The 57,671-nt window shown below is 70.3% G+C and carries 51 protein-coding genes (1 of these 51 running past the window's edge); 16 read left to right on the forward strand and 35 right to left on the reverse strand.

Annotation, left to right across the window (positions count from 1 at the left end; all coding sequences use genetic code 11):
* From KBX71_RS22495 to tmk, 6 genes are all read right to left on the reverse strand, one after another.
* Positions 1–836: regulatory iron-sulfur-containing complex subunit RicT (locus tag KBX71_RS22495; protein ID WP_210819921.1), on the reverse strand; the 836-nt coding region annotated here is incomplete at its 3' end.
* A 363-nt stretch (positions 837–1,199) separates the two neighbouring features.
* Entirely contained in the window at positions 1,200–1,880 is a 681-nt protein-coding gene (locus KBX71_RS22500; protein WP_210819922.1) for a hypothetical protein, read from the reverse strand.
* Entirely contained in the window at positions 1,880–2,185 is a 306-nt protein-coding gene (locus KBX71_RS22505) for a hypothetical protein (RefSeq protein ID WP_210819923.1), read from the reverse strand. The genes KBX71_RS22500 and KBX71_RS22505 overlap by 1 nt, the downstream gene beginning before the upstream one ends.
* Before the next feature lies 1 nt (position 2,186).
* Positions 2,187–2,516 (reverse strand): YbaB/EbfC family nucleoid-associated protein, encoded by a 330-nt coding sequence (locus KBX71_RS22510; protein ID WP_007454690.1) that lies wholly within the window; start codon positions 2,514–2,516, stop codon positions 2,187–2,189.
* 122 nt (positions 2,517–2,638) lie between these two features.
* Positions 2,639–3,892, reverse strand: coding sequence for a DNA polymerase III subunit delta' (locus tag KBX71_RS22515; RefSeq protein ID WP_210819924.1), 1,254 nt, complete (start codon positions 3,890–3,892; stop codon positions 2,639–2,641).
* Entirely contained in the window at positions 3,892–5,988 is a 2,097-nt protein-coding gene (tmk, locus tag KBX71_RS22520) for a dTMP kinase (protein ID WP_210819994.1), read from the reverse strand. The genes KBX71_RS22515 and tmk overlap by 1 nt, the downstream gene beginning before the upstream one ends.
* Before the next feature lie 310 nt (positions 5,989–6,298).
* Between tmk and KBX71_RS22525 the strand changes: the two genes are divergently transcribed.
* A complete protein-coding gene (locus KBX71_RS22525) occupies positions 6,299–7,504 on the forward strand; it encodes an amino acid deaminase/aldolase (protein WP_210819925.1) in 1,206 nt (401 codons plus the stop codon).
* Positions 7,505–7,542: 38 nt separating this feature from the next.
* Here the strand turns inward: KBX71_RS22525 and KBX71_RS22530 are convergent, their stop codons facing one another.
* Positions 7,543–8,148 (reverse strand): TetR family transcriptional regulator, encoded by a 606-nt coding sequence (locus KBX71_RS22530; RefSeq protein ID WP_124818825.1) that lies wholly within the window; start codon positions 8,146–8,148, stop codon positions 7,543–7,545.
* A gap of 226 nt (positions 8,149–8,374) precedes the next feature.
* Between KBX71_RS22530 and KBX71_RS22535 the strand changes: the two genes are divergently transcribed.
* On the forward strand, positions 8,375–9,691 hold the full coding sequence (locus KBX71_RS22535; RefSeq protein ID WP_210819926.1) for a D-arabinono-1,4-lactone oxidase: 1,317 nt from the start codon (positions 8,375–8,377) through the stop codon (positions 9,689–9,691).
* A gap of 64 nt (positions 9,692–9,755) precedes the next feature.
* Here the strand turns inward: KBX71_RS22535 and KBX71_RS22540 are convergent, their stop codons facing one another.
* From KBX71_RS22540 to KBX71_RS22570, 7 genes are all read right to left on the reverse strand, one after another.
* The gene (locus KBX71_RS22540; protein ID WP_210819927.1) at positions 9,756–10,721 is read right to left on the reverse strand and encodes an endonuclease domain-containing protein; all 966 of its coding nucleotides are present in this window, start codon (positions 10,719–10,721) and stop codon (positions 9,756–9,758) included.
* Between the two features lie 119 nt (positions 10,722–10,840).
* Positions 10,841–13,672: a type I DNA topoisomerase gene (gene topA, locus KBX71_RS22545; RefSeq protein WP_210819928.1), complete on the reverse strand. Its 2,832-nt coding sequence runs from the start codon at positions 13,670–13,672 to the stop codon at positions 10,841–10,843.
* 451 nt (positions 13,673–14,123) lie between these two features.
* Positions 14,124–14,840 carry a hypothetical protein gene (locus tag KBX71_RS22550; protein WP_210819929.1) on the reverse strand — a complete coding sequence of 239 codons (717 nt, stop codon included), beginning with the start codon at positions 14,838–14,840 and terminating at the stop codon, positions 14,124–14,126.
* Positions 14,831–15,370, reverse strand: coding sequence for a hypothetical protein (locus KBX71_RS22555; RefSeq protein ID WP_210819930.1), 540 nt, complete (start codon positions 15,368–15,370; stop codon positions 14,831–14,833). The genes KBX71_RS22550 and KBX71_RS22555 overlap by 10 nt, the downstream gene beginning before the upstream one ends.
* A 51-nt stretch (positions 15,371–15,421) precedes the next feature.
* Positions 15,422–17,782: a sodium-translocating pyrophosphatase gene (locus tag KBX71_RS22560; protein WP_210819931.1), complete on the reverse strand. Its 2,361-nt coding sequence runs from the start codon at positions 17,780–17,782 to the stop codon at positions 15,422–15,424.
* 315 nt (positions 17,783–18,097) lie between these two features.
* Positions 18,098–18,535 (reverse strand): ATP-binding protein, encoded by a 438-nt coding sequence (locus KBX71_RS22565; protein WP_124819720.1) that lies wholly within the window; start codon positions 18,533–18,535, stop codon positions 18,098–18,100.
* Complete coding sequence (locus KBX71_RS22570; protein WP_091395433.1) at positions 18,532–18,888, reverse strand: STAS domain-containing protein; 357 nt, start codon at positions 18,886–18,888, stop codon at positions 18,532–18,534. The genes KBX71_RS22565 and KBX71_RS22570 overlap by 4 nt, the downstream gene beginning before the upstream one ends.
* 188 nt (positions 18,889–19,076) lie before the next feature.
* Here KBX71_RS22570 and KBX71_RS22575 point away from each other — a divergent pair, with 188 nt between their 5' ends.
* The 3 genes from KBX71_RS22575 to KBX71_RS22585 all read left to right on the forward strand — a co-directional run bounded on the left by KBX71_RS22575 (position 19,077) and on the right by KBX71_RS22585 (position 22,502).
* A complete protein-coding gene (locus KBX71_RS22575; protein WP_247683955.1) occupies positions 19,077–21,449 on the forward strand; it encodes a DEAD/DEAH box helicase in 2,373 nt (790 codons plus the stop codon).
* A gap of 99 nt (positions 21,450–21,548) precedes the next feature.
* Positions 21,549–21,758 carry a hypothetical protein gene (locus KBX71_RS22580; protein WP_210819933.1) on the forward strand — a complete coding sequence of 70 codons (210 nt, stop codon included), beginning with the start codon at positions 21,549–21,551 and terminating at the stop codon, positions 21,756–21,758.
* Positions 21,759–21,923: 165 nt separating this feature from the next.
* Positions 21,924–22,502 carry a hypothetical protein gene (locus KBX71_RS22585; protein ID WP_210819934.1) on the forward strand — a complete coding sequence of 193 codons (579 nt, stop codon included), beginning with the start codon at positions 21,924–21,926 and terminating at the stop codon, positions 22,500–22,502.
* Between the two features lie 500 nt (positions 22,503–23,002).
* Here the strand turns inward: KBX71_RS22585 and KBX71_RS22590 are convergent, their stop codons facing one another.
* The 12 genes from KBX71_RS22590 to KBX71_RS22645 form a co-directional block, all read right to left on the reverse strand.
* A complete protein-coding gene (locus tag KBX71_RS22590; protein ID WP_210819935.1) occupies positions 23,003–23,419 on the reverse strand; it encodes an Rv3654c family TadE-like protein in 417 nt (138 codons plus the stop codon).
* A complete protein-coding gene (locus KBX71_RS22595) occupies positions 23,419–23,814 on the reverse strand; it encodes a TadE family type IV pilus minor pilin (protein WP_210819995.1) in 396 nt (131 codons plus the stop codon). The genes KBX71_RS22590 and KBX71_RS22595 overlap by 1 nt, the downstream gene beginning before the upstream one ends.
* 47 nt (positions 23,815–23,861) lie before the next feature.
* Positions 23,862–24,029, reverse strand: a complete 168-nt coding sequence (locus tag KBX71_RS22600; RefSeq protein WP_081883916.1) for a DUF4244 domain-containing protein — start codon at positions 24,027–24,029, stop codon at positions 23,862–23,864.
* 22 nt (positions 24,030–24,051) lie between these two features.
* A complete protein-coding gene (locus KBX71_RS22605; RefSeq protein ID WP_247683945.1) occupies positions 24,052–24,729 on the reverse strand; it encodes a type II secretion system F family protein in 678 nt (225 codons plus the stop codon).
* Positions 24,726–26,024 carry a type II secretion system F family protein gene (locus KBX71_RS33900; protein ID WP_247683946.1) on the reverse strand — a complete coding sequence of 433 codons (1,299 nt, stop codon included), beginning with the start codon at positions 26,022–26,024 and terminating at the stop codon, positions 24,726–24,728. The genes KBX71_RS22605 and KBX71_RS33900 overlap by 4 nt, the downstream gene beginning before the upstream one ends.
* On the reverse strand, positions 26,021–27,232 hold the full coding sequence (locus tag KBX71_RS22615) for a TadA family conjugal transfer-associated ATPase (protein WP_210819936.1): 1,212 nt from the start codon (positions 27,230–27,232) through the stop codon (positions 26,021–26,023). Before KBX71_RS22615 ends, KBX71_RS33900 begins: the two co-directional genes overlap by 4 nt.
* Positions 27,229–28,332, reverse strand: a complete 1,104-nt coding sequence (gene ssd / locus KBX71_RS22620) for a septum site-determining protein Ssd (protein WP_210819937.1) — start codon at positions 28,330–28,332, stop codon at positions 27,229–27,231. Before ssd ends, KBX71_RS22615 begins: the two co-directional genes overlap by 4 nt.
* 220 nt (positions 28,333–28,552) lie before the next feature.
* The gene (locus KBX71_RS22625) at positions 28,553–29,563 is read right to left on the reverse strand and encodes a CU044_5270 family protein (RefSeq protein ID WP_210819938.1); all 1,011 of its coding nucleotides are present in this window, start codon (positions 29,561–29,563) and stop codon (positions 28,553–28,555) included.
* Positions 29,563–30,117, reverse strand: coding sequence for a sigma-70 family RNA polymerase sigma factor (locus KBX71_RS22630; RefSeq protein WP_307847246.1), 555 nt, complete (start codon positions 30,115–30,117; stop codon positions 29,563–29,565). The genes KBX71_RS22625 and KBX71_RS22630 overlap by 1 nt, the downstream gene beginning before the upstream one ends.
* 111 nt (positions 30,118–30,228) lie before the next feature.
* Positions 30,229–31,419 (reverse strand): serine hydrolase, encoded by a 1,191-nt coding sequence (locus tag KBX71_RS22635; protein WP_210819940.1) that lies wholly within the window; start codon positions 31,417–31,419, stop codon positions 30,229–30,231.
* 273 nt (positions 31,420–31,692) lie between these two features.
* A complete protein-coding gene (locus tag KBX71_RS22640; RefSeq protein WP_210819941.1) occupies positions 31,693–32,355 on the reverse strand; it encodes a YdcF family protein in 663 nt (220 codons plus the stop codon).
* Between the two features lie 10 nt (positions 32,356–32,365).
* Complete coding sequence (locus KBX71_RS22645; RefSeq protein ID WP_210819942.1) at positions 32,366–33,130, reverse strand: GntR family transcriptional regulator; 765 nt, start codon at positions 33,128–33,130, stop codon at positions 32,366–32,368.
* A 449-nt stretch (positions 33,131–33,579) separates the two neighbouring features.
* Between KBX71_RS22645 and KBX71_RS22650 the strand changes: the two genes are divergently transcribed.
* Both KBX71_RS22650 and KBX71_RS22655 read left to right on the forward strand, forming a co-directional pair.
* Positions 33,580–33,915 (forward strand): hypothetical protein, encoded by a 336-nt coding sequence (locus KBX71_RS22650; RefSeq protein ID WP_307847248.1) that lies wholly within the window; start codon positions 33,580–33,582, stop codon positions 33,913–33,915.
* Positions 33,908–34,168: a hypothetical protein gene (locus KBX71_RS22655; RefSeq protein ID WP_210819943.1), complete on the forward strand. Its 261-nt coding sequence runs from the start codon at positions 33,908–33,910 to the stop codon at positions 34,166–34,168. Before KBX71_RS22650 ends, KBX71_RS22655 begins: the two co-directional genes overlap by 8 nt.
* Before the next feature lie 597 nt (positions 34,169–34,765).
* Here the strand turns inward: KBX71_RS22655 and KBX71_RS22660 are convergent.
* The 4 genes from KBX71_RS22660 to KBX71_RS22675 all read right to left on the reverse strand — a co-directional run bounded on the left by KBX71_RS22660 (position 34,766) and on the right by KBX71_RS22675 (position 38,561).
* Complete coding sequence (locus KBX71_RS22660) at positions 34,766–35,020, reverse strand: hypothetical protein (RefSeq protein WP_210819944.1); 255 nt, start codon at positions 35,018–35,020, stop codon at positions 34,766–34,768.
* Positions 35,021–35,869: 849 nt separating this feature from the next.
* Positions 35,870–37,087 (reverse strand): hypothetical protein, encoded by a 1,218-nt coding sequence (locus KBX71_RS22665; RefSeq protein WP_210819945.1) that lies wholly within the window; start codon positions 37,085–37,087, stop codon positions 35,870–35,872.
* A 261-nt stretch (positions 37,088–37,348) separates the two neighbouring features.
* The gene (locus KBX71_RS22670; protein WP_210819946.1) at positions 37,349–37,990 is read right to left on the reverse strand and encodes a hypothetical protein; all 642 of its coding nucleotides are present in this window, start codon (positions 37,988–37,990) and stop codon (positions 37,349–37,351) included.
* Between the two features lie 43 nt (positions 37,991–38,033).
* Positions 38,034–38,561 carry a hypothetical protein gene (locus tag KBX71_RS22675; RefSeq protein WP_210819947.1) on the reverse strand — a complete coding sequence of 176 codons (528 nt, stop codon included), beginning with the start codon at positions 38,559–38,561 and terminating at the stop codon, positions 38,034–38,036.
* 653 nt (positions 38,562–39,214) lie between these two features.
* Between KBX71_RS22675 and KBX71_RS22680 the strand changes: the two genes are divergently transcribed.
* From KBX71_RS22680 to KBX71_RS22690, 3 genes are all read left to right on the forward strand, one after another.
* Positions 39,215–39,955 (forward strand): TIGR02391 family protein, encoded by a 741-nt coding sequence (locus tag KBX71_RS22680; protein WP_210819948.1) that lies wholly within the window; start codon positions 39,215–39,217, stop codon positions 39,953–39,955.
* The gene (locus KBX71_RS22685; RefSeq protein ID WP_210819949.1) at positions 39,955–40,239 is read left to right on the forward strand and encodes a tyrosine-type recombinase/integrase; all 285 of its coding nucleotides are present in this window, start codon (positions 39,955–39,957) and stop codon (positions 40,237–40,239) included. Before KBX71_RS22680 ends, KBX71_RS22685 begins: the two co-directional genes overlap by 1 nt.
* 382 nt (positions 40,240–40,621) lie before the next feature.
* Positions 40,622–41,425, forward strand: coding sequence for an HAD family phosphatase (locus tag KBX71_RS22690; RefSeq protein ID WP_210819950.1), 804 nt, complete (start codon positions 40,622–40,624; stop codon positions 41,423–41,425).
* Positions 41,426–41,443: 18 nt separating this feature from the next.
* On the opposite strand, the gene KBX71_RS22695 is transcribed toward KBX71_RS22690, so the two are convergent.
* On the reverse strand, positions 41,444–42,190 hold the full coding sequence (locus KBX71_RS22695; protein ID WP_124822519.1) for an oxidoreductase: 747 nt from the start codon (positions 42,188–42,190) through the stop codon (positions 41,444–41,446).
* A 221-nt stretch (positions 42,191–42,411) separates the two neighbouring features.
* On the opposite strand from KBX71_RS22695, the gene acs reads away from it, so the two are divergent.
* The 4 genes from acs (at position 42,412) to KBX71_RS22715 (ending at position 51,306) form a co-directional block, all read left to right on the forward strand.
* On the forward strand, positions 42,412–44,376 hold the full coding sequence (gene acs / locus KBX71_RS22700; protein ID WP_210819951.1) for an acetate--CoA ligase: 1,965 nt from the start codon (positions 42,412–42,414) through the stop codon (positions 44,374–44,376).
* Between the two features lie 267 nt (positions 44,377–44,643).
* A complete protein-coding gene (locus KBX71_RS22705) occupies positions 44,644–47,439 on the forward strand; it encodes an immune inhibitor A domain-containing protein (RefSeq protein WP_247683947.1) in 2,796 nt (931 codons plus the stop codon).
* Between the two features lie 333 nt (positions 47,440–47,772).
* The gene (locus KBX71_RS22710) at positions 47,773–50,208 is read left to right on the forward strand and encodes an immune inhibitor A domain-containing protein (RefSeq protein ID WP_210819998.1); all 2,436 of its coding nucleotides are present in this window, start codon (positions 47,773–47,775) and stop codon (positions 50,206–50,208) included.
* A gap of 165 nt (positions 50,209–50,373) precedes the next feature.
* Positions 50,374–51,306, forward strand: coding sequence for an alpha/beta fold hydrolase (locus KBX71_RS22715; protein ID WP_210819953.1), 933 nt, complete (start codon positions 50,374–50,376; stop codon positions 51,304–51,306).
* Positions 51,307–51,310: 4 nt separating this feature from the next.
* Here KBX71_RS22715 and KBX71_RS22720 read toward each other — a convergent pair whose 3' ends face one another.
* Complete coding sequence (locus KBX71_RS22720; RefSeq protein ID WP_124822515.1) at positions 51,311–51,676, reverse strand: hypothetical protein; 366 nt, start codon at positions 51,674–51,676, stop codon at positions 51,311–51,313.
* Positions 51,673–54,606 carry an SseB family protein gene (locus tag KBX71_RS22725; RefSeq protein ID WP_210819954.1) on the reverse strand — a complete coding sequence of 978 codons (2,934 nt, stop codon included), beginning with the start codon at positions 54,604–54,606 and terminating at the stop codon, positions 51,673–51,675. Before KBX71_RS22725 ends, KBX71_RS22720 begins: the two co-directional genes overlap by 4 nt.
* 152 nt (positions 54,607–54,758) lie before the next feature.
* Between KBX71_RS22725 and mycP the strand changes: the two genes are divergently transcribed.
* Complete coding sequence (mycP, locus tag KBX71_RS22730; protein WP_210819955.1) at positions 54,759–55,982, forward strand: type VII secretion-associated serine protease mycosin; 1,224 nt, start codon at positions 54,759–54,761, stop codon at positions 55,980–55,982.
* A 106-nt stretch (positions 55,983–56,088) separates the two neighbouring features.
* Here mycP and KBX71_RS22735 read toward each other — a convergent pair whose 3' ends face one another.
* Positions 56,089–56,382, reverse strand: a complete 294-nt coding sequence (locus tag KBX71_RS22735) for a WXG100 family type VII secretion target (RefSeq protein WP_124815472.1) — start codon at positions 56,380–56,382, stop codon at positions 56,089–56,091.
* Between the two features lie 21 nt (positions 56,383–56,403).
* Complete coding sequence (locus KBX71_RS22740) at positions 56,404–56,724, reverse strand: WXG100 family type VII secretion target (protein ID WP_124815470.1); 321 nt, start codon at positions 56,722–56,724, stop codon at positions 56,404–56,406.
* Positions 56,725–57,013: 289 nt separating this feature from the next.
* Between KBX71_RS22740 and eccE the strand changes: the two genes are divergently transcribed.
* A protein-coding gene (gene eccE / locus KBX71_RS22745) for a type VII secretion protein EccE (RefSeq protein WP_374102626.1) crosses the window boundary here: on the forward strand, positions 57,014–57,671 show its 5' end (the start). 1,298 nt of this gene lie beyond the right edge of the window; 658 of the gene's 1,956 nt are visible here — the first part of the coding sequence; the start codon lies at positions 57,014–57,016; its stop codon lies beyond the right edge, outside the window.

The raw sequence follows: 57,671 nt of genomic DNA on the forward strand, positions 1-57,671 counted from the left end.
GGGGTGTAGTGCTGGTCGTGGGCTTGACGGGGGGCGCAGACGGAGGCTCGGGAGCAGGAGCAGCGGGAGCCGTCCGCGTCCAGGCGTACCGTCACCGCGTCTCTCGGGACGCTGTGGCCGACGACCCGGCCGTCGCCCTCAGGGGTGGAGACCCGACTGCCGACTGCCGGGGCGGTCTCCTGAAAGCGCTGGTACAGCGGGTGCTCGTACTTGAGGCAGCACATCAGCCGGCCGCACGCGCCGGAGATGCGCAGCGGGTTGAGCGGCAGGTCCTGGTCCTTCGCCATCCGGATGGTCACCGGCTCGAAGTCGGTGAGGAACGTGGCGCAACACAGGTCGCGACCGCAGGAGCCGATGCCGCCCTGCACCCGCGCCGAGTCGCGTGCGGAGAGCTGGCGCAGCTCCACCCGACAGTGCAGGGTTGCGCCCAGGTCGCGGACCAGGGAACGGAAGTCCACCCGGTGCGGGGCGGTGAAGTACACGGTGCTGCGCTCACCGCCGCTCTCGGCGGAGCCGAGCACGTGGTCGACAGCCACCACCTTCATCGGCAGGCCGTGCGAGCGGATCAGCCGTTTCGCGGCGACCTTCGCCTCGGCCTTACGCCGACGCAACGCCTCGTCCCGGTGTAGGTCGTCGTCGCCGGCCAGCCCCACCAGTCGGGGGAAACCGTCGGTCTCCTCGGTCACCCACTGCGCGGCCCACACGCACTCCGCCACCTCGGGCCCATCATCGGTGGGCACCAGCACCCGGTCGCCCACCTGCGGACGCAGCTCACCCGGGTCGAGGTAGTAGAGCCGCCCGTACCGGTTGAAGCTGACCGCGCAGAGCATGCCCATCCCCCCACCCTACGACGGGTCGCCGCGCAGGGCGCATCGGCCGGCCACGCCTCGCCGCATTCATGACCGTCGACTCGACCTATTGCCGGGCGTCCCGTCGTGCCGTTACTCCTCGCCCGGACGGTTGAATCCGGGGCCGGGCAGGAGACAAGACGTGCCTCGGCGGCGTTGAGTGGAGGCAGACCTGCGGGGGGTGCAGGGGGAAGACCACGGCGTCGCCGTGGGCACCGGCTCAGGTCGGGCGCCCGCGAGCGACGCCGTGGCCTGCCCGGGGCAACGCCGTGGCCTGCCGGGGCAACGCGGCCACCGCCGGAAGAGCGAGGGTCCGAGCAACGCGGCCACGGCCGGAAGACCGAGGGACGGCTACCAGCCGACCCGGGTGGGCTGGTCGTAGCGGGGCCGCCCGTCCGTTGGCGGACGCCACGCGGTTTCGGCCAGGCTCGGCCCCCACTGTCGCAGCAGCGTCTCCGCGCCGTCGTACGCGACGCAGAGCACTGCCAGCACCCGTGCGGCGATCTCGGCCGCGTCGGCCACACCGGGCCCGATCGGTCCGGGGCGTGTCGACCCAGCGGTGGCGGTGGCGGCGACCACGGCGACCGCCTCGGCCGAGCGGAGCACGTCGGCCAACGTGCGGGCCAACGCCAGTCGGCTGCCCTCCACCCAGTCGGCGAGGGCGTCGGCGTAACCGGCGGTGGAGTCGAGTCGCCCGACCAGGCTGTCCGGCCCCTCGTCGAGATGGCGCAGCAGCGCGGCCCGCTGTTGCCCGTACGCCGTGGCGGCCGGGCCGGACCAGAGCACCGGGTCGGTGAGCGCGGCGGAGACCTCGTCGTACCCCCGGATGAGCCGGCGCACCGCGTGGCCGGCGCTGGCGAGGGGCACCGGGTGCAGGTCGAGGAAGCTGCGGACCGCGTCGCCCGGCAGCACCTGCATGCGGCGCAGCAGCGGCCAGACCCGGTGGCCCTCGGGGACGCCGGCCGCGATCAGCGTGTCCACCCGGCGGAGCAGGTCGAGGCCGGGCTCGGCGAGTCGGTCCAGCGCGTCCATCACGGTTCTCCGGTGAGCCGGCGGCGGGCGGCCCGGTCGACCTCGGCGTAGCGGTCGGCGGCCTCCCGCACCGCCGCCGCGGCTGCGGCCAGGCGACCGGCGGCGGCGCGGGCCTCCCGGGCCCGGTCGTCGGTGGCGGTGGTCCACTGCCGGTGCAGCGCCCGACCGATCTCACCGGGGCGGCCCGGCGCGTCGGCGCCGAACGCGGCCTGGGCCGGATCGCTGGCGGTGACGGTGTGCGAGATGAGGGTGAGCGTGGCGCTCGCCTCGTCCAGTCGGGCGGAGAGGGCGCGCAGTGTGTCCATCTCAGGCCCCCGCGAGCGGTCGGTAGGCGGCGAACGTCTCGTTGTGCAGCTTCTCCCGGGCCCACTCGGCGGCGTCGGCCGCAGCGGTGACCGCGGCCTGCACGGACCCGGCCACGTCGCGCGGGCTGCGGGTGTGCAGCGGCCCGAGGAACCGCACGTCGGTGATCCGTCCACCGGCGGTGACCACCACCTCGACCAGACCGTCCGGCGAGCGGACGGTCACCTCGACGGTCGACACCGCCTGGTCGAACTCGGCCTGGAGGGACTCGATCCGGCGGTAGCGTCGCACCGCCTCCTCGATCCAGGCTTCGTCGATCTCCCCCCGCGGCATCGGCCGACTCCTCCCGGGTGATCCATCACTCAGTGTGCTGCCACCGTCACCACGGCACACGGACGGTACCGCACCACAATCGGGCCTGTCGATGCCTGTGGACAACGCCGGGAAGCGCGGGATCAGCCCTTCCAGAGGGCGAGCATCATGGCCTCGACCGCGATCCGCGGCTTGACGTTCGCCTCGATCGCCGCGCGGCAGGCGAGCACGGCCTCCAACCGGCGCAGCGACCCCTCGGCGTCCCATTTCTGCGCGCCGGCGCCGGCCAGCGCGGCCGTGTCGGTGTGCACCGGGGCGACGGGTGCGCGCAGCGCCATGGTGAGCGCGTCCCGGTAGAAGCCCGCCAGGTCGACAAGCGCCCGGTCCAGTGCGTCCCGCTGGGCTCGGGTGGCCCGGGACTTCTGCCGCTTCTCCAACTCCTTGAGTTGCCCGGCGGCACCCCGCATGGCGCCGGCCGTCCCCCGGCCGGTGCCGCCCGCGCCGAGCGCGGTCTCCAGTGCCGCCCGCTCGGTCGTGTCGGATTCGGTGACCGACGCCTCGGCCTCCGCCTCGGCCGCCTCGATCAGCGCGGACGCCGCGTCGAACGCCGCGCCGACACCTGTCAACCGGCGTGGCACCGCGAGCACCGCCTCGCGCCGTTTGCGGGCCTCCGGGTCGCGGGCCAGCCGGCGGGCCCGACCCACGTGACCCTGCGCGGCGGCCGCCGCCCACTGGGCCACGTCGGGCGCGATGCCGTCACGACGAACCAGCACCTCGGCCACCGCGATGGCCGGCGGCTGTCGCAGGGGTACGACCCGACAGCGCGACCGGATGGTCACCGAGATGTCGTCCGGGTGGGTGGACGGCGCGCAGAGCAGGAAGACCGTCCGCGGCGGGGGCTCCTCGATAGCCTTGAGCAGCGCATTGCCGGCCGCCTCGGTGAGCCGGTCGGCGTCCTCGATGATCACCACCTGCCAACGCCCGCCGGATGGGGTGCTGGCCGCGCGGAGCACCAGTGCGCGCATCTCGCCGACGCCGATGGAGAGCCCTTCCGGCACCACCATCCGCACGTCGGCGTGGGTGCCGCCCATCGTGGTGTGGCAGCCGGGGCACTCACCGCAGCCGGTGCCGTGCACGCACTGGAGTGCGGCGGCGAATGCCCGTGCGGCGACCGAGCGGCCGGACCCGGGCGGCCCGGTGAAGATCCACGCGTGTGTCATCCCGGTGGACGGGTCGACCCCGCCGGGCGTGCTCGCGGGCTCGTCACCGCTGACCGGGCCGGCGGCGACCAACGCGGCCGCGCCAGCACGCAGCACGGCGGCCGCTGCGGCGGCGGCGCGACGCAGCTCGACCACCGCCTCGTCCTGACCGACCAGGTCGGCGAAGACGTCCGACATTAGGTCTTGTGCTCCATCGTCACCAGCTCCGCATCGGATAACTCAGGTTGCACCGAGGTGTCCGGGCCCTGCGCCGGCCGCGGGTGCACGATGCCGCCAGGCTTGCCGAGCATCTCCTCGACCCGCCGGACCACCCGCGCGGTGATCTCCTCGGTCGACCGGGACGCGTCGAGCACCAGGTAGCGCTTCGGGTCGGCGGCGGCGAGGTCGAGGAACGCGTACCGGACGCGCTCGTGGAAGGCGATCGACTCGGCCTCCAGCCGGTCGGTGCCGGTGTTGCGCGAGGCCACCCGGGACAGACCGGTGCGCGGCTCGACGTCCAGCAGCACCACCAGGTCGGGCTTGAGCCCACCGGTGGCCCAGGAGGAGAGCCAGGAGACCTCGTCGACGGGCAGTGTCCGGCCGGCGCCCTGGTACGCCAGGGACGAGTCGACGTACCGGTCACTGATCACCACGCCACCCCGGACCAGCGCGGGCCGGACGACGGTGGCCACGTGGTGCGCCCGGTCGGCGGCGTAGAGCAGCGCCTCGGCCCGGGGGGAGGGCGCGTCGTCGCCGGAGGTGTCCAGCACCAGCGACCGGATTCGCCGGCCGACGCCGGTGGCCCCCGGCTCGCGGGTGACCACCACCTCTCGACCGTGGCCGCGCAGCCGCTCGGAGAGCGCGGTGAGCTGGGTGGACTTCCCCGCGCCCTCGCCGCCCTCGAAGACCACGAAGAGCCCGGCGGAGACGAACGGCTCGGCGGGCATCAGCGGACGACCCCGGATGGAGCCCCACAGGTCGGCGAGGACCGGGACGCCCTTCTTGTCATCCATCTGGCCGAACGCGCTGATCCCGGCGAAGATGCCGGCGGCACCGGCGGCGAGCAGCAGCAGTCGGGTGGAGGAGACGGAGATGCCGAGGTCGGCGATCGTCAGTTTGCGGGAGCCGCCGACGCCGACCAGCACGCTGCTCAGCCCGATGGCCAGGATCAGCACCAGCCGGGTGCCGATCTGCACCACAGCGAAGACCCGGCCGCGCACCTCGTCGGCCACCTCGCCGCCCAGCAGCGTGGTGCCGGCCAGGAAGGCCATGCCGGCACCGGCGCCGACAAGCACCGCGCCGACGATCGCCATGGACAGGTGGATGGCGAAGGCGAGGGTCATCACGGCGGCGCTGGCCAGCACGATGCTCATGCCGAACCAGCGGCGCCGGGACATCTCCTTCACGATCATCGGGCCGAGCCCGAGACCGAGGGCCAGACCGATGAAGATGGCACCGAAGAGCAGGTAGAAGGCGGCGTCACCAGCGCCGAGCGAGGCGGCGAAGAACTTCGCCGTGCCGATGACGATGCCACCGCCAGCGAAGGCGCCGAAGATGCCAAGCACCAGGCCACGGACGAGCGGCGTCTGGCCGATGTACTTCCAGCCCTCGGCGAACTGGCGCCGCATGCTCTGATCGGTGCGCTCCCGCTCGCCGGTCTGCGCCTGGCTGATCTCCTTGATCCCGAATGCCACCACGAGGGCGGTGGCCAGCCGGGAGAAGGAGTTGACCCAGAGGGCGAGTTGGGCGGGCTCCGCCCAACCGAGGTCGCCGCCGGCGACGGCCCGGACACTGCGATCGAGCACCGCTGCGACGACCGCCGCGAGGATCGGGGTGAGGCCGTACGTGGTGATCAACGTGAGCTGGTTGGCCGCCTCCAGCCGGGCGCGCGGGATCAGGTTGGGGACCGCGGCCTCCTTGGCCGGGATCCAGATCAGCGTGACCGACTCGATCAGGAAGGTGGCGACGGTCGCCCAGAGGACCACCATTCCACCGCTGGCGCCGGCGAGCGCCACCATCGGGATCGAGGCGAAGAGCACGAACCGGAGCAGGTCGCAGATGACCATCGTCCAACGTCTGTCGAACCGGTCGGCGAGCACGCCGGCGATCGGCCCGAGCACCAGGGCGGGCAACAGCCGGATGGCGATGACGCCACCGAAGGCCGCACCCTTCGCGGTGCTGCCCTGAACCTGGGAGGCGGCGAAGACCGAGGTGGCCAGCAGGCCGAACCAGTCGCCGAAGGAGGCCGCGCCGAGCACGATCCAGAGCCGCCGGAACGGCCGGATGCGCAGCACGGACCGGATCGCGGCATAACCGGACGGATCAACCTGACCGCCGTTGGGCTGCTTGGCGGCGTTGTCCGACTGGTCGCCCGAGCGCGACACGCCGGGCGACTCGCCGCTGTTCTGGCTTTCGATGGCCGTACCTCCACGTGCCGGCCCATCGCTGGGCACCTCCGGTGCAACACTCTAGACCCGGTGGGGGGTCACCCCCCCCGGGCGACATTCTCCTGCTCGCTGAGCCTAGGCCGCCGGAGGTACCGACCGCAGCCCGGACGTACGCGAGGGTATTTCGCATTCTCCGTCAGACAGTTAGCGTGCACACGTGGCCATCGAAAGCGACAAACTTCGCGAGCGCCTGGATCGGGCGACTGCCCACCTCGACCCCCCGTACGCGGTGGTCGACCTCACGGCCTTCGACGCCAACTCGGTCGCCCTGGCCGACCGCGCCGCCGGAAAGCCGGTCCGCCTCGCCAGCAAGTCGGTCCGCAGCCGTGAGTTGATCAGCCGAGCTCTGGCCCGGCCCGGCTGGCAGGGCGTGATGGCGTTCACTGTGCCCGAGGCGATCTGGCTGGTCCGCGCCGGCGTCAGCGACGACGTGCTGGTCGCGTACCCGAGCGCGGACCGGGCCGCCCTCGCCGAGCTGGGCGCCGACCCGACGCTCGCCGCCGCGATCACCCTGATGATCGACGGCACCGGCCAACTCGACCTCATCGACGCCGTCACGGCCCCGGGGCAGCGCGCCGAGCTACGGCTCTGCCTGGATCTGGACGCCTCCTGGCGACCACTGCGCGGGGTGCACGTCGGCGTCCGCCGCTCGCCGGTGCACAGCGCGCGGGCGGCCGGCACGCTCGCCGCCGCCGTCGCCGGTCGGCCCGGCTTCCGGTTGGTCGGGCTCATGGCGTACGAGGCGCAGATCGCCGGCCTGGGCGACGCGCCACCGGGCAAGACGCTGCTGGCCGGTGCGATCAGGCTGGCCCAGCGCCTGTCGTACCGCGAGTTGCTGGCCCGCCGTGGTGCGGCGGTCGTCGCGGTACGCGAACACGCCGACCTGGAGTTCGTCAACGGCGGCGGCACCGGCAGCGTGGCCGCGACCAGCGCCGATCCCGCGGTCACCGAGGTCACCGCGGGATCGGGCCTGTACGGGCCGACGCTGTTCGACGCGTACCGCGCCTGGCGGCCCACCCCGGCGGCGTTCTTCGCCTGCTCGGTGGTCCGCCGACCGACACCGGAGCTGGCGACGGTGCTCGGCGGCGGCTGGATCGCCTCCGGCCCGGCCGCCGACAGTCGACTGCCCCGGCCGTGGCTACCGGCGGGGCTGAAGCTGGTCGGCACCGAGGGCGCCGGCGAGGTGCAGACTCCGCTGTCCGGAGCGGCGGCCGCCGAGCTGCGCGTCGGCGACCGGGTGTGGTTCCGGCATGCCAAGGCAGGCGAGCTGTGTGAACGGGTCAACGAGCTGCACCTGGTCGAGGGGGCCGCGGTGGTGGCGACCGTCCCCACCTACCGGGGTGAGGGGCGGGCCTTCCTCTGAGGCCCGGCCTCCGGCCGAGGCCCGCGCCCCGCGCCGACTCAGACGGGCTGGGCCGCCTCGGCCTGCTTGCCGACTGTGGACCGGCCGTTGTCCGGGCCGTCGACCTGCCGGTGCAGGTACTCCCGGATCAGCGCCTTCGCCTCCAGCAGCACCCGCTCGTCGCCGTCGGACTTCCGGCGGAACGCGAGCTTGATCAGCGCATCCGCCGCCTCGACCGCGATCTCCAGCACGAAGCGCAGCTTGGGCACGTCGGTGAGCCCGAAACGCTCGGTGAGCACCCGGGCCAACTGGTCGGCGATCACGCCGTTGTTGTCCCGCTGCTCGTCGAGCAGGTGCAGGTCGACCACGTCGCCGAAGTGCAGGGTACGGAAGCCGGGGACGGTGCGGTGCATCGTGATGTACTCGTCGATGCCCGCGTCGACGCCGTCCCACCAGTGGGTCATCTCGTCCGAGGCGAACCGCTCGTCGAGGCGCTGGAGGTAGGACTCCATGGTCCGCAGGGTCAACGCCTGCACGATCGCCCGCTTGTCCGGAAAGAACTGGTAGACCGACCCGATCGCCACCTCGGCCCGCTCGGCGAGCAGGGTGGTGGTCAATCCCTCGTACCCCACCTCGTCGACGAGTTCGGCGCAGGCATCCAACATGCGCTGTACCCGCGCGACACTTCGACCTTGCACCGGTACGCGGCGCAGCGGCCCGGTCGTGGCGGCTGGTGTGGACACTCTGCGCCACCCCCCTTCGACGGATGAACATATCTCCACGTCACGAGTCCGTGACTACCGGTACAACGAGCGGATCGCAATTGCGGTATTTACCAGCTAGAACGTTCCTGATATGAAGTCAGTTCATATTCATGAATGAGGAGTGCGCATGGTTCGCACCGCACCGCTCGGGGCTGGCTGGTCCAACTGGGCCGGGAACCAGCGTGGCAGCGCCAGCGCGATCCTGCGCCCCGGCTCGCCGACCGACGTCGTAGAAGCCGTCCGATCTGCCGCCGCCGACGGCGGTCGGATCCGGGTAACAGGAAGCGGCCACTCGTTCACCGCCGTCGCGCTCGCCGACGACCGTCGGATGGACCTGTCCGATCTGGACACCACAGTCAGTGTGGACGTCGCACAACGACTGGTCACCGTACCGGCGGGAATGACCCTGCACGCTCTCAACGGCCTGCTCGCCCGGCACGGCCTCGCGCTGCCCAACCTCGGCGACATCGACGAGCAGACCGTCGCCGGGGCGATCTCCACAGGCACCCACGGCACCGGCGCCGGCTACGGGTGCCTCTCCACCTTCGTCGAGGCGATCACACTGGTCACCGGCACCGGCGAGGTGCTGCGCTGCTCCGCCGACGACCATCCCGACATCCTCGCCGCCGCCCGGGTTTCGCTCGGCGCGCTCGGCGTCCTGGTCGAGGTGACCCTGCGCTGCGTGGACGCCTTCGTCCTGCGCGCCCACGAACGCCCGGCCGAACTGGCCGACGTGCTCGCCGAGCTGCCCGCGCTGATCGGCCGGCACGACCACGTCGAGTTCTACTGGTTCCCGTACACGTCCCGGGTGCAGGTCAAGGCCAACGACCGGGTACCCGCCAACGACCGGCCACTGTCCCGCTGGCGCGGCTGGGTGGACGACGACTTCCTGTCCAACAGGGTCTTCGCCGGGGCCTGCCGACTCGGCCGGGCCGTACCCGCGCTGGCCCCCCAGATCAGCGCGGTCTCCGCCCGCGCCCTCACCGAACGCCAGTACACCGGCCGCTCCGACCGGGTCTTCTGCACCCCGCGCCGGGTCCGCTTCGTGGAGATGGAGTACGGCCTGCCCCGCGAGGCGTTGCCGGAGGCGCTCGCCGCGCTCCAGCGCATCGTGGACGGCCTGCCGTTCAAGGTGCTCTTCCCGGTGGAGGTGCGATTCACCGCCCCCGACGACATCTGGCTGTCGCACGGCTACGGCCGGGACAACGCGTACATCGCCGTGCACCAGTACGTCGGCATGCCCTACGAGCCGTACTTCCGGGCCTTCGAGCAGGTGGCCGCCGGGCTGGGCGGTCGCCCACACTGGGGCAAGCTGCACTACCGCGACGCCGCCTCGCTGGCCACGGCGTACCCCCGCTTTTCGGACTTCCAAAAGGTCCGCGAAAGCCTGGACCCGAACCGGGTCTTCACCAACCCCCACCTGAACCACGTCCTCGGGACCTGACGGACGTGACCTAGGGATCTTGGAAGGAAACTGCCCTTCCAGGGGCACATTCCTTCCAAGATCTTCACCCCTGCCAACCGGCGGCGCCGAGGGCAGCGCGGAGTTGGGTAAGGACCTCGTCCGGGTGAGTACGGATTGCCCAGGCGGGAAACCGGAGTACGCGGTCGCCTTCGATCCACAGATCGTTCTGGCGTCGCATGTCCGCCCACCAGGCCCGGGGATCGACGTGTTGACCGCCATCGATCTCGACATGCACCCTCCACTGCTCGAAGTAGGCGTCGAGGTAGCGACGTCGCCCGATCGAGTCATAGCGGATCTTCTGCCGTGCCGGCTCGGGTAGACCCGCGCGACGGATCAGCCCCAGGAAGTCCAGTTCCGCCACCGAGTGGGCACCGCCTGCGGCGTCCGCAGCCGCCGCCAGAACCAGCTGGCGACGGCGGACCCGGGGCAGCCGCTCGACGACCCGGTTCAGGTCGTCGCCGGCCACGATCCGTTGTTGGAATGCGGCGGCGACGATCGACCGCGCCTGCTGGTCATCGCCTGACCACTGCGCGGCGTCCACGATTGAACGAGCCGCCTTGGTCCGCCTGGGTTGCCCTACTGCCAGCACGTCCTGGTCCCGCAGTGTCACGGTCCGATGCGCCAGCACACCGGCTGGCAGTGAGCCGCGCCGGCAGGAGGCAGGGAGCAAGATGTGGATCGGGCGACCAGGGAACCCCCGTAGTCCTCCGGCCTGCGCTGCGGTCAGGCCACCGAGGATTGCCTCCGGCCCCGCGGCGAGGACGGCTGCCCACCGGAGCTGGCCTGCGCTGACCGGGCCGTTGTGCGCGACGAACACGGCTCGATGAATCTGCCGCCACGTCCCGGTCGCCACCCGATGCCGGATGGCCTTGGTCGACAGATGATGTCGCGCCTGGTCAAGGCTCACCACATCTTCCTGATGGAAGAGCAGCCACGTCAGCTCGTCCGCGTCATCGCTCGGCAGCCGGCGACCCCACTCAGCCGCAGACGACGCATTATGGAGACCCATGACCATCAAGTCTCCCGATCGCCGGCCCCGACCGGCAGTCCCTGTGGACAACGACGAGATCTTGGAAGGAAACTGCCCTTCCAGGGGCACATTCCTTCCAAGATCTCGCAGATCCAGGGCTACTCCGTGCTGGTGGCGGCCTTGCGCGGGGCGGCCTTCTTCGCCGGAGCCTTCTTCGCCGCCGTCGCCTTGGCCGTGGTGGTCTTCTTCGCGGCAGTGGACTTGCTGGCAGCGGCCGTCTTCTTGGTGGCCGTGGCCTTCTTGGCAGGGGCCTTCTTCGCCGCCGCCTTCTTGCGCGGCGCCGGACCCTTCGCCCGCTTCTCGGCCAGCATCTCGGATGCTTCCTCGATGGTCAGCGCCTCGGGGGTCTGCCCGCGCCGCAGCGACGCGTTGAACTCCCCGTCGGTGACGTACGGGCCGAACCGGCCGTCCTTGATCACCATCGGCTTCTCGGTCGCCGGGTCGACGCCCATCTCGCGCAGTGGCGGTGCCGCCGCCCGCCGTCCACGCGCCTTCGGGGCGGCCAGCAGAGCCAGCGCCTCGTCCAGCGTGACTGTGAACATCTTGTCCTCGGAGTCCAGCGAACGGAACTCCTCACCCTGCTTGACGTACGGGCCGTAGCGGCCGTTGTTCGCGAAGACCTCGACGCCGTCCGGCGCGACACCGATCAGCCGGGGAAGGCTGAGCAGCTTGAGCGCCTCCTCCAGGGTCAGCGAGTCCGGGGTCTGCGTCCGCAGCAGCGACGACTTGCGCTCACCACTGGACACGTACGGGCCGAACCGGCCGGACTTGAGCACGATCGGCTCGCCGGTGGCGGGGTCGTCGCCGAGCTTGCGTTCGCCGCTGCCGCCGAGGAACAGCTCGTGCACCTTCTCCGGGGTCAGCTCGTCCGGGGCCAGGCCCTCGGGGATCGGCGCCCGGTCACCCTGGGTGCCGCCCTCCTCGCCCTCGGCAGCCGGTGCCGGCTGCTCGCCGCCGGGCAGCTCCCGTTGCAGGTACGGCCCGTACCGGCCGACCCGCACGACGACCTCGCGGCCGTCGTCGTCGGTGAAGAGCGGGATCGAGTTGACGCTGCGGGCGTCGATGTCGCTGAGGTTCTCGGTGACCAGCTTCTTGAGCCCACCGGAACGGGCGATGTCCTGGTCACCGGCACCGTTGGAGCTGCCGAAGTAGAACGCCGTGAGGAAGTCGACAGCGGCGTGGTCGCCGCCGGCGATCTCGTCCAGCTCGTTCTCCATGGTGGCGGTGAAGTCGTAGTCGATGAGGCGGGGGTAGTGCTGCTCCATCAGCCCGATCACCGCGAAGGCCAGGAAGGTCGGGATCATCGCCTGGCCGCGCTTGGTGACGTACCCCCGGTCCTGGATCGTCTGCATGATCGACGCGTAGGTGGACGGGCGGCCGATGCCCAGCTCTTCCAGGGCCTTGACCAGCGACGCTTCGGTGTAGCGCGACGGCGGCTGGGTGTGGTGGCCCTGCGCGGCCAGCTCGTCGGCGGTCAACGGCTGGTCCTTGACCAGGGTGGGCAGCCGGCGCTCGGCGTCCTCGGCCTCGGCGTTCTCGTCGTCGCTGGACTCGACGTACGCACGCAGGAAGCCCGGGTCGGTGATGGTCTTGCCGGTCGCGCCGAAGTCGGCCTCCTCCTGCGAGGTGGAGACCGCCCGGATACGCACCGAAACGCTGGAGCCGACCGCGTCGGTCATCTGCGAGGCGATGGTGCGCCGCCAGATCAGCTCGTAGAGCTTGAACTCCTCGGCGGACAGCTCCTTGGCCACCTCGCCCGGGGTACGGAAGTTGTCCCCCGCCGGGCGGATCGCCTCGTGCGCCTCCTGCGCGTTCTTCACCTTGCCGGTGTAGCGGCGCGGCTCCGGCGGAACGCTGCGCTCGCCGTACAGCTCGACGATCTGACGGCGGGCCGCCGAGATGGCGGTCTCCGACAGGTTGACCGAGTCGGTACGCATATAAGTGATGTAGCCGTTCTCGTAGAGCCGCTGCGCGGTGCGCATCGTCTGCTGCGAGGACAGGCGCAGCTTGCGGGCCGCCTCCTGCTGGAGCGTCGAGGTGATGAACGGCGCGTACGGGCGACGGCGGTAGGGCTTCTCCTCGACCCGGGTGACGGTGAACGGCCGCCCCTCCAGCCGGGCCGCGAGACCCCGGGCACCGCTCTCGTCGAGGTGCACGACGCCGGCGCCGGCCCGGACGCGACCGGTGGTCGGCTCGAAGTCCTTACCGGTGGCGATCCGGTCGCCGTTCAGGGCGATCAGGGTGGCGTTGAACGCACGCGGACCCTCGCCGGCGTTCGCCACGGCGAGGGTGGCCAGGATGTCCCAGTATTCGGCGGTGCGGAAGGCCATCCGCTGCCGCTCCCGCTCGACCACGATGCGGGTCGCCACGGACTGCACCCGGCCTGCCGAGAGCCGCGGCATGACCTTCTTCCACAGCACCGGGGAGACCTCGTAGCCGTAGAGACGGTCGAGGATCCGGCGAGCCTCCTGGGCGTCGACCAGGTCGCGGTCGATCTCCCGGGGGTTGGCCACCGCCGCCTGGATCGCCGGCTTGGTGATCTCGTGGAAGACCATCCGCTTGACCGGCACCTTGGGCTTGAGCGTCTCGACCAGGTGCCAGGCGATCGCCTCGCCCTCGCGGTCCTCATCCGTCGCCAGGAAGATCTCGTCGACTTCCTTGGCCAGCTTCACCAGCTTGCTGATCTGCTGCCTACGGTCGGCGGAGACGACGTAGAGCGCCTGGAAGCCGTTGTCGACGTCCACCCCGAGGCGAGCCCAGGGCTCCTTCTTGTATTTGGCTGGCACGTCGGCGGCGTTGCGCGGCAGGTCGCGGACGTGACCGAAGCTGGCCTCCACGACGTACCCCGGGCCAAGGTAGCCCGAGATCGTCTTGGCCTTCGCCGGTGACTCGACGATGACCAGACGGGTGGTTCCAGCGTTGCTCGGCACGTCTCTCCCCGACCTCATTCCTGCTCGTGGCCTGCCGGCGCCCGGACAGCGACCGCTTTCGACCCCGCCGTCGCACCGGCGGTCCGGATGTCCAACGTAACGCGCCGCCCGCGTTTCGGGTTTCGCGGGCCGCAAACCGCCTCGACACGGCGGTCGACGCCGCCCCGCCACGCTCGGCACTGCCGGACGGCGCCACCGTACACCGTGGGTAGGGCTCGAAGCGGGTCACTGTGACGATGGCGGACCCACGGACCGCTCATTTTCCGCCTGGATCGACCCGCCGGCTGTCCGGCACCGGACACCCGGCCGTTCCACCCCGGGCCGCCGCCCAACCGCGTCGATCATGGACTTATGGTGGGCGTTTTAACCCCGGACGAGCAATACGTCCCCCAGCACAACTCCATGATCGACGCGACGAGAGGCGCGGCGAGGGGTGGGGTGAGAGGTGGGGTCAGGTTGGCCAGGCTTGGGGTGGGGTTGCCGGCGGCGGTCCGCCGACCAGTTCGGCGAGTCGGGCCAACCGGCGGCGGCCGGTGATCCGGTACGCCGGGCCGCCCTCACCCGGGCCGAGCAGCGTCCCGGCCAGCCCGGCCGCGGCGAGCGCGACGCCGATCGGCTCCCAACAACCCTGGTCGTCGGCGCCCAGCCGCAACAGGAAGCAGTCGGGAGGCTCCGGCGACCCGGCGGCGGCGAGCCACAGCCGCAACCGCCGGCCGGTCAGGTGGAAGGCGGCCGGCGGGCGTTTCGCCGTACCGTGCAGCCAGGCGGCCGCGAGCGGCTTCAAGACCCGGGTGTACGACGTACGAACGACGTGTCGCTCGCCCTCGGTCGGCTGCCAGCTCGCCGCGAGCCCGCGCGACGCCAGTTCGGCGACGAGCACGTGCACCCGCCAGGCGGCGTCCACCTGCACAGACAGGCGGGCGGTGCCGCCCATCCGGACCACCTCACCCGGCCCGGCGAGCAGCCCGGCCAGGTCGGCGACTGTCGATTCGGCAGCATCCGCACCGAAGAAGACAAGTTGCCGGCCCGCGTCGTCACCCTGGGTCGGGCCGTTCTGCGGCGCGCCACCGCGGCGTCGCACGGGAGTGGGCGTGTCGGACTCGGGCGCGGGGAACAGCGCCGGGGGCGGCTGTGCCTTCCCGGTGTCACCGAGCCCGCTCAGCGACACTCCGGTACCTCGTCGAATGCCTGTTTCAACTCCTCGGAGTTGAGTTTGCTGGTGTCCAGCGCGCTGGCGTCGTACTCCTTGTTGAGGGTTTCCACGGCGGCCCGCACGCCGTCGTAGAAGGCGGTCGGCTCGCCGGTGCCCAGGTCGTCGATGGTGTCCCGGGCGCGGCCGTACGCGTCCCGCATCTTCCCCAGTGAGCTGCGGAAACCCGCGGAGATGGTTTCGCCGTTGTCGGTCTCCGGGATGCCAGCCTTCTCCACCTTGCGGCGCGCGGCCTCGCTGGCCTGCTCCGCTCCGTCGAAGAGCCGCACCAGGTTCTCCTTGGCCTGCGCCGGGGTGGTCTGCGCGGTCATCTGCTCGTCAGTGCTGCTGGTGAGCTTGTTGATCTCGGAGCGCCAGGGGGCGAGCGCGCCGCAGACCGAGGCCGCCCAGGCCCGTGGGCTGGGGCCCCCGCCGCAGCCGGCCAGGACGACGATCGTGGCCAGGACCACCGTGAGCTTTCCGGCGGCAGACGCCCGGCACGTACGCATGCGTTGCAGCGTACGGCCTTTGGCCAGGTGTGGCACCGGGCCGTTCCTGGGTCAGGCGTTTACCGTCTCCGGGCGGTGATCGGAGCTGCCCGCGCCGGTGTTGCCATCGGCGTCCGAGTCGGACATCGCGATGCCCTTGCGCTTGCTGAACACCACCGACGCCACGATGATCAGCGTCGCGACCAGCGCGATGCCGACCCGCAGGCCGACGTTGCGGTCGTCGCCCACGCTGTACGCCACCACGGCGGGAGCGATCAGCAGCGAGACCAGGTTCATCACCTTGAGCAGCGGGTTGATCGCCGGGCCGGCGGTGTCCTTGAACGGGTCACCGACGGTGTCACCGATGACCGTCGCGGCGTGCGCCTCGGAGCCCTTGCCGCCGTACGCGCCGTCCTCGACCAGCTTCTTGGCGTTGTCCCAGGCCCCACCGGAGTTGGACAGGAACACCGCCATCAGCGTGCCGGCACCGATCGCACCCGCCAGGTACGCCGCGAGGGCGCCGGGCCCGAGGCCGAAGCCGACAGCGATCGGCGCCAGGATGGCGAGCAGGCCGGGGGTCATCAGCTCGCGCTGCGCGTCCCGGGTGCAGATGTCGACGACCTTGCCGTACTCCGGGCGCTGGGTGCCGTCCATGATGCCGGGCAGCTCACGGAACTGCCGGCGGACCTCCATCACCACGGCGCCGGCCGAGCGGGACACCGCGTTGATGGCCAGCCCGGAGAAGAGGAAGACCACCGCCGCACCGATGATCAGGCCGACCAGGTTGCGCGGGTTCGCCACGTTCAGCGAGTTGAGGATCTCCGACCCGACGTCGCCCACGCCGGCGTCCGCGTACGCGGTGCTGAGCGTGTCGGTGTACGAGCCGAACAGCGCGGTCGCGGCGAGGACCGCCGTGGCGATCGCGATGCCCTTGGTGATCGCCTTGGTGGTGTTGCCGACCGCGTCCAGCTCGGTCAACGTGCGAGCGCCGTGCTCGTCGATGTCACCCGACATCTCGGCGATGCCCTGGGCGTTGTCGGAGATCGGCCCGAAGGTGTCCATCGCGACGATCACGCCGACAGTGGTGAGCAGGCCGGTGCCGGCCAGCGCCACCGCGAACAGCGACAGCGTGATGGAGCTGCCGCCGAGGAGGAAGGCGCCGAAGACGCCGGCGCCGATCAGCAGCGCCGAGTAGACAGCCGACTCCAGACCGATGCTGATACCGGCCAGGATCACCGTCGCCGCACCGGTCTGCGAGCTCTTGCCGATGTCCTGCACCGGTCGCCGTTTGGTCTCGGTGAAGTAGCCGGTCAGCGCCTGGATCGCGGCGGCCAGCACGATGCCGATCACGACCGCGCCGATGGCCACCAGCCGCGGGTTGCCCGGAGCGTCGGTGAGGCCACTGTCGAACTCGCCGAAGGTCGCCGGCAGGTACGCGTAGGCGGCGATCGCCACCAGCACCGCGGAGAGCACAGCCGACAGGTAGAAGGCCCGGTTGATCGCGGTCAGGGCGTTACGGTCGGACGCGCGCAGCCTGGTGATGAAGACGCCGACGATCGCGATCAGCACGCCGATGGTGGAGATGATCAGCGGGAAGACCAGACCCTCCTCGCCGAACGCGGCGCGGCCGAGGATCAGCGCTGCGACAAGCGTCACCGCGTACGACTCGAACAGGTCGGCGGCCATGCCGGCGCAGTCACCGACGTTGTCGCCCACGTTGTCGGCGATGGTGGCGGCGTTGCGCGGGTCATCCTCGGGGATGCCCTGCTCGACCTTGCCGACCAGGTCGGCGCCGACGTCGGCGGCCTTGGTGAAGATGCCGCCGCCGACGCGCATGAACATCGCGAGCAGCGCGGCGCCGAAGCCGAAGCCCTCCAGCACGGTGGGCGCGTCACCCCGGTAGACGAGGACGACCATCGCCGCACCGAAGAGGCCGAGGCCGACGGTGAAGAAGCCGACGACGCCGCCGGTCTGGAAGGCGATCTTCATGGCCGCCTCGCGGCCGCCTGCCCGCTCTCTCGCGGCGGCGGCCACGCGCAGGTTCGCCCGGGTGGCCAGCCACATGCCGGCGCCGCCGATGAACGCGCTGAACAGGGCGCCCACCACGAAGAAGAGTGAGCGGCCGATCTTCACCGCGAGCTCACTGCCATCGGTGTCGTGCACCGGAAGCAGGAAGAGCAGCACGACGGCGACGACGACGAAGATCGCCAGGGTGCGGAATTGACGGAGCAGGTAGGCCGAGGCGCCCTCCTGGACCGCCCCCGAGATCTCCTGCATTTTCTCGGTGCCCTTACCAGCGGCCAGCACCGTTTTTGTCAGGGCGGCAGCAAAACCGAGTGCCACCAGCGCGACAACCGCGGCGATGACGACGTAGGTGACATTGCTTCCGGTAAGGGAAAGCCCGCCGCCGTCGGCGGCCAAGGTCTCGGACATCTGTGTCCTCCTGTTACCGAACAATCGCGCCGGTGAGTGGAGACGCACTGACCGACGCCTGGATGCGGACTCGCAAGCGCGCGCCAACCCACCAGCGGACCAGCGATGAACACCCATACCCGCTGGCTGCGGGATGGGTCACTTGCTGACAACCCGGGTACTGTAGCCCTCCGCAGTGTTGGAGGTCACACCCAGGTGGCACCGTGTCGCGATGATCTTCGTCGCTGTGTTATGAAACGAAATCTGATATAGGGCCCGATCCATGCGGAAAGGCCGCATCCCCAGCAGGGGACACGGCCTACGCAGCGGAACTCGTCAGCGGCCGACCGGCCACACCATCCGCACCTCGGTGCCGACGCCCTCGTCGACCGGGCGCACCTGAAGGTCCTCGACGAAACCGGCGAGCAGCGCGAAGCCGACGCCGGTGGTCAGCGCCTCATCGGTCAGCGCCTCGTTGGCCAGCTCGTCCGGCGGCAGCGCCGTCAGACCGATACCCGCCTCGATCGGCGCCCGGTCCACCACCCGCACCGCGTACGAGCCACCATCGGACATCTCCACCAGCACCGGGTCGGCCAGGCCGTACTGCCGGTGCAGGGCCACCGCGCGCGTGCACGCCTCACCGATGGCCAGGCGTACCTCGTCCAGCAGGTCCTCCCGGACGCCGGCCCGGCGGGCGACGGCGACGCCGACGAGGCGGGCGGTGCGCACGTGCACCGGGGCGGGCGAGAAGGAGAGCTTGACTGTCGCCATCACGCGCCGGCGCCCGCCGAGTCGGCGCTGATCGCCGCGTCGACCGTCGGGTGCAGCGGAAACACCTGGTCCAGAGCGGTGATCCGGAAGATCTTGAGCAGCGGCTCCTTGTCGCAGACCAGCGCGAACGAACCGCTGGCCGACCGGAGCCGCTTGAGCGCGCCGACCAGCACGCCCAGCCCGGTGGAGTCGAGGAAATCCACCCGACCGAGGTCGACCACCACGTGACGCGCCCCACCGTCGATCAGTTCGAGGAGTCGTTCCCGGAGCCGGGGCGCGGTGTAGACGTCCACCTCACCACCTACCTCGAGCACCGTGTGCTCGCCCACGGTGCGGGTCGCCAGTGACAGCTCCATTGGTCCTCCTCGCCAGAGCCGTAAACTCTCGTGGGCATCTAACCACTACCGCCGGGGCGGCCTGCGAACGCCAGCGGAGGCTTCCCCTTACCCCGGTGTCCGACTTTTCATCTCCGAACACCAGTGCGAGAGTGCAGGGCGTGACCTCCAACGACTTCGGTTCCGCGCGCGGCACGCCGCGCCACGACCTGGAGTCGTCGTCTGCGGCCACCGTATCCGCTGGTCCCGGCCCCGGGCCAGCGCCGGCCGACCTGCTGCGCCGGTTGCGCGCCCGGGGCGCCGCCGACCCGGTCACCCACGTCGAGCGGGTGCCCGCCCGCGCCGGGGTGCCCGCGCCATGGCCGTCGTGGGCACCGGCGGAACTACGCGCGGCGTTCACCCGGCGCGGCGTGGTCGCGCCCTGGCAGCACCAGGCCGAGGCTGCCAACCTGGCGTACGAGGGCCAGCACGTCGTCGTCGCCACCGGCACCGCGTCCGGCAAGTCACTGGCGTACCAACTGCCGGCCCTGGCCACAGTGCTCGCCGACCCCAGGGCCACAGTGCTCTACCTGGCGCCGACCAAGGCGCTCGCCGCGGACCAGTTGCGCGCCGTCGCCGCGCTGGAGCTGGAAGGGGTACGCCCCGCCTGCTACGACGGGGACACCCCGCGCACCGAGCGGGAGTGGATCCGCCGGCACTCCCGGTTCGTGCTGACCAACCCCGACATGCTGCACCACGGCATCCTGCCCGGGCACGCCCAGTGGTCCGGCTTCCTGCGCCGACTCGCGTACGTGGTGATCGACGAGTGCCACACCTACCGGGGCGTGTTCGGCTCACACGTCGCGCACGTCCTGCGTCGGCTGCGTCGGCAGTGCGCCCGGTTCGGGGCCACCCCGGTGTTCGTGCTCGCCTCGGCGACCTCCGGCGACCCGGCCACCGCCGCCGGCCGGCTGACCGGCCTGCCGGTCACGGCGGTCACCGAGGACGCCTCCCCACGCGGCGGGGTGACCTTCGCGCTCTGGGAACCGCCGCTGCTGCAAGCCGACTCGAACTCCTCCTCCCCGGTGCCCCCGCAGGCGACGGGCGACCACGACGACCTTCGGCAGGTCCGCCGGTCGGCGCTGCGCGAAACCGCGGACCTGCTCGCCGACACGGTCGCCGAGGGGGTACGCACCCTCGCGTTCGTCCGCTCCCGCAAGGGTGCCGAGGTCGTGGCCGCCAACGCGCGTCGAGCGCTTGACGCCGCGGTGCCGGGGCTCGGCGACCGGGTGGCCGCCTACCGGGGCGGCTACCTGCGGGAGGAGCGGCGCGAGCTGGAACGGGCGCTGCTGCACGGCGACCTGCTCGGCCTGGCCTCGACCAACGCGCTGGAGCTGGGCGTGGACCTGGTCGGGCTCGACGCGGTCCTGATCTGCGGCTACCCGGGCACCCGGGCGTCGCTGTGGCAGCAGGCGGGCCGCGCCGGGCGTTCCGGGCAGGAGGCCCTCGCGGTGCTGGTGGCCCGGGACGACCCCCTGGACACCTACCTGGTGCACCACCCGGAGGCGATCTTCGGCGCGCCGGTGGAGGCGACGGTGCTCGACCCGGCCAACCCGTACGTGCTGGCGCCGCAGCTCGCCTGCGCCGCGGCGGAGGCACCGCTCACCCCGGCCGACCTGACGCTCTTCGGCGAGGGGGCGAAGGAGGCGGTGGACGAGCTGGTCGAGGCGGGGGCGCTGCGGCAACGGCCCACCGGCTGGTACTGGCGGCACCGGGAACGACCCGAGGTGGACCTGCGCGGCGAGGGCGGCGCCCCCGTAGCCGTGGTGGAGTCGTCGACCGGCCGGCTGCTCGGCACTGTCGACGGTGGCTCCTCGCACTTCCTGCTGCACTCCGGCGCGGTCTATCTGCACCAGGGCGTCTCGTACGTGGTCGACCACCTCGACCTGGCCGACGGTTGCGCGTTGGTGCGCGCCGAGGAGCCGGACTGGTCCACCCACGCCCGCGACGTCACCGATGTGTCAGTGGTGTCGGTGCGCTCCTACGTGGACGCCGGGCCGGTCGGCATGTTCCTCGGCGAGGTGGATGTGACCAGCCAGGTGGTGTCGTACCAGCGGCGGCGGATCGCCACCGGCGAGGTGATCGACACCCGGCCGCTCGACCTGCCCACCCGGGAACTGCGCACGGTGGCTGTCTGGTTCACCCTGTCACCGCAGTCGTTGGCCCTCGCCGGGGTCCAGCCCGCCGACGTGCCGGGTGCGCTGCACGCCGCCGAACACGCAGCGATCGGCCTGCTGCCGCTGATGGCCACCTGCGACCGGTGGGACATCGGCGGGCTCTCCACCGCGCTGCACCCGGACACCGAGGCGCCGACAGTCTTCGTCTATGACGGGCATCCGGGTGGCGCCGGGTTCGCCGAGCGGGCGTACGGGACGGCTGCGGCGTGGCTGCGGGCCACCCGGGACGCGATCGCGGAGTGCGGCTGCGAGACCGGTTGCCCGTCCTGCGTGCAGTCACCGAAATGCGGCAACGGCAACAACCCCCTCTCCAAGCCGGACGCGATCCGGGTGCTCGACGTGGTGCTGACGAACCTGCCGGGCTGAGCGGCTTGCATGAATCGGCATGGCACGGGGCACAATGGTGTGGGAGCGCTTCCATCGATGTCTATGTTGCCGATCGACACCCGTGCCCGAGGAGAAGCTGTGGCCGACACCATCGCCGAGACCGTCGACCTGCTCTACACCATCGACCAGGACAATCTCACCCTCGACCAGCAGATCGCGCTGGGGTCGGCACTGGCCGCCCTGGCCCAGGCGGAACGGCTGGAACAGATCAACGAGCGGCTCCGTGGCATCCACCAGGTCATGAACACCTGGGCGCTGCGGGCCGCGACCTCCGTCGACAGTCACTGAGGTCTCCCGGAGTGATCCTGCAAGGGCACCAGTGGTCACTCCGTGCTGGGTAGTCGTCCGGCGCCCTCGACGACTACCCAGCAGCAACTGATCATGGAGAGCAGGGGGCGCGACCGTTGTCGGGCTGTGCGAGACTCCGGCGGACCAACCCCCGGAGGAGTTCACATGCAGCCCGACAACTTGCAGGGTCAGCACCAGTTCCACATCCGTCAGCGACTGCGCATGATGGTCAACCAGTACGAGGTCCGGGCGGTCTCCCCGGACGGCACCGAGGGTGAGTTGCTGGCGTTCGCGCAGCAGAAGCGGCTCGCCTTCAAGGAGCAGGTGACCATCTACACGGATGACTCCAAGCAGCAGCCTCTGCTCGGCTTCAAGGCCCGCCAGCGCATCGACCTCGGCGCCACGTACGACGTCACCGACGCGGCGGGCAACCCGATCGGCCTGTTCCGCAAGGACTTCGCCCAGTCGCTGCTGCGGTCCACCTGGCACGTCGAGCAGGCCGGCCTGCCGCAGGTGACGGGCCAGGAGCGGAGCATGCCGGTGGCACTGCTGCGTCGATTCGTCGACTCGCTGTCCTGGCTGCCGTACCACTTCGACTTCACCGCGGGCGGCCAGCCGGTCTTCACCGTGGTCAAGAAGTGGGGCCTGCGCGACAAGTACGTAGTCGAGGTGCAGAACCCGCAGATCGACCGCCGCCTCGTCATCGCGATGGCCGTCGCCCTCGACGCGCTCCAGGCCCGCTGACACACCCGAGCCGGACCAGGGCGGCGGCGCGGTGCGGTGCCGTTCGGTGCGGTGCGGTGGGGTGCGGTTCGGTGCGGCGACCCTTCGCGGTCGCCGTGGCGGCCACCCACTCCTCGGCTGCCGGCTGGGACCTGGACCTCGACCAGTCCCGGCCGGCAGGCCGCTAGCCGCGCTCTCCGGCGGCGAGCCGTTGGTGGCTCGGCCCCCCGGGAAGGGGTTTCGCTTCCCTCTGGAGCTGATGTCGTAAACGCATCACGTCCGATGTCGCAAACGATTCAGCTCCACAGCCCCCACCAACCCCACGAGAGCCCCGGCTCCTTCAGCCACGCGGACCCGCACCTGCGCTCGAAGCCGCGACGCGGGTCAGGCCGCAAACTCCACGCGCCAAGTCCTGCTCTGGCCGTGCCCGCCGCCGCTGTGCCCGCCGCCGTCCCCGCCGCCGTCCCCGCCGCCGCGGCGGCGCTGAGCAGGGACGCCTCCGCGAGGGTCAACCACGAGGATCAGCCACGCACCGGGCCGGCACGCGCGCTCGCCACGGCCACCCGCGTCAGGCCGGGTAGTGGCGTGAACGCCACCTCGACGGTCACCAGCACGTCCAGCCCGTCGAGGTGACACCCGACCAGCCGACCATCGTTGCGACCGGCGAGGTCGGACGCGGACGCGCAGGCCGCAGCGTCGCCGTCGAGCGCCCGCGCCGCCCCGGCCAGCGCGCCGAGGTCGGCTGCCACCGCCGCCCGTTGGCTCGCCATTCCGGCGGCGATGATGGCGGCGCCGAACGTCCCGAACACCACGAAGACGAGGCCCATCGCCAGCAGCAGAACCGTCGCGCCACCTCGCTCCGGGTCCGTCCCACCAGCACCGAGCCCTCCGGCAACTGGTTCGCGGCCGGAGCCGAACGGATCGCCAGTTCGTCGCACTACCAACTCCCCTCGTGAGCGCCCGGTTCGACGGCGGCGACGGCGGTGGCGACCACTGTGATTCGCGGTAGCCGCCCACCCAACATCCGGACGGGTGCCCGTACCGTCGCCTGCGCCCGGTCGCCGTCGACGGACACCGACACCGCTGCCCCCGGCGGTGCCGCACGACCACCCTCAGCGCTGCCGTCGGCGCCACGGGCGGCGGCGAGCGCCGCCTCCCGGGCCGCGTGCAGGCAGCTCGCCTGTGTGGTGACGGCGTTGACCGCGGTCAGGCCGGCCAGCAGGAACAGGAGCAGCGCCGGCAGGCCGGCCGCCAGTTCGGCGGTGAAGGACCCCCGGTCCCCGCCAGCAGCACGTACGAGGACGCGAAGTCTCCGCCCGCCGCGTGCTGCCAGCCCGGGGACGCTCGACCCTGAATCGCGGCCGGCCCGCCGGCGCTCGATCACTTCAGTGCCCGGTCGATGACGGCGGTCAGCGCCGACTGGACGTTGCCGGAGGTCAGCACCTTCAGCAGGATCCCGGCGAAGGCGACCGCGGCGAGCGTGCCCACGGCGTACTCGGCCGTGTTCATTCCGGCATCGCCGCGCAGGCGAGCGATGAGTTTGCGCATGACTGGTTCCCTTCTCGATGGGTCAGAGCACATCGCCGAGAACGGCGACGATCACCGGCACAAGGCCGGCGAGAATGAACGCCGGCAGGAAGCAGAGCCCCAACGGCAGGACGATGAGCACACCCGCCCGGCGGGCCGATGCCTCGGCGGCGGTGGCACGGTCGGCGCGCAGGTCGTCGGCGAGCCGGGTCAGTGCGCCGGCCAGGGCGGCACCACTGTTGGCCGAGCGCAACGCTGCCGCGGTCAGGCGCTCCGCTCCGGGCACTCCGTCCAGCGCGGACCACGCCTCCGCTGGGCCGCCCCCAAGCAGCAGCGTGCGGCCAACCCGGACCAACCGGTCGGCGAGCGGCCCGTCCAGCGCCTCGGCGACGGCCAGCACCGAGCGATCCACCGGGGCGCCCGCCCGCATCGCCGCGGCCAGGAGGTCCGCGGCGAGCGGCAGGTCGGCGGCCTCCCGCTGCCGCCGCTTGCGCACAGCGGGCGGCTCGATACGACGCAGCAGGACATCGAGCAGGAGCGCGGCCGGGAGAGCGCCGAGCAGCCCGAGCCAGCCCTCGACGACGACGGCCACGGCGAGCCCACCCAGCACCGCCACGAGCCGAATCGCGTCCGGCCGCCGCCGCCTGGCTGAGCTGGGCTGGTTCGCTGAGCTGCGTTGGCCGGCTGGGCTGGACTGGCCGGCTAGGCCCGGCGCGGTCATCCGGCCCGCCCCGGTGTCGCGCCCAGCCGTTCTGCCCAGAGGAGGCCCACGATCTGCAGGGCTACCGCGACGATCGCGCAGGCTCCACCGACAGTGCTGTGCAGGAGCACCGCCACGGGGTCGACGCCGATCCCGTACCCGAGCCCGATCCCGCCCATCGGCAGCGCCGCGAGTAGCCAGGCCGTAGCCCGGGCACCGGCCGCCTGGGCCGCCGCTGCGGCCAGGCCCCGGTCGGTCGCCCGGGCATCCGCCTCGATCCGTTCGACGAGTTCCGCCAGCGGCGCGCCGGTCCGGTCGGCCAATCGCACCGCCGCCGAGGTCAACTGACCTAGACGGCCTGCCCCGGCATGCTCAATGTCCGCGAGGTCGAGCGCGTGTGGCACGGGCAGACCGGCCCGTAGGTCCGCGGCGAGGCCGCAGAGCTGGTCCAGCGCACGTCGTCGGTCCCGCTCAGCGCTCCGGTTCGCTCGCCAACGCAGTACGGCGCGCACGGCCAGCGTGCCGTACCCGGCCATCGCGACCGCGGCCACCGGGCCGCCGACCACGGCACCCACACCGCCGCCGAGCAGACCGACCAGTGGCAGCACACGGGTCGTCGATCGTGAGATGCGCGCCGGCGCAGGCGTACTCGGCGCTCTGTCGGTCGGGCCGACGCGCCGGGGGTCGCGGGAATCGGCGATCGCGTACCCGTCGGGCGCCGTCGCAGCGAACGCGTCGCCCCGAGAGCCCACCTCCGGGTCGCCGTGCCCATCGGTGGTTGCCGTGTCGGAGACGTCGCGGCGACCGCCCACGTCCACACCGTTGACACCGATCGTGATCGTGGCCGCCGACGCGCCGGGCCGTTGTTCGGCATCGAGCATGGTGGTGGCCTCCTCCGGCCGGGCGGTGCCGGTCGGCCGTCGGAGATCTCGGCGGGCCGGCGGGCGCGTCGGGCCCTCCGGACGCGTAGAGCCGCCTGCCGTTCTTGGCCACCTCGGGCTGCGGGTGACGTCCCGGTCGGGCCAGCCAAGCGCCGTCTGCCTTCCGCTGGAACCCTCGGTGGCGCCGGGCTCGTAGGCGATGCCGACCGGATGGCCCGAGGTCGGGGCAGCGCCGGTGCCGTCGACCGGCCCGTCCGGCGTGCGACCGAGTTCCCTGATCCACCGCACCAGGGCGTCATCCGGATCGGCGCCTCCGCGCCTCCGCCCCGGCGTCAGCACGCGACGTCGACGGGCCCGAATGCTCCGCACCGGCCACGCCACCAGGACAGCGGCGACCAGCAGCAGCGCCGCCACCAGCATCGTCGTGCCGGTCATGCCGGACCCGCCGATCCGGGCCACGGCTCGCTGAGGATGGGCGGCACCGTCACCCCACGCTCCCGCAGCATCGCCCCAAGGGCACGGGCGGCGATGCCAAGCCCACTGCCGCGCACCCAGGCGGGCACCACTGTCACCATCCGTTCGGGTCCCTCGGGCAGCAGCAGGCAGACCGACTCCAGCACGCGACCCCGGTCGCCACGTCGTACCTGGAACAGCACCTGCAGCGCGGCGGCCACCTGGGCGTGTAGCGCGGCCCGAGGCAGCCCACCCAACATGCCCAGGGCCTCCAACCGGGCCGGTACGTCCGACGGTGTGTTGGCGTGCAGCGTGCCGGCGCCCCCGTCATGGCCGGTGTTGAGCGCGGCCAGCAGATCTACCACCTCACCGCCCCGGCACTCCCCGACGACCAGCCGGTCCGGACGCATCCGCAACGCCTGTCGGACCAGGTCAGCCAGACTGACGACGCCAGTTCCCTCCACATTGGCGGTACGCGCCTGGAGGCCCACCACGTGCGGATGTCCGGGACGCAGTTCGGCGGCGTCCTCCACCAGCACGATCCGCTCGGTGGCCGGCACCATCCCGAGCAACGTGTTGAGCAAGGTCGTCTTGCCTGACCCGGTGCCACCGGTCACCAGGTACGCCAGCCGGGCCTCGACGACGGCGGCGAGTAGTGGTGCCAGCGGTCGCGGCACGGTCCCCTGGCGTATCAACTCGTCGAGGGTGAACGGCCGGTGCCGGAAGGTCCGCAGGGACAGGTAGGGGCCTTCGGTCGCCACCGGCGGCAGCACGGCGTGCAGTCGGGTGCCGTCGGGTAGCCGCGCGTCCGCGTATGGCGAGCCGTCGTCGAGCCGCCGCCCCGCGCTGGCGATCAGCCGCTGCGCCAGCCGGCGGACGTCCTCCACCGAGCCCACCGGCACGGCGACCTGGTGCAGCCCCGATCCGCGGTCGACCCAGACCCGGGCGCCGTTGACGAGGACGTCGGTGACCTCCGGGTCGGCGAGCAGCGGCGCCAGCGGCCCCGCGCCGACGAGGTCGTCGCGCACCCGGTCGGCGATCCGCAGCATGGCCGTGTCACCGAGCACCGCGGCGGCGGGCTCGGCCCGTACCGCGGAGACGATCGCCGCGGCGGTGACCGGGGTGGTGGCGGCGGCGATCCGCTGGCGTACCCGGGCGGCGAGCGTGCCGTCCTCCGGCCCGGCGGTCATGCCGCACCCGTGGCCGGCACGCCGGTGAGGTCGGTGACGATCCGTTGGCAGAGCACGGCCAGTGGGCCCTTGCCCCCGGCGGCCGGCGCCTCGCCCCGCTCCAATCCACGGCAGAGCCCCGGCTCGGGGCGCAGCGTGCCGGCCAGCGGAAGGCCCAGCGCTCGTGCCACCTCGGTCGCCCGCAGCCGCCCCGGGGCGGGCCCGCGCACCACCACCGAGAGCGCAGCGCAGTGCGGGGCGGCTGCGGCCACCACCCGAGTGGCCGCCGCGGTGGCACGCAACTCGGCCGGCACGACGACGAACGCCTGGTCGGCGGCTTGCAGCGCCACCACTGCCGCGTCGTCCAACTGCCGGGGCAGGTCGATCACCACGAAGTCCCGCCCACGCCGGGCCGCGTCGACGGTCGCCGCCATCGCCGTCGCTGGCAACGTCAGCATCTCGCCGCGGTCCCAGGAGAGCACCACGAGGTCACCCCGGCTGGGCAGGGCCTGCACCAGCGCCGGGGCGTCCACCCGGCCGTCGGCGCTGGTGAGCGACGGCCAGCGCAGGCCCTCCAGCTGCTCCCAGCCCAGCACGAGGTCGAGACCACCGCCGAGCGGGTCGGCGTCGACCAAAAGGGTGCGCAGCCGGGCCCGGGCGGCGGTCACCGCAAGACCACCGGCGAGCACACTCGCGCCCGCACCGCCCCGCCCACCAAGGACCGCGACGACTTGGGCGCCGACGCCGGCCGGACGGTCCGGGTCATGTTCGGCGAACCGATCCACCAGCCACGGCTCGGCGGCCGGCAGCGTGGCGACGTGCTCGGCCCCGATCAGCTCGGCGATCTGCCAGCCCGGGTCGAGCTGACCGGCCCGGCCGAGCAGCACCAGCCGGGGCCGCTGCGGCAACCGGGCGCGCAGACACGCCTGCGCCTGATCGGCGCCGAGCAGCACCAGGGGCGCGGGAAGCCAACGGGTACGGGCAGCCGCTGGGTCGCGGGCTAGCTCCACCTCGGTCCCGCCAACGGCGGCGAGCCGGAGCACATCATCGAGCAGTTCGTCGTCGCCGGTGACGACCAGCGGGAGCCGGCGGATCGGCGGAACCGTGGTACGGGGTGGCATCGCGGCCTCCAGCGGTCGGACTCTGGTATGCCGCCGACAGTGCTCGGAATCCGCCCTGCGGACCGCCCCAATTCCGTCGCCTGTGGACAACCTGGTGGCCTGTGGAAAACGCCCGCCGGGACAGTTGATCTGCTACGGGCACGGGCACATCCGCAGCTAGCGCCGCTGAGCCAAAAACAGCGGGGCCGCTCCCGAAAGGAGCGGCCCCGCGAGTCGGTGGTCAGCCGGGCTGATTTGTCCAAGCGGCATCGAGGATCACCTGGTACGAGCTGATCCGCACTGGCGACAGCGTCAACAGCTCATGGGCGAGCAATTCGCCCGTCCTCGGATCGAAGACCAGAAGAGATTGCTGGTCGTGATCGCGGTCGTCGAAGGTGACGGCGGCTCCGTTGCGGCCGGCACGGTCCGTGACCTGCCCCCGCCAGCGGAAGCCGGGCACGTCGGCGAGGACCCGCAGGACCGCCGCTCGGGTCGCACGCGGCACGACGTACCGGCTATAGAGCGTGCTGACCTCCTTGCCCGCCGCCCCTCCGCCGTATTCGACCTTCAGCAGTTTCCGAAGCTCTGCCGGGACGGCCGACGGCGGCGTGAGTGCCTCGGGCGGCAGCGGAATGGCCTTCGGTGCGGGGGTGCCTGTGGATGCCGGCCGCGCAATGCCTTTGCGCTGCCAGTAGTCCCGGGACTCCTGGTCGGGGTACTGCGGCTCCAACTGGGTGTTGATCTGACTACCGGTCCCGTCTGCGGCCTGCCAGACCTTGGACGCCCCGGCGAAGGCGACGTGGTAGCGACCGTCGGCGGAGGTCATCACCGGATCGCCCCACAGCTTCGTGTGGTGATACATGTAGCGCCCGCTCTGGCGGTCGTACACCGCGTCTTTGATCTTGTTGGCCAGCATGCGTAGCTGCGGGCCGGCGGCCGGCGGATCCGCGTCGAACTGGTACGCGACCGGCACGAGCACCAACCCCGCTGCCGCCGGCGGCTCGCCCGGCGTGTCCGGTGCGCCCTCGCCGAACGGCTGGAGCACCGCCACGGCACCGACCGCGACCGCCAGCGTCCCGGCCGTCAGGACCAGCCGGCGGGTCGGGCGTACGCGACGATGCTCGGCGACCGTTTCGGTAGCGCTGGCGCGTTCGATCAGCTCGCGCGCCGAGATCAGCGGCGGCCCGACGGCCGCGTTCCGGGCCGGGTCGGCCGGGCCCAGAAGAGTACGGGTGCGCTCTGCTCCGAACATCACAGATCCTCTCGAATGGTCACCAACACCGGTCGACGCCGGGTCGGTGCGGGCCGGTCCGACATTGCTTCGGCAAGACGACGGCGGGCGCGATGCAGGCGCACTGCGGCGGTCGCCCCTGTGCAGCCGAGAACCTTGGCCGCCTCGGACACCGTCAGCTCCTCCCAGCCGACCAGCCGGAGGATTTCCTGGTCGAGGTCGTTGAGGGTGGCCAGAGCGGCCCGGACGTCGGCGACCCCGACGCTCGTGTCGGCACCCGACGATCCGGCCAGTCGCTCGAGGTCGACAGCGGTGATTGAGAGGAGGTCCGGTGTGCTGCGTCGAGACCGCCACTGGTTTGCGAGAAGGCGCCGAGCCACCCCGTACAGCCAGGGCAGGCTGCGGTCCGGCACCTCGACGCGGCGACGCCAAGCGACGACGAAGACCTCCTGGGCAAGCTCCGCCGAGGCATCCCGGTCAGCGAGCCGGCGCAGGCCGTACCGGACCATGTGCTCGTACTCGGCGGCGTAGAGGCTGGTGAACCAGCCCTCGTCCCGCTTCTTCGGTGGACCCACCCGAACCCCCATTGCCTCGGCGACTCTCACAGTGGCTTGTGTCGCTGAGGGGCCCGGGATTACCGCGCGGCCGAGGGCCGGTGCCGCTAACCGGGAAAGCGAGTGATGCGGTCAGTCGTCGATCGCCTGGTAGACGGTGGTCCAGAAGTCGTGCCACATCGGCAGCCGCTGGTCGCCAGCGTGCGCCCGCTGCATGAACACGAGCGTCGTCAGGTCCTCGGCGGGGTCGTTGTACCAGGCGGTGCCGTAGAAACCGGGCCATCCGTAGCTGCCGACCGAGGGCCCGAGGTGCGTACGCCGGGTCCGGAGCGACATTCCGAAACCCCAGCTGATGGCGTCGAAGTATCCGGGCCAGAAGCCGGAGATGGCTCTCTGCGTCGGGGTCAGGTGGTCGCTCGTCATCAACGTCACCGCCGGCCGCGACAGCACACGCTCGCCGCCGTAGGAACCGCCCGCAAGCAGAGCCGACGCGAAGGCGAGGTAGTCCTGGGCGGTCGAGACGAGCCCGCCGCCACCGGACTCGAACAGCCGCGGTCGACTGAACCGCCCGTCGGGGGCGTCCTCGACAACCGGCTCGCCAGTGGCGGCGTTGTCCTGCTCGTACGCCGTCGCGACCCGGCCGATGCTCTCGCTACCCACGTTGAAGCCGGTGTCGGCCATCCCCAGTGGCTTGCACACCCGCTCACGCACGGCGTCGCCGAAGGACATACCGGTGGCTCGGGCGATGAGTACGCCTGTGACGTTGGCGGCGGTGTCGTACATCCAGCGCTCACCCGGCTGGTGGACGAGCGGAAGGTCACCGAGCTGGCGGATCCACTCGTCCGGCGACGGATATTCGAGTGCGTTCAACGCGTCGGCGATCGGGACCGTTCCCGGCTCGGCGGGGACCATGCCGGTGCCAAGGGTGCCGTCCAGGACGTCCCGCAGCGTTATCGGGCGTTCCGCCGGGACGGTGTCGTCCAGTGGACCGTGGGGATCGGCGAGCACTGTCATGTCCGCCAACTCAGGGAGGAGATCGTCGACCGGGTCGTCGAGGCGGAGGGTGCAGTCCTCGACGAGGGTCATCGCACACGCGGCGACGATCGGCTTCGACATCGAGCCCAGGCGACAGATCGTGTCGGCCGCCATCAGCGTCTGCGACCCGGGGCCCTCGAACGCGAGATGACCCGTCGCCTCGATGTGCACCTCGCCGTGCCGGGCGAGGACGACCACCATGCCTGGGACGAAGCCGGACTCGACGTGGCGCTCCAGCAACCCTTGCAGCCGAGCCAGCCGTTTCGACGAGAAGCCACCAGCAGCCACCTGTTTCCCCCTCAGCTCGTCCCGTTTGGCAAATTACACGGCAGGCGGTGATCGCACGGCCCAGGACGAGGTGGGGAAGGAAGCCCGTCCGAGCAGCACCGCTCAGCACAGGCGCTCCCTGCCGTGGGCGTTTCCAGCTGGTGCTGAACGAGTTCACCGAGGCGGTGCGGGCGGGGAACCCGGTGCCGCTGACGAGGACGGTGAGAATCGTGGCGACATGGTGTCGCCTGAGGTGGCAGAGGCTGACCGGCGAGCGCTGGGCTGGTAGCCGGGCTACACGAGGCGGCTTGTGTAGCCGGCGTCGATCAGGCGGCTGTAGGCGGCGCGGACCTCGTCGGGGACATGCTGGGGGATGGCAAAGCCGAGTTCGGCGTACCTGTCGATGCGTTGGGTGTCGCCGACGAGCATGTCGATGACCTTCTTGGTGTTGCCGATGCTGGTGACGTAGTCGTCGAGTGTGAGCGGGTGGGACGCGCAGATGACTTTGACGTCGGGCCAGAGTTTCTTGCAGGTGGCGTACGCGCGGCGTTGTTGGTAAGGGCGGGACATCAGGATGACCGACTGGGCCTGGACCTGGTGCTCTGCAAGGAGCGCGCGGCTGTACTCGATGTTCTGGCCGGTGTTGGTCGCCTGTGTGTCGATGAGAATCGCATCGGCCGAAACGCCGTGAGCTATGGCGTACTCGCGGTAGTGGACGGCCTCGCCCCGGGGGAAGGTCTCGATGGTGGTCGCGGCGTTGGCTCCGGTGAAGACCAGCGTCGGAAACATCCCTCGGTGGTATAGATCGGTGGCCGCCTTGGCGACTCCGAGGTCGTGACTGCCCAGTCCGATTCCGACGTCTACCGGCCGAATCTCGTGGTGCATGTTGTGGTAGTTCCACAGGCGTTCGACGTCCGCGCGGTGCTCGACGGGGATGGTCGTGGGAGTCCTCGACATCGTTAATCCCTCAGTCAGGGATCTTGAAGGTGTACGTCCAGGTGAAGCGGGATGCGGCGTGCACTCCTCGGGCGAACTCGACCGGTCGGCCGCTCTCGGTGAACGTCGTGCGGTGCAGGACCATGACCGGTTCGCCGGCGGGGAGGCGGAGGAGCTGCGTCTCCTCGGGGGTGGGCATCCGGGCGTGGACGGTTTCGGTGATCGTGTCTGGTTCCTGTCCTCGGCCGGTGAGGATAGCGAAGCCTCCGCCTCTACCGGCCGGCCCTGGTGTCGGATCGACCAGGGATGTCCCTTCTACGTCTTCGGGCCGGTAGTAGCTGGTCAGAGCGTGGGTGGGAACGTCGGCTTCCTTGACGAGGCGGGCGCGTTCGTAGACAGACGCTCCGCTTGCCAGGCCGAGCGCGTCGGCGGTTTCGGCGTCCGCCTTCGTCAGGCGCACCTCGTTGGTTTGGTCTCCTGGCGCCCATGCGCGGCCGGTAGCTTCACGATCGGCGGCGAACGCGACCAGCCCTGACTTCCACTTGCTCTTGGCGTAGCGATCGGTACCGAGTCGCTTCATGGCCATGCGTGGCCGGACCACGGTGCCGCGCCTGCGGACGGGCGTGACGAGTCCTTCGGCTTCGAGTAGTCGCACTGCTTGCCGGACGGTGTTGATGTTGACCCCGTGATCCGCGGCGATCTCGTCCTGCTTCGGCAGGGTGCTGCCTTCGGCGTAGTCGCCGCGCTGGATGGCTTCGCGCAGGAGCGCAGCGAGATCCCGGTACCCGATGCCCATCTCTCCTCCTGGCCGCGTGCTGCGTAGAGCCATCTCTGCCGGCAAGTATGCCTCACTCGCGAACATTAGAGCTAGCTCTATTGACAACGGGACAGGCGATCGGGTCACATAGAGCTAGCTCTAATGCCTGATGGGTGGGAGATTGTGATGCATGGTGCTGCGGAAGTTTCGGACACATCCGGACCACCCCCGGTTCAGCTTGCTGGCTCCCGCGCCCCATGGCTCCAGGCGCTGTCAAGGTTGGCGGAGCCTGCTCGCCGCGCTCCGGCAGGGCGCGGAAGTTCGTCCGCCAGCGGGGTGACCTTTACGCGATCGGGCAGGCATCTTCCACGGGCTGGCGGCTCGGGCGACGTCCGCGCCCGGACTGCGCGGATTCCGGTCGCGCGGCGACCTGCCGAGGCTGGCGCGGGGTGAGTGCTGGCGTGGGACCGCGAACCAAACGACGGCCTGTGAATGGTCCGCCCGCCTCGGCGCTGCGCACACCGACGCCGCGCCGGCCGGGTGTCCCCGTGCCGGGCGACCTGGTGCTGATTGACAGTCGGGCGTCGGTGCAGTTCGGCGGTGATCGGGCTCTGTGGTTACGGGTGACCTCGGTCTGCGACAAGCCGACGTACCACGGCTGGGTGTGGCTGACCGGCTACTCCATCGACCTGGCCACCGGTAAGGCCCTGGCACGGCGGGAGGTCTTCGCCCAGATCGCCGGTCTCCAGATCCAGCAACACAGGACCGACAGCGCGCCGCCCCTCAAAAACACGGTGCCAACGACGAGGAGACGCGGTGTTTGACGTTCGGGTACGACTCGGCGCGGTGCTGGACATCGACGCGGTCGATCGTCTCCTGCCATCGGACGGGCCGGTGCGGTTGTGGGTGACCGGGGTACGGCTGCTGGCCAACCGCCCGCCGCGCGATGAGTGGATCTGGGTCGAGGGCATCAGGCTCTCTCCGTCGGGCCGTCGTGGCCCTCAAGCACAGATCCTGGTACGCGCAAGCAAGCTTCCACCGGAGGGCTCAGTCCATGGAGCGTCCCCGCCGGCGTGACTTTCCGCCCGGCACCTCGACCAGACAACCCGGAAGACGAGATGTGAGCTGGCCGGAAGCGCTCCCGGGAAAGGGACGACCCCCGTCGGGGGGATGCGGTCACGGGCTGTCGACTACTGCCAACTGGTGGCAACCCGCGCCGACGAGCAGGTGCCGGGCGTCGTTGGTTCACCTTCGGAACCGACCCGCATCAACGCTCGCGGTGCCTTTTTGCTGCCTCGCTGTCTGACGCCTCGCTTACAAAGGTGCTTCCGGCAAAGATCGCAGCGACCCCTGACGTCCCCGGGGGTCCTGACAGGACCTCACGCTCGTGGACGGGTTGATGCCGTTAGGCATGATCGCGTGGTGGAATCAAAGGATCTGGCGGTGCTAGTGATTCGAGCCTCGGCAGCCGTGGCGGCCGGCGGTGTAGCTCTAGCGAACCCCGTAGCGGGCCTTGCGGCGGCAGGCTTGGTGCCCTTGTTGGACCAAGCTGTGAGCCGCTGGCAGGCCGAGCAGGCTCGCAACGTGGGGAGGGCTCTTGATGAGGCCGTGGAGGCGTCCGCCCTCTCACCGCAGGAGCTACTCGGCCGGCTAACGGAAAATCCAACACGACTACTACTGCTCGGCAATGCGCTGAACGCTGCCGCCCAGTCGACTTTCGAGCAGAGGGTACGAGCATTGGGCCATGCTCTCGCGTCTGGGGCGCTGGCAGCCGATGATGCGCGAGTTGACGAAGAGCAGCTCTGGGTAACGATCCTGGCAGGTATCGAGGCGCCGCACCTGCGAATCCTCGAGTACTTGATGAGGGATCATCCTGACCGGCCCGGCCCAATGGTGACCCAGCAGGACACCCTTGCTGAGGTCGCTCACGCCAGCAACCTAATGACCGGACGGCTCCTTGCCACGCTCGAACGGCACGGCCTCGCGAGGTGGCGTTGGGGCGAAACCTACCCACGCGCTTATCCCGAGTCGCAAGGTGCATCGGCCTCAGAGAAGTGGTGGCAGCGCGATCAGCTCACCGCTCCTCTCCTTGACCGACTTCGCGGTTCTGTCGCTGTTGCCGACGGCAGACCTACCGGCGACTGAACCAAGCAGGAGCCCCCTCGGCAGCGCGCTGGTCCGGGAAGGACGCCTCGCTTACAAGCTCTGTGCAGCGCATCCGGCTCCGTCCGGGAACGGCTGCACGCTCGGAGCACGGTCCGTCGTTCCGCTTCCGGGTACGCCGACGTCCGGCGCGGTAGCTGTCATGGTTGCTGTCGACAGCCTGGGCGCCGCTCCTGCCTACACTGGGGCCGCACCTTCGGAGGGACCGATGCAGATCGATGAGGCAGCTCGTTGACGAGAGGCTTGGCGACGAGCAGAAAGCCCACCGTGTGCCCATGAAGTACATGAGCGGGAGTACAGCTTGGGTGCAGACACCGGTGATGACGTGTGCGTCGCCTGTGGTGCCACCTTCGCGGCAAGCCGAAGCCTGGACCGCTTGACGCCCAGACCTACTAGCGCCATCAGTACAACAACTACAGGTAAGGCGGCGACCGCCGGCCTGGCAAGCGGGTCGATCACGCCTTTTTACCTGGGCAGACATCGTCACTTCTGGTCGTCATTTGGTCGTTCGCGATCGGCCTCCGACGGCCTGGTGACGGCCTGGGCCTGCTCCATGCCACTCCTGGCCTGACGGCACATGCCGGACTCCCGTGCAGCCCGAGGTCTGCTCCTGTCTCAGTCGCCGGTGGCTGGCGATGCAACATCCTGACTCGGCTCGGTGTGCGAGCTTATCGCCTGCCTAGCCTTAGGAATCCTGCTGTAGACGTCGTCCATGAGGCGCAACAAATGATCTGTAGCCTCCAAGATTCCGACCGGCTTTTCGCGTTCGGGAAAGGCTCTGCTTGTCCAGGTGTTTAGCGCGACTCCAGCGAATGTCGATAGCTGTGCAAGGAACCCCAACGGGTGGTCCCCTATCCCTCCTGCGGGCTGCTCGACGCTAAGGAGTTCGGTCAATCTGTGGACGACATCGAAGCGAGTGGTAAATCCCGGGTGTGTCGCAGCAGTGTCAAACTCTACCCACGACCCTGTAACGTGGGCGAGAGTAACAAGGGCGAGAGTGGACCCCGCGACAGCTCTGTATAGGTCCGGGAAACTTGGCTTTCCCTCTATAGCGTCGGCAACGATCAGGTAGCCGAGAATATCCGCCTGCACCTCCTCCCGCTGGGACTGGTTGAGGTGCGCCAGAGAATCGAAGATTCCAAGGCACTCGATCGCCTCATCTACAGCAAGTTTGGCCTTTCGCTTATCACGCCTGGCGACAGTATGCCCAAGGAGGTGATGTGCTAATTCGTGGGCGATGACGAAGGATTCGGCAGCGTCAACCGCATCCTCGTGCAACGTTTCTCGGCCTTTCAGTCGGAGCGCTGCGATCGGATTACCGGTCTGCACTAGGCGATAGTCAGCCCAATCGACCCTGGCAGCATCAAGCTCATCCCAAGGCTTAGAGAATCGCTTATTGAGCTCATCGACCATTTCATCGAGGGGGCGTCTGGCGGTGACGTCTCCGTAGAACGACTTGAGGTTATGAAAAAACTCATCGTAGGCGGTGGCGTATGCTGTCAAGGTGAACGAATATTGAATATTGATCTCTATAACCCCAGCTTGACGCTCAGTCCAAGCCTTGGCATTCAGATCCCCCTTCAACACCCTGCCAACGAAGAGGTTGTTTGCCAGCGCCCGCCACTCGCCGGGAACAGCCTCGATCAAATTTCTGATCGTCAGGCTGAGTTGCGGGCAGTTTGAGCGTTCCGGCTTAAACTCTAAAGCCGCCGTCAACAGTTTTTCGGGCAAAGAGCGGCCGGCCCGCCGGTAGAAGTAGACCCAGAAGTTCAGGTCTGGAGGCATCCTATGTTCGTGGAAAAACTTGCCGCGCGAGTTCTTCAGGTTCGCCACGATGTACACCGTACTGGCTGCCTGGTGCCTAGGGAGACTCGATACGCATAGCTGTTTATGTCCGTCGTCCGCGTAGCCTCTTGCTCGTCGACCCGCCCGGTGCCGGAACCCTCGCCCACTCTGACCACCCTCGCCTACAAGCTCTGTGCAGCCCGTCCGACATCGTCTGCCCGGTTCGTTACGGGGTGTCGCTATGCGCCGCGTTAACCACTGCATCAGGCACTACAACCGCCTCGGCTTGAGGACCTACTGCCTCGGAGGTCACTTTTGGAACCGCCTCCTGCCCATAAGCCGCCGGCGCACCTCAGTCACAAATTCACTTCGACAGGCATCGAATCTCCTACTGATTACCTTCCAGGATGAATCATCGCTTGCGGAAAGCTCCACGGAAACCAACACCAGGACTTCCGCCTTCTTTATGATTTTGGTGGGACACACAAGGCGCACAGATTCCAATGCAGCCCGCAAACGCTCTGCGGCAGCAGCCAGATCCGTCAGCGTGGTTTTTCCCTCGCGACCTAGGCTCTCGTCCAGCTTGGATCGAAGAGAAGCAGGGAGATCAGGGTTGCCCCTAAGAATCCTTTGAACTTGAGGAAGAAGTGCGTTGAACTCCTCTTCCTCAAGAGGTCGACCAGACGCTATGTCCGCATGTTCTCGAATGACTGCCCGCGTCGATGCAGGTAAAGCCTGGACCAACTCATCGAATTTTTGCTGCACGAACCGCTGGGTATTGACTTCCATAGTCTGCTGCATGTGGAGGGTTTCACTTGCTTCAAGCAAGCGTGAACATGCGAGGTGTTGTTCAGTTCTTAACCATTTATTGTACTCGTTAGACCGGGAAAGAAGCTGACCTAAGATGACTCCAAATAGGGCCGCCAAAGCACTTATCAAAGGTGTCGACACGCCGCCCACCCTAGTCGAGTATTACAACAATTGAAGGAGGAATCTACAAAGCATATTGTCGAGATCGATCGATGACTTGCCGAATCTCCGGTTCGGTGATAGCGGATACAGCAGCATCCAAACGATTGAACCGCCTCGCAAACCGCAAATGCCGAAAAATTCGCCCCGACCAGGACACGTCGGCCAAGAGCCTTGCAGCTTCCCTAACGAGGTCAGCAAACTTGCTGTTAATGCCGCCCCCACCCTCGTCCTCGTCAGGATAGTCGTTCCAACTGGAATAACTGAGAGAATGCGCAGCGTCGGCGAGGGACAAGTAGAATCGCACATAGCCTCGCGGTATGCGGCCAAGCAATGCGGCAGTTTCCAACGCTCGCGCCGCTTCCACAAATGCTGGCTTCTCGCCGTGGGGTGCCCAGCGCGAGTGCTCCATTTTACCTAGCGCTTCGAGCACCCTGGCCTGAGCTTCGCGCCGATCCTTTCCGCCCGCGAGCCATTGCCCCAGAATAGACCCGATTCCGAGTGTCCCCAATGCGCCAACTATCGATAGCGAAGCGTTAAGGCCCAGTGTCATATTCAAGAGTATGCGTCTGGTGTGCAACCTGCCATCCCGTCTGCCGTCGACCCGCCCTCTTAGGGAGCGGGCCTCCGCCGGGCCCGCCACGTCAAGACGGCCTTGACGCCCTTACGGACGCTGGCGGGTCGGGTGGTGGTCTGCTCGGCTTGCCCGCGTCGATGGCAGACGGGATGGCCCACCGCAACCACCCACGCACCGGAGCCCGCCGACGCAGCCTCGGCCATCCTGGAGCCGGAGCGCCCCCGCCGGAGACGCAGTGACGCCCAACCCAGCGATCGCCGCCAGCTCGCCGCCGCGGGCGACGTCCACTCCCCTACGCCGCGCGGGCTCGTGGCCGCGCGGCCCGGCCGGCTGCCGGCGCACCACCACCCGGTCAACCGTCCTGTCGTGCTGCGGCGGCCCCTTGGGCTTCCGCCTTCCACGCCAGCCGCCGGGCGTATTGCGCGGCCGGAGTCGGAGCGCCAGCGGAGCGACGGACGCGCGCCCAGGCGGCGGCGCGTGCGGCCCGTTCAGGGCCGCCTTGAAGACGTACCGAGCCTTTGACCACTTGGCTGTCAGCCAGCCCTGTCAGCCGGCCCTGCCCTGTCGGCGGATCAGGTCGAGCCGATACTTCGTGGGCGGGAGATCTCCGCTTGATCGATACTGCATCGATGACCAAGCTGGACAAGGATTGGGCGATCGAGCAGATCGATCATTTCCTGCACACGACGGAGCAGGTCGCACCTGACATGCGTGGCTCAGGCATCACATTCTTCGGCACGGTGCAGCGAGGCTCGGAGACTGAGGCCGCTTCTGCCGCACATGTCGTGGAACAGATCCTCGACCGCGTTCTTCCTAGCTGGCGGGTCGATCATCGCTCCTCCGGCAAGAAGCACGAGGGCTGGGACCACCTGCGAGAGTGGGCGGCTCGCGGGAAGGTGACAATCCAGCGCGACGCGGAGCTACGCGAGCGGCTTGGCGACGGAGCACCCGAAATGGACGCCGGCAAGCTGCACCCCTGGGTCTGGGAGAGCGCAGCCCCCCTGTGGCGCACCCAGCACTACCGACAGGCGGTGTCTCAAGCCGCGATCCAAGTTAATGCAGAAACCCAGGCGAAAATCGGACGACGAGATGTTTCTGAGACGGACTTTTTCAACCAGGCATTTTCGCTTGATCCGCCTAAGAGCAATGCCCCTCGGCTGCGAGTGATGGTGGATGACGGCAGTAAGACGTATCAGAGCCTCCATCGAGGCGTCCGGTCGCTAGCGGAGGGACTCTACGCCGCCGTCAGGAACCCCGCCGCTCACGCGGCCCTGGGCGAAGCAGATGAGCAACAAGCCCTTGAGCAACTGGCCGCCTTCAGCCTCCTGGCCCGCTGGGTGGATTCGGCGAGGGTTGAATCCGTTCCCTGATGGGTGTCGAGTGGTCGGCCGAGTTCACCGCCGATCGAGAAGCCAGCGCGTGCGGCGCGGCTACGGCTGTCGGCGGGATGCGGTTCCACGATCTGCGGCACGCTCACGCCACCTGGCTGGTCACCGACGGCGTTCCGATCAACCTCGTGCAGCGGGTCATGGGCCACGAGCAGGCATCCACGACGCTCAACCGGTACACCCACACACCGGACGGATACACCGCTCGGGTCTTGGAGGCGTTTGACGGCTCTGCTGCCTCCGGCCGTACAAATGCCGTCCCCTGACGGTTCAGACGGGCCGGAGGACAGCCCGTGAGCTGCGGTGGAGCGTTTCCAGGGGGAAAGGGACGACCCCCGTCGGGGGGAGACGGGGGTCGTCGTAGGTTCGGCTCCGGGGGGGTCGAGCCGAACCACTCAGCGGTCACGGGGGGTGCAACCGCTGAGGGTCTGCCTGTTTCGAGGATGTGAAAGCTCGTCGTACGGACAAGTCTGCCTGAGCGGGCCCGTCACGTCGAGTGGTGCCGCCTCCACTCACTGCGAAAATCCCCTCGCAGAGTGTGAGCGTGATCACGCGGAGCGGAGATGGTGCTGCCAGCCCGCAGGTCTGAGGGGTGGCATGACCCCGGGCACCCGCCGACGATAGACCATCCGGCTAGACTTTCGCGCCGTGGGCCGAAGTGCCGCTTTCTTCGATCTGGACAAGACCGTCATCGCCAAGTCGAGCGCCCTGGCGTTCGGTCGGCCGTTCTACCGGGATGGGCTGATCACCCGGCGTGACGTGGTCAAGTCGGCGTACGCGCAGCTGATGTTCCGGCTGGGCGGCACCGACGAGCAGACCATGGCCCGAACACGGGACTACCTGGCTGCGCTCTGCAAGGGCTGGCCGGTGGAGCAGGTCCGCCAGATCGTCGCGGAGACGCTGCACGAGCTGATCAACCCCTATGTGTACGCCGAAGCTGCCGCCCTGATCGAGGAGCACCAGGCCGCTGGGCGGGACGTGGTGCTGGTGTCGGCGTCCGGTGAGGAGATGGTCCGGCCGATCGGCGAGCTGCTCGGGGTGACTGACGTGATCGCCACCCGGATGACGGTGGAGGACGGCCGGTACAGCGGCGAGGTCGAGTTCTACGCGGCCGGTCCGAGCAAGGTCGAGGCGGTCAGCGAGTTGGCCGCCGCCCGGGACTACGACCTGGCTGATTCGTACGCCTACTCCGACTCGTACAGCGATCGCCCGCTCTTGGAGTGTGTCGGTCATCCGAGCGTGGTCAACCCGGACCGGCAGTTGCGCAAGTTGGCCTCGGAGAACGCGTGGCCGGTGCTGGAGTTCCGGCACCCGATCCCGCTGGGCCGGCGCCTGCGGGAACGGCCCGCGGTCCCGGTGGCCGCGGCGGCCCTGGGGGTCGGGGTGGGCGTGGCCATCGGCATCGCCTGGTACGGCCGGCACCGTCGCACCCGAGCCGCCACCACCGCCTGATCCCAGCCACCCAACCGCTCAGGCGGCGGCGAGGATCTCGTCTCCGATGGCGGTGAGCTGGTCGGTGCCGACCTCGACGGCGGCCATGTAGTGGCGTAGCCAGGAGCGCAGCCCGTCCGGGGTGCCGGTGGCGAAGGCACCGGCCGAGCCGACGTACTCGGGCTCCCGCTCGCGGTGCCCGACGTCGACGGGGAGCAGGCCGCGCGGGTCGAGGCCGCTGGCGAGCAGCACCAGCCGGGCGGCCCCCCGGGCTACCACGCCGGACGGCCCGGCGAACGGGCGCAGGTTCAGCAACTCCCCGTGTACGACAGCGGCGAGCACCAACGGTGAGACCTTCGTGCCGCCGGCGACGAGGGCGGCCAGCCCGTCCAGCCGGGTGGCGACCACGGGGTCGGCCACCGGACGGCCCAGCTCGGCTTCCGACACCAGGTCCCGGGCGGCGAGCACGTGCAGCTTCGCGAGCGCCTGGCGGGGCGCCTTCGGCCACAGCTCGCTCAGGCCCGGCAGCGCTCCGGCGACCCGCAGCGCCCCCTGGAGCACCGGGTCGGTGACGGTGCCGGCCCGGACCGCCTCACGCTCGTGCCCGGCCCCCTCAAGGGCCGCGCTGGCCACCGCGGAGCGGAGGCTGACCTCGGCGGCGACCTGCCCACCGTGCCGGCGCAGCGCCCGGTGCCCGAGCGCCTGGTCGAACCGCTCACGGGCCTGGTCGACGGCGGCGGCGATGTCGGCGAGCGCGAGCAGCGGGGCGAGCGGGTCGGTGGTCACCCCGCCACGCTAACGACCCGACCCGAGGCGGCGGGCCGCACCCGCCCGCAACGCGACAGGGACCACCCGACCCGGGGGCGTACCGGCGGGGGGACGGGCCGTCGGGCGCGCGGCGGGGGCCACTCGGCGCGACGGACCGGGCAGCCGTGGCCGGTCGCAGGCCCCGCGACTACCCTCGTGCCATCGAGACCCAGGTCACCCCGAGGATGAGGAGTCACGGCATGAGCGAGGCATTGGCCAATCTGCTGAACGAGACGCGCCAGTTCCCCCCGCCGGCCGAACTCGCCGCGCACGCCAACGTCACAGTCGACGCGTACGCCGAGGCTGAGGCCGACCGGCTGGCCTTCTGGGCGAAGCAGGCCGATCGTCTGGCCTGGTCGAAGAAGTGGGATGAGGTGCTCGACTGGTCGAACCCGCCGTTCGCGAAGTGGTTCGTGGGTGGGCAGCTCAACGTCGCGTACAACTGCCTGGACCGGCACGTCGAGGCGGGCCGGGGCGACAAGGTGGCGATCCACTGGGAGGGCGAGCCGGGCGACACGCGCACCATCACGTACGCGGAGCTGCACGCGCTTACCTGCCGGGCGGCGAACGCGCTCACCGACCTGGGGGTGACCGCCGGCGACCGGGTGGCGATCTACCTGCCGATGATCCCCGAGGCGGCCGTCGCGATGTTGGCGTGCGCCCGGATCGGCGCCGCGCACAGTGTGGTCTTCGGCGGCTTCTCGGCGGACTCGTTGAGCAACCGGATCCAGGACGCCAGCGCCAAGGTGGTGATCACCGCGGATGGTGGTTACCGGCGGGGCAAGCCGTCGGCGTTGAAGCCCACTGTGGACGAGGCGGTGGCGAGTTCTCCGTCGGTGGAGCACGTACTCGTGGTTCGCCGCACCGGCGAGGACGTGGCGTGGTCGGAGAAGGACCACTGGTGGCACGAGACGGTGGAGACCGCGTCGGCCGAGCACACAGCGCAGCCGTTCGACGCCGAGCACCCGCTGTTCATCCTCTACACCAGCGGCACCACGGCCCGCCCGAAGGGCATCCTGCACACGACCGGCGGCTACCTCACCCAGGCGTCGTACACGACGCACGCGGTGTTCGACCTGAAGCCGGAGACGGACGTCTACTGGTGCACTGCCGACATCGGCTGGGTCACCGGGCACTCCTACATCGTGTACGGCCCGCTCTCCAACGGCGCCACCCAGGTGATGTACGAGGGCACCCCGGACACGCCGCACAAGGGCCGGTTCTGGGAGATCATCGACAAGTACGGGGTGAGCATCCTCTACACCGCTCCCACCCTGATCCGGACGATGATGAAGTGGGGCGACGACATCCCGGCCGGCTTCGACCTGTCCTCGCTGCGCGTGCTGGGCAGCGTCGGCGAGCCGATCAACCCGGAGGCGTGGATGTGGTACAGGGAGCACATCGGCCGGGGTGAGCTGCCGGTCGTGGACACCTGGTGGCAGACCGAGACGGGCGCCATCATGATCTCGCCGTTGCCGGGGGTGACCGCCGCCAAGCCGGGTTCGGCGATGACGCCGCTGCCGGGCATCGTGGCCGACGTGGTGGACGACCAGGGTCAGTCGGTGCCGAACGGTGGTGGCGGCTACCTGGTGCTGCGCGAGCCGTGGCCGTCGATGCTGCGCACCATCTGGGGTGACGACGACCGGTTCATCGACACGTACTGGTCGCGGTTCCAGGGCATGTACTTCGCCGGCGACGGTGCGAAGAAGGACGACGACGGGCACATCTGGCTGCTCGGCCGGGTGGACGACGTGATGTTGGTGTCCGGGCACAACATCTCGACGACCGAGGTGGAATCGGCGTTGGTGTCGCACCCGTCGGTGGCCGAGGCGGCTGTCGTCGGCGCTACCGACCCGACCACCGGTCAGGCGATCGTCGCGTTCGCCATTCCGCGCGGCACCACGGACATCGCCGGCGAGGCGGGCGAGCAACTCATTGCCGACCTGCGCAACCACGTGTCGAAGACGCTCGGCCCGATCGCCAAGCCGCGGCAGATCATGCTGGTGGCGGAGCTGCCGAAGACCCGCTCCGGCAAGATCATGCGCCGGTTGCTGCGGGACGTGGCGGAGAACCGGTCGCTGGGCGACGTGACCACGTTGCAGGACTCCTCGGTGATGGACCTGATCTCCTCGGGAATGAGCGGCACGAAGTCCGACGAGGACTGACGGTAGGCGTACCCATTGGAGGGTGGCGGTCCGTGCGGACCGCCACCCTCCGTCATGTCTTACGGGTACGGTCCGTGCCGCCTCGCCGCTGTCACATCGGTCGGTCGGGGGAGTCGGGAGAAGCTGAACGGGCACAGGCGTAGATCACCTCTGTCCTTTCGGCCGGTTGTGCTTTAGGTTCACGCAGGTTGGAAGAGTTCGACACACATCGCTTCGATGGTCGGCCACGCCAACGTCCTCCTCCCCATGCCCGAGAAACGGAGCGGCATGAACCACAAACCGCAGTCCAGGGCGCGGCGACGACTACTCGTCGCGCTGCCCGTCATCGCCCTCGCGGCCACGTCACTGACCGTGAGTGGCAGCGCGGCTGCCCAGACACCGTCCGGCACCCCCCAGGCGGTAATCGGTGCCGACGAGCACTACATCAACTACGCCGAGCCCGAGGTGCAGCCGGACACCACCGGCCGTGAGGTGAAGGGCAAGGGTGGCGTCTACACCCCTGCCGTGGAGTCCGCGCGCGAGTTCGACCAGAAGCACGCCCGGGGCAACCCGGTGACGGCACGGCAGCTGGCCAAGGACGAGGCCAAGTCGCTGAAGACCGGTCAGAACCCGCGCAAGTTCAAGAAGGCCCCGACCACCCAGACGGCGAAGCTGCTGACGCTGCTGGTGGAGTTCAACGACAAGGCCAACGACGACTTCACCGGTGTGATGGTCCCCAAGACGGTGTTCGAGGACCGCACCTGCGTCCCCGGCACGGTCCAGAACGGCCCGAAGCACAACAAGATCCCGGACCCGTCGCGGCTGCCCCGCGAGGACAACAACTCGATGTGGGTGCCGAACTTCTCGCCGACGCACTACAACAAGATGCTCTACAGCAAGAAGGGCATTACCGAGCGGGTCCGCACGGACCTGAAGGGCCCGGACGGCAAGAAGGGCGTCGACCTGTCCGGTCGCACCATGCACAACATGTACCTGGAGATGTCCAAGAACGCGTACACGGTCGACGGGCAGGCCAGCCCGTGGATCACCGTGCCGCACTCGGAGGGCTGGTACGCGGCCAACCGCTGCTTCCAGGACGAGACCGGCGCGTGGGTCCCCGGCCGTGAGCAGTCGATGAACGGCCACCCGGACAACCCGGCCGGCGCGGGCCGCCTGGCGACCGACGCGATCGACGCGCTCGTCGCCAAGGACCCGGCCTTCCCGTGGGCCGACTACGACATCGAGGACCAGGCCGACCGCGACGGTGACGGCAACGTCTTCGAGCCGGACGGCGTGATCGACCACCTCGTGCTGGTGCACGCCGGTCAGGGCAAGTCCCGCGGCGGCGGCGCCGAGGGTGTGTACGCCGTCTGGGCGCACTCCTCCACTGTCGCCGGTGGCTACACCATCCCGGGCACCAACATCAAGGCTTCGAACTACATCGTGCAGCCGGAGGACGCCGGCGTCGGCGTCTTCGCCCACGAGTTCGGCCACGACCTGGGCCTGCCGGACCTCTACGACACGTCCGGCAACGCCGACTCCGACGTGGACTTCTGGGACCTGATGGCCTCGGGCTCGCACTCGGGTGAGATCTTCCAGGCGCTGCCGACGCACATGGGCATCTGGGACAAGTGGGTGCTCGGTTGGGCCGACCCGCTGACCATCCGCCCCGGGTCGAACCCGCGCGAGGTGAAGCTCGGCCAGACGTCACGCACCCCGATCGACTCCGAGGACGGCATCAAGGTCGACCTGCCGGACAAGGTGACGACGCTGGCCACCCCGCACAGCGGCACCAAGATGTGGCACAGCAACAACGACCAGGAGTGGGCCGACGTCAAGCTGAGCCGCTCGGTCGACGTGCCGGCCGCAGCCGACTCGAAGTTCTGGATGTGGAACAACTACATCATCGAGGAGGACTGGGATTACGGCTTCGTCGAGCTCTCCACCGACGGCGGTACGACCTGGACCGAGCAGAAGGTGTACGACGAGACCGGCAAGGTTGTCACCACGCCGGACGGCTACGCCGACCCGAACGGCCGGATGAACGACTTCGGCGGCAAGAAGTACGGCCTGACCGGCAGCACCGACGGCTGGCGGCACGACTACGTCGACCTGTCGGCGTACGCGGGCACGACGGTGCAGCTGCGACTGCGCCAGGCCACCGACGAGGCGTTCGAGGAGCGCAACTGGTTCGTCGACGACTTCTCGGTCACCGGCGGCGGCGCCACCACCTGGAGCGATGACGTCGAGGGCGGCGCCAACGGCTGGACGGCCACCGGCGGCACCTTCGTCGACACCACCGGCGGCGGCTGGAAGGTCTCCAGCGGCACCGAGATCCACGCCCAGTTCTACCTGGCGGAGTGGCGCAACTTCGACGGCTTCGACAAGGGCCTGAAGTACGCCTACGACACCATCTACTCGCACGAGGCGTGGAAGGTCGACCGGATCTCCTACAACGCTCCGGGCATGCTGGTGTGGTACCGGGACACCGCGCTCGGCGACGTCAACCACGTCACCGGGCAGATGACCGCGCTGCCCAGCTACGGCGCGAAGGGTGGGTTGCTCATCGTCGACTCGCACTTCGACCCGTTGCGGCGTACGGGCGAGGCGGCCGTGAAGGACCCGTCGGTGACGGACAACCTGCCGAGCCGCCCGCAGTCGTCGAACGCGGCCTTCACGCTGCAGCGGACGTACCCGTTCACCGAGTGCCTGGAGGCGGCGGACGAGCCGTACAGCGCGTACTGCACGAAGTTCAAGGGGCTGCCGCCGGTGAAGGCGTTCACCGACGCCAAGGGCTGGTACCCGGGCATCGAGATGCGCGATGGCGCCGCCTACGCCCGGGACAACGACGCGTCGGTGGTCCTGCCGTCGCGTAACAACGCGCCGTACACCACCCGGGTCACCAACCCGGACGGTAGCCCCGCGCCGGAGTTCTACGGCGTGACCCTGGGCGGAGGCGCGATCGTGCTGGGCACCGGTAACCCCGGCGACCAGGGCGTGAACTACGGCGTCTCGCTCACCATCAAGAAGGCGGCCGGGGACAACTCGTCCGCCACGATCTACGTGACGCCGGCGAAGAAGTAACGGTTTCACGGATCAGGAACTGACGGTGGGGCCGGTGGCGGAGACGCTGCCGGCCCCACTGTCGTATGCGCGATCGGTTTGATCGAAAAATGTCGTTGTATACGTTCGCGTCCGGTCCACGCCTGGTCAGCATGGCTGATGAACCGGCGGGGTGTGACGGTGAAAAGCATTCCCAACAAAATCTTGCAACAAATCGACGCGAGCGTCTTCCCACCCGTCCCGCCAGTAACTATGTTCACCAATGGTCCCACTAGTGGGATCGATCTCCCACCGGCCTGTACCCCCGTTGGGCCGGTTCCCTCACACCGGAGGTACCACGTGCGCAAAGTCGCAGTGGGTCTGCTCGGGCTCTCACTGACGGCGACAGGCCTGGCTTTCGGCCCGTCCGCCTCGGCGGCGCCTCAGCCCAAACTGCCGGCAGCAGCACCGGCCGCTGCCGAACCACAGGCGCTGAAGGATGAACTCCCCGACAAGCTCGAGGAGAAGCGCCGCGCGCTGCGTGAGCAGGGGCTCAGCGATGTGCTGAGCGGTCGCAGCAAGCCGATCGAGCGCAACGGAAGCACTGTTGTCAAGGTCGGCGAGGTCGGCAAGGCGACCGGAACGGGCGCCAACGCCCGGACCACTGCTGGCGCCAAGAAGACCAAGGATCAGTACGTCGAGCTCAAGCGTGAACGGACGGACAAGATCTTCGTGATCCTGGCCGAGTTCGGCGACGAGCGGCACCCGTCCTACCCGGACAAGGACATGAACCCGGACGTCGCCGGACCGGCGACGTTCCAGGGGCCGCTGCACAACAAGATCCCCGAGCCCAACCGGGCCGTGGACAACTCCACCATCTGGCAGCCGGACTTCAGCCCGGAGCACTTCCGCCAGATCTACTTCGGCACCAACCCGGGCGACGAGTCGCTCAAGCAGTACTACGAGGCCCAGTCCTCGGGTCGCTACACCGTCGACGGTGAGGTGACCGACTGGGTCAAGGTCCGGTACAACGAGGCCCGCTACGGTCGCTCCGACGACCCGAAGGCCGACGACGACCCGACCGGCGACCCCGCCGTCTGCGGCGACACCGTCTGCTCGAACACCTGGAACCTGATCCGCGACGCCGCCAACCAGTGGGTCGCCGACCAGAAGGCCAAGGGCAAGACGGACGCCCAGATCGCCACCGAGATGAAGTCCTTCGACCAGTGGGACCGCTTCGACTACGACGGTGACGGCGACTTCAACGAGTCGGACGGCTACATCGACCACTTCCAGATCGTCCACTCCGGCGGCGACCAGGCCGACGGTGACCCGCAGCAGGGTGAGGACGCCATCTGGAGCCACCGTTGGTCGGCGTTCAACAGCTCGCCCGTCGGCCCGCCGAACTTCCCGATCGGCGGCACCCAGATCGGCAACACCGGCGTCTGGATCCGCGACTACACGATCCAGCCGGAAAACGGCGGCCGCAGCGTGTTCTACCACGAGTACGGCCACGACCTGGGCCTGCCGGACGACTACGGCCCGGCGGACAACAGCAACGAGCACTGGACCCTGATGGCCCAGAGCCGGCTCGGCGCCAAGAACGACGCCGGCATCGGCGACCGGGGCGGCGACCTCGGGGCGTGGAACAAGCTTCAGCTCGGTTGGCTCGACTACGAGGTGATCGTGGCGGGGCAGAAGCGCTCGCTGGAGCTCGGCCCGCAGGAGTACAACTCGGACAAGGCTCAGGCCGCCGTGGTCGTGCTCCCGCAGCGGGAGTACACGTTCAACTACGGCGCGCCGTTCGAGGGCGCCAAGCAGTACTTCTCCGGTAACGAGGACGACCTCGACAGCAAGATGACGAGGACGTTCGACCTCACCGGCAAGTCCACGGCGGCGTTGTCGCTCAAGGGCAAGTACAGCATCGAGGAGAACTACGACTACCTCTACTTCGAGGGGTCGACCGACGGTGGTCAGACCTGGACCGACCTGGACGGCACCGTCAACGGCCAGCCGATCGGCGTCGACGGCGCCGACCGCCCGGCCCTCGACGGCACCAGTAACGGTGCCTGGGCGGACATCAACATCCCGCTGACCTCGCTCGCCGGCAAGGTGGCGCAGGTCCGCCTGCACTACGTCACCGACGGTGGGGTTTCCGAGGGCGGCTTCTTCGGTGACGCCATCACCGTGACCGCCGACGGTCAGACCGTGTTCAGCGACGGCGCCGAGACCGCCGCGGGTTGGACCTTCGACAAGTTCCAGGTGGTCGGGGCGACCTACACCCGACTGTTCGACAACTACTACATCGCTGGCAACCGGTCGTACGTCTCGTACGACAAGTACCTGAAGACCGGCCCGTACTTCTTCGGCTACGCGAACACCCGCCCGGACTGGGTGGACCACTACGCGTACCAGGAGGGCCTGCTCGTCTCGTACTGGAACACCCGCTTCTCCGACAACAACACCGCCCCGGCGTCGCCGTCCAACCCGGGTGGTCACCCGGGTGAGGGTCGCAACCTGTACATCGACGCGCACCCGCGCCCGGTCTACAACCTCACCGGGGCGCCGTGGCGGGCCCGCGTCCAGATGTACGACGCACCGTTCAGCCTGAACAAGGCGGACTCGTTCACCCTGCACCTCAACAGCCAGCCGCAGTACATCCGTGGCCAGGCCGCTGAGCCGCTGTTCGACGACACCAAGAAGTACTTCTACGAGGAGCTGCCGAACCACGGCGTCAAGCTCCCCGCAGCCGGTGTCAAGATCAAGGTTCTGGAGCAGGACGGCACCTCGATGAAGATCCGGGTCAGCTGACCGCTGATCCCGCACCACAAGCGACGCCCGGGCAGGTCACCTGCCCGGGCGTTGCCCTTTGCCCACCCGGCTCCCCCGGTCCCGGTCCGGGGCAACCCGGGGCTTTCCCCTGTTCAACGCGACCACCAGGGTCGTCTGCGACGACCGGGTCCTAGGCTGTCTGCCATGACCGACCAGCGCGCCGGAGCCGTCGACGAGTCCTGTGTCCTCACCGAGGGGCCGTGGACGCACCGTTTCGTCGGCGCCAACGGCAGCCGGTTCCACGTGGTCGAGGCCGGCACCGGGCCGATGGTGCTCTTCCTGCACGGCTTCCCCGAGCACTGGTGGGCCTGGCACCAGATGCTGCCGGCGGTCGCCGACGCCGGCTTCCGGGCGGTCGCCGTCGACCTGCGCGGCTACGGCGCCAGCGACAAACCACCCCGGGGGTACGACGGCTACACCCTCGCCGCCGACATCGCCGGGCTGATCCGCTCGCTCGGTGAACGCTCCGCGACGATCGTCGGCAGTGGCCTCGGTGGCATGGTGGCCTGGACGGTGGCCTCGTTCCACCCGTCCCTGGTCCGCCGGCTCGTGGTGCTGGGGGCACCGCACCCGCTGCGGCTGCGCGCCGCCATCTTCGCCGACCCGCGCGGGCAGTTCACCGCCTCCACCCCGGCGTTGAAGTTCCAGCTTCCCCGCTACGAACACGTGCTGACCCGCGATGGCGCGGCCGCCGTCGGCGAGATCATGCGCCGCTGGGGCGGCCCACAGTGGGTGGCCGGGTCGGACTTCGAGGCGTACGCCGAGCGGTGCCGGGAGGCGATGTGCATCCCGCAGGCCGCGTTCTGCGCACTTGAGGGTTACCGCTGGGCGTTCCGCTCACTGCTGCGGCTGCACGGCTACCGGTTCGTCCGCCTCATGCAGAAGCCGCTGTCCACCCCGACCCTGCAACTGCACGGCGCCCTGGACACCGCCTCCCTGCCCCGGACCGCTCTGGGTTCCGGCCGGTACGTCGTCGCCCCGTACGAATGGCGACTGCTCGACGGGGTGGGGCACTTCCCGCACCTGGAGGCGCCGGAGCTGGTGCTCGGCGAAATCCTGCGGTGGGCGAAGACCTGACCGGTCAGACCCGCTGCTCCCGCAGGTCGGTGACCTCGGCCGCCGGCGCCCAACCCTGGTAGACGCCGAAGTCGAAGACCTCCAGCCGCATCGCCTCGGCCACCGGCCAGCGACCGCCCGTGTATTCCACCCGCAGCCAGGCGTCGTGCTCGCCGAGCACGATGAACGGCTGCCCCTGCCAGGTGCAGGTGGTCCGCACGTACGCCAGATCCTCGATCTCGCTCGCCGGCAGCACCCGGACGTGGCGGCCCGCGCGGACCTCCTCGAAGCCCTCGCCCGGCTCGGGCTGGTAGAGGCGGATGTCGTCGCCGTCGGGGCTGGCCTGGTATTCCCGGCCCTGCCAGCGGGCCACGTAACCGTCGCGCATCACGCCTCCCCGACCCGTCGCCAGGTGACCGAGTCGGTGTCCAACTCCGCGACCACCCGCTCGGTGCCGTCCGCGCCGATCCGCCAGAGTTGGGCGCCGTGCGGCAGGCGGGCGCTGTCCACCTTGAATTCCGCCACCACGTCGCTGCTCTCACCCGGGGCGAAGCCGTTGCCCCGGAACGGCGGGCGTTCGATGACCCAGCCCTCCATGGCCCGCATCGCCGGCTCGTTCTGACCGCCGTACGGGATGCGGTAGAGGCTCGGCCGGTGCGCAGGCCAACGCAGCACGTAAATTTCCTCGGCGTCCGGGGCGAACGGCGAACCGGGGTAGCTGAGGCCGAGCGCGCCGTGCAGCTGAGCCGGTGTGGTCAGGTGGGACAGCTCACCGGCCCGGTGCACGAACCCGGACACCCGGTCGTACCCACGATCCAGGTAGTACGCGAGCTGGCTCGGCGCGATCGCCTTCTGCATGACCGTCGGTCGGGTCGGGTCGACCGCCGCTGGGGCGTACCGCGGGCGGGCGGCGGGCTCGGCCTCGGCCGGCGCTTCCACCTGGTCCACTTCCAGGTCGTCCCCGAGCCCCACCTCGGCGGCCCAGTTGGCCAACGCGACGATCTGCTCGCCGGGCAACTTGGCACCGACCGGGGTGCCCGGGTTGACGGCGAACGACCAGTCCTCGTCGGGCCAGCGCCGAATCAGCTGGGCGAACTTCACCCGGACCGTGTCGACGTCCCCCTCGACATGGTCGGCGAGGCGCTCCGCCGAGGTGTAGACCACCACGTACGTCTCGCCGTCGAGCTGCCCGGTACGCCAGACGAAGCCCGGATCCCCCGGGCGGCTTCCGCGTGCCGAGTCCGGTGCCGCCGGCAGCAGCACCCGGGCCAGCAGCAGGGTGGACAGGAACGTGTCGGTGCTGCCGGAGCCGGCCGCGCTGAGCAGGTCCTCCTCGACCGTGTTGGCCGGCTCGAACTCGACAGGCGGCGGCTCGTCGACCGGCAACTGCGGATCGTCGCCCGCGAACATGCCCTCGCTGCCGGCCCGGTCCGTGCCGGTCAGGCCGGCCGACGAATCACCGCTGTCGGCGCGATCGGCGCTGAACGGCGCGTCGGTCCGCATGCCGCCCACACCTGCATGGCCGGCCTCGGTCGGACCTGTGGGATGCGGAATGGACGGGCTCGGGGCGGGCTGACCGGGGCTGAACGATGCGGGAGCAGAAGGGCTTGGGCTGGGGGACGACGGACCGAACAGGCCCGGGTCGGAGGGCGCCGAGCCGAACCGCGGCGGGGCTGCCTCGGCGGGGCTGGTGCCAGGGGACGACGCGCCGAACAGGCCCGAGCCGGAGGGCGCCGAGCCGAACCGCGGCGGGGCGGCCTCGGCGGGGCTGGGCCGGCGGGGCGCCTCGACCGGCGCGCTGCTCTCGACCGTGTCCGTGAGGTCGCGGGACTCGATGATGGTGCCCTCGATGACGATGGGCGTGAAGCCGCGGCGGGGCGCGGGTGGCCCGGAGACCGGTTCCGCGACGGACGCCGGCAGATCCTCCGTCGGCCTGAACCGGCCCGGCCGGCCCTGGGGGATCGCCTGCGTCTCCTCCGCCGACGGATCAGGCCGTCCGGGCGCACCGGCCCGTGGGGGCTCAGCGGTCACCCGGAACGCGCGGGTGGGCTCCTCGGCCAGCGGGTTGTGCCGGCGCGGGGGCAGCGGCTGGGTGATCTCCTCGCCGGACGGCGGCGCGCCCGCCCCCCGGGACGCGCCGAGGCCGCCCTCCGGCCGACGGATCGGCTGGGTGGCTGCCGGGTCCGCTGCCATCGGAAAGGCCCGCGTCGCCGTCTCGTCGCCCGGCGCGTCGGCTGGCCGGCGGCGAGGAAAGGGCTGGCTGCCCCGCCCGAACCGGGTCGGCGGGGCAGCCCGGTCACCCGAACGCCCCCCGCTCTGGGCCGGGTCGCGGGCCGGGTCGCGGGCCGGGTCGCGGGCTGGGTCGCGGGCTGGATCGCGGGCCGGGTCGCGGGCTGGATCGCGGGCTGGGTCGCGGGCTGGGTCGCGGGCCGGGCTGGGGTCGAAGAAGGAGCGCCGAGGCGCCCCCTGGGGACCGCCGTTGCCGTTACCCGCGGCGGGGCCGTCGACGTCGCTCGGCCGGGTCGCCGCCGGCCAGCCCACGCTCGGCCCGGCCTGATCGGTGGTGGGGGCGGCGGACGCCAACGGGGTGAAGCGGGACGGCCGCGCGCTGCGGGGCAGGGCTCCGGTGCCCGACGCGGGCCGCGGCGGCTCGCTCGGGTGCCGCTGGCCGGCAGCGGGCAGGTCCTCCTCGGGGCGGCGCGTCGGCTCAGCGGGAACGGGTGGCCGGGGCGCCGGGCCCGGCGCCGACGGGGCACCCACCCGGGGGCCCCTTCGGGGCGCGAGCGGGGTGCTGTCGAGCCCGGACGAGAACGCCCCCGTCGCCGGCGGCGATCCCGCGGCCGGCGCGGCGTCCCGGGGTGGCACGCCGGGCCGGGTCCGGGCCAACGTCTCGGCCCGCTCCAGGCGAGCACGGGCACCCATGGCACGGCCGGGCAGTCGCACGTCGCCGCGGGACAGCTGCGACACGAACCAGGCCGGCAGGTAACCCTCGACCGGCAGACCCGGATTGACGGCGAGCCACCATTCGTGGTTGGGCCAGCTGGCCGCGAGATCGGCGAAGGGGATGCGTCGGTTGCTGCCGGCGTGATCGCCGAGGCAGGCCCGCAGTGCGGCGGCGGAGGTGAAGGCCAGGACGTGGGTGCGACCGCCGGTGGTCCAGGTGCCCCATCCGGCGGGTGGCTGGCCGGGCTGCGTCGGCGCGGAGACCGGCAGCAGCACATCGGTGCGGGACAGGAGCCGGAAGTAGAGCTCCTGGTCGTTGGCGCGCAGCGCGTCGCGCATCGCCACCTCGGCCTCCGTGGCCGGCTCCCATTCGGTCACGGCCACCTCCCCTTCCGAGAACAGGCCACAGGTATCGCGTACAACCTACAAGGTGGTACCAAGATCACAATGGCTGGCCGGCGGCGGCCTGCCAGGGCGCGGAGGAGGCGATAACATCCCGTTCCGGAGCCGACACGATACGGAGGGTGCCGATGTCCCGATCGATTGCGCGCCCGGTCCTCGCTGGCCTGGCTGCCAGCCTGTTGACCGTACCGGCCCTTCCGGCAGTTGCCGCCACCGCCGGGCTCCGGGTGGCACCGGCCTGCGCGACCCCGCTCGCCCCCGTGCGGCCGGTCGCGGCCAGGCCCTGGCCACAGCAGCGGTACGACCCGGTGCGGCTCGCGCCGCTGGCCACCGGCGCCGGGGTGACAGTCGCGGTGGTCGACTCCGGCGTGGACCGGGTGCACCCGCAGCTGGCTGGCCGGGTGCTGGCCGGCGCCGACCTGCTCGACCCCGGCGGGGACGGCGGCCGGGACTGCGCCGGGCACGGCACCGGTGTGGCGAGCATCATCGCGGCGGCACCCCGCCCCGACGTCGCCTTCCGTGGCCTGGCGCCGGGTGCCCGAATCCTGCCGGTGCGGGTGAGTGAGCAGCAGGTGGTGCAGGGGCGGGAGTCGGGGCGCACGGTCAGCGCCGGCGAGTTCGCCACTGCCATCCGGTGGGCCGTCGACCATGACGCCGACGTGGTGAACCTGTCCGTGGTGCTGTACGCGGACGACCCGGAGGTCCGTGCGGCCGTGCGGTACGCGGTCGACCGGGACGTGGTGCTGGTGGCCGCCGCCGGCAACCTGCACGACAGCGGGAACCCCCGGCCGTTCCCCGCCGGTTATGACGGGGTGCTCGGCGTGGGCGCGATCGGGGCGGACGGCGGGCGGGCGACCTTCTCGCAGACCGGCCCGTACGTCGATGTGGTAGCACCGGGTAGTGAGGTGCTGACCGCCGCGCCCGGTACGGGCCATCATCGGGTCGAAGGCACCAGTTACGCGGCGCCCTTCGTGGCCGCCACCGCCGCGTTGCTGCGGGAGTACCGGCCGGAGCTGACCGCCGCGCAGGTGGCGGAGCGGATCGTCGCCACCGCCGACCCCGCTCCGGGCGCGGGCCACGGCGGCGGGTACGGCGCCGGGGTGTTGAACCCCTACCGGGCGGTCACCGAGACCAGCGGCGGCCGTGTGGCCGGTGCGCGGCCGGTCGCCGCGCTCGCCGACGGTCGGCCCGACCCGGCGCTGCTCGCCCGTCAGGCCCGCCGGGTCGCCGCGCGGGACCGCGCCCTGCTGGTCGGCGCGGTGGCCGGCATGACGGCGGTGACCGTGGCGCTGCTCGCGCTGGTGGTGCCCCGGGGCAGCCGTCGACGTTGGCGCCCGGCCGGTCCGGCCTGAGGCCGCCCGCGAACTGCCTGAGCCCGCCCGCGCACGGCCCCGACCTCGGACCGGCCGCGGGCGGGGCGCTGCCCCGGACACGGTCAGCGCTCCCGGCCCGCATCGCTCACTGGAACAGCCCGGTGTTCTTCTTTTCGGTGTCCAGGTAGTCGGTGGCGGAGTCGTTCACCGCCAACCTGATGTCACGCAGCATCCCCTGGAGGTCCTGCGAGGCCGAGCGCCACCGGGCCTGCCTCTGCTCGTAGGCCTGCCGCGCCTCGCCCGTCCAGCTCTCCACCAGCGGGGCGGCGTCGCGTTCGAGTTGGCCGAGTTGCGCGTCGAGAGTCTTCAACGCCTTCTGAATGTCAGCGCCGGCCTGCTGCAGCGCGGCGAAGTTGACGACCAGCACACCATGGTCCATCGGATTCCCTCCCCAGCGGGATCAGAGCGGCAGCTGGATGCCGCCGCGGTTGGTGCCGGCCACCCGGCTGGCCACGTCGTCGTCGGACACGTCGTACTGCCGACCGGCGGTGCGGATCGCACCGGCGGTTTCCCGCAGCGCGCGGTGCAGCGCGGCCTGGTCCTGTGACCACTGCTGCTTGACCTGCTCGAACGACCGGCCACCAGCGCCACGCCAGGCCTGCTGCAACACCTCCAGCTCGGCCAGCAGGCCGGTCAGCATGGACTGCAACGACTGGTCCACCTGCTCGAACTTCGCGGCGGTCTGCTGCATCACTGCGGCTTCTGCCTTGGTTTGGGACACCCGGACGTCACCTCGTCTCTCGGATCGAACCTGGCCGTCGACGCGCCCGCCCTGGGGCGACGCGTCGTCGCTTGGCCCGGTCGTCGAGCACTGAGACACGGGTCAGCGAAGGACTTCGTGGCTGACGGTAGCGACCTCGTAGCGGTTCTGCTACCCCTCGGGCTTCCCCTGTGGACAACCGGGACGGCCATCGGTCGCTTACGATGTGCCGCAGCCACGTCGCGGCGTGTGACGGGCCGTCAGAGGCGGCCGGCCGCCCGACCCGGTCCCCACTGGTCGAGGAGGCACGGTGCCGGCGATCACCACCGGAGGGCCGCATCCGCCAGCGGTCGGGCCCGAGGCAGGCACCTCCGCACGAGCGATCGGGCCGGGCCGACCCACCGACCACGACCCGGGGTCGGTCGATCAGCGCATCCCCCGTCGCCGATCACCTGTGGACCGCTGGGTCACAGTCGGCCGTCGCGCCGGCGCCGCAGTACGAGCCGGCCAACTGGTCGCCGCGCAGGTCGCGGCGGCGCTCGTCCTCGTCGCCCTCGGCCGACCCGCACCTGTCGTCGCGGTGGCAGTGCTGGTGGCCGTGCTGCTGGTGGCGGCCGCCTGGGTGCCGGTTCGGGGGCGCTGGCTCTTCGAGTGGCTGGGCACCGCCATCGGGCGCCTGACCCGCCGGCGGGCGCTGACCGGGCCGGCCGGAGCGGCCGAACTGCTCGACCTGGTCGCCCCGGGCACCGTCGTCCGCTCGACCGAGCTGACCGGCGGGCCCGCGGCCGTCCTGGAGGACACCACGGGCATGGTCGTGCTCCTGGAGCTCGGCGACCCCGGTGATCTGCTGGGTGACGCGTCCCAGGCGATCCCCGCCCCGGCCGCGTTGCTCCCCCCGACCGGGCCGGACCAACCCCCGCTGCTGGTCCAACTTCTGCTCGCCGGTGCACCGGCGCCGGTGCCGAGTG

This window comes from Micromonospora sp. D93 (genome assembly GCF_018070365.1).
Lineage (GTDB): Bacteria > Actinomycetota > Actinomycetes > Mycobacteriales > Micromonosporaceae > Micromonospora > Micromonospora ureilytica.

Excerpts from the sequence above, each read along its gene's own strand:
- KBX71_RS22500 (WP_210819922.1), bottom strand. The coding sequence starts at position 1,880 with ATGGACGCGCTGGACCGACTCGCCGAGCCCGGCCTCGACCTGCTCCGC.
- KBX71_RS22505 (WP_210819923.1), bottom strand. The coding sequence starts at position 2,185 with ATGGACACACTGCGCGCCCTCTCCGCCCGACTGGACGAGGCGAGCGCC.
- KBX71_RS22510 (WP_007454690.1), bottom strand. The coding sequence starts at position 2,516 with ATGCCGCGGGGGGAGATCGACGAAGCCTGGATCGAGGAGGCGGTGCGA.
- KBX71_RS22515 (WP_210819924.1), bottom strand. The coding sequence starts at position 3,892 with ATGTCGGACGTCTTCGCCGACCTGGTCGGTCAGGACGAGGCGGTGGTC.
- KBX71_RS22530 (WP_124818825.1), bottom strand. The coding sequence starts at position 8,148 with ATGTTGGATGCCTGCGCCGAACTCGTCGACGAGGTGGGGTACGAGGGA.
- KBX71_RS22535 (WP_210819926.1), top strand. The coding sequence starts at position 8,375 with ATGGTTCGCACCGCACCGCTCGGGGCTGGCTGGTCCAACTGGGCCGGG.
- KBX71_RS22540 (WP_210819927.1), bottom strand. The coding sequence starts at position 10,721 with ATGGGTCTCCATAATGCGTCGTCTGCGGCTGAGTGGGGTCGCCGGCTG.
- KBX71_RS22555 (WP_210819930.1), bottom strand. The coding sequence starts at position 15,370 with ATGCGTACGTGCCGGGCGTCTGCCGCCGGAAAGCTCACGGTGGTCCTG.
- KBX71_RS22560 (WP_210819931.1), bottom strand. The coding sequence starts at position 17,782 with ATGTCCGAGACCTTGGCCGCCGACGGCGGCGGGCTTTCCCTTACCGGA.
- KBX71_RS22570 (WP_091395433.1), bottom strand. The coding sequence starts at position 18,888 with ATGGAGCTGTCACTGGCGACCCGCACCGTGGGCGAGCACACGGTGCTC.
- KBX71_RS22585 (WP_210819934.1), top strand. The coding sequence starts at position 21,924 with ATGCAGCCCGACAACTTGCAGGGTCAGCACCAGTTCCACATCCGTCAG.
- KBX71_RS22600 (WP_081883916.1), bottom strand. The coding sequence starts at position 24,029 with ATGCGCAAACTCATCGCTCGCCTGCGCGGCGATGCCGGAATGAACACG.
- KBX71_RS22605 (WP_247683945.1), bottom strand. The coding sequence starts at position 24,729 with ATGACCGCGCCGGGCCTAGCCGGCCAGTCCAGCCCAGCCGGCCAACGC.
- KBX71_RS33900 (WP_247683946.1), bottom strand. The coding sequence starts at position 26,024 with ATGACCGGCACGACGATGCTGGTGGCGGCGCTGCTGCTGGTCGCCGCT.
- KBX71_RS22615 (WP_210819936.1), bottom strand. The coding sequence starts at position 27,232 with ATGACCGCCGGGCCGGAGGACGGCACGCTCGCCGCCCGGGTACGCCAG.
- ssd (WP_210819937.1), bottom strand. The coding sequence starts at position 28,332 with ATGCCACCCCGTACCACGGTTCCGCCGATCCGCCGGCTCCCGCTGGTC.
- KBX71_RS22625 (WP_210819938.1), bottom strand. The coding sequence starts at position 29,563 with ATGTTCGGAGCAGAGCGCACCCGTACTCTTCTGGGCCCGGCCGACCCG.
- KBX71_RS22640 (WP_210819941.1), bottom strand. The coding sequence starts at position 32,355 with ATGTCGAGGACTCCCACGACCATCCCCGTCGAGCACCGCGCGGACGTC.
- KBX71_RS22645 (WP_210819942.1), bottom strand. The coding sequence starts at position 33,130 with ATGGGCATCGGGTACCGGGATCTCGCTGCGCTCCTGCGCGAAGCCATC.
- KBX71_RS22675 (WP_210819947.1), bottom strand. The coding sequence starts at position 38,561 with ATGACACTGGGCCTTAACGCTTCGCTATCGATAGTTGGCGCATTGGGG.
- KBX71_RS22680 (WP_210819948.1), top strand. The coding sequence starts at position 39,215 with ATGACCAAGCTGGACAAGGATTGGGCGATCGAGCAGATCGATCATTTC.
- KBX71_RS22685 (WP_210819949.1), top strand. The coding sequence starts at position 39,955 with ATGGGTGTCGAGTGGTCGGCCGAGTTCACCGCCGATCGAGAAGCCAGC.
- acs (WP_210819951.1), top strand. The coding sequence starts at position 42,412 with ATGAGCGAGGCATTGGCCAATCTGCTGAACGAGACGCGCCAGTTCCCC.
- KBX71_RS22705 (WP_247683947.1), top strand. The coding sequence starts at position 44,644 with ATGAACCACAAACCGCAGTCCAGGGCGCGGCGACGACTACTCGTCGCG.
- KBX71_RS22715 (WP_210819953.1), top strand. The coding sequence starts at position 50,374 with ATGACCGACCAGCGCGCCGGAGCCGTCGACGAGTCCTGTGTCCTCACC.
- mycP (WP_210819955.1), top strand. The coding sequence starts at position 54,759 with ATGTCCCGATCGATTGCGCGCCCGGTCCTCGCTGGCCTGGCTGCCAGC.
- KBX71_RS22735 (WP_124815472.1), bottom strand. The coding sequence starts at position 56,382 with ATGGACCATGGTGTGCTGGTCGTCAACTTCGCCGCGCTGCAGCAGGCC.